The organism is Rhizobium terricola, from assembly GCF_012927355.1.
Lineage (GTDB): Bacteria > Pseudomonadota > Alphaproteobacteria > Rhizobiales > Rhizobiaceae > Allorhizobium > Allorhizobium terricola.
This window is the reverse complement of sequence record NZ_JABBGK010000001.1, coordinates 115,100-171,676: the sequence shown is the minus strand read 5'-3', so window position 1 is coordinate 171,676 and position 56,577 is coordinate 115,100. Positions and strand designations below refer to the sequence as shown.

The following is a 56,577-nucleotide window of genomic DNA, read 5'->3' as shown; positions in this document are numbered from 1 at the left end:
TCCACGCCCTGCCCCCTTGCAGCCCGCCCCCGGGCCGCGATCAGATGCGGCGGAACTTGTTCGCCGCGTCGATAGCCTTCTTCTGCTCGTCGTCGTTCAGCCCGAGATAGAAATCCTCAAGCGCCGGATCTTTAAGACCGGCACGCCGCGACAGCACATACCACTTAGCCGCCTCGACCGGATCCGGGCGAGTGCCCAGCGCGTTGATATAGAGATGCGAGAGCCGGTTCTGGGCCACGACGTTGCCGCGCATCGCGGCAATCTTCAGCCATCGAAAGCCTTCTTCGAGGTTTTTATCGCCACCGATGCCGTTGATCAGCCAGATGCCCATGTCGAGCTGCGCTGTATCGAAGCCCGCCTTTGCAGCGCGTGCCAGCCAGGAGCGTGCCTGTTTCCGCTTTTCCTCGGGCAAGTCCTTCAACGCGTCATAGATCTGCGCCACGGAATACTGTGCGTCGGCAATACCCTGCTCGGCCGCCTTCTCATAATAGGGAAGCGCGAGATGGAGGCCCTTCTGCCCCGGATTGTCCGAAACGAGGATCTGCGCCCAGTTGAACTGGGCCGAACTGTTGCCGGCATCCGCCGCCTTGCGCATGTATTCGTCGGCCTTGGCCTTGTCCTGCGCGACGAGCTTTCCTTCCATCAGCAGCATGGCGTACTTGAACATCGCCGCGGGATCGCCGGCCGCAGCCGCCTGCCCGTACCAGAAGGCCGCCCCCTTGGCGTCCTTCTTGATGCCAAGGCCACGATCCATCAGTTCGGCAAGCAGGGTCTGCGCGGCCGGATCGCCAAGCTGGGCGCGTGGCAATGCCTTGTCGACGGCAGTCAGGAAGAAACCGCGCTGGAAGGCGCCGTAGGCCTCGTCGACCTTGCCTTTGTATTCGGGTTCCGGAGGAAGATCCGGCAACGGTGCGCCCATGCGGGCAAAGATGTTGATGCCCTGGTCCGGGTCGGCCTGGCCGGCCACGCTGTCCTTGGCGGTCGGCCGGTCGCTGCGATCAAGCTTGCCGGCATCGGCCTCCGCAGGGGCTGCACGCTGGAGCACCCGTACGTCGGACGGAGCGAGCGGCCGCATCGTCGGCTGTTCGAGCCCCTGCTGGGCGAAGACCGCGAACGGGAGGCCGCCGGCCGCAACGGTGGCAAGCAGGGCTGACAGGAGTGACCGGTTGAAAGGACTTGAGCGCATGATGCGTATCAATCTTCAAACCGTGGCGCTTTTTCGTCAAGTTCGGCATTGATCCGCGCCACGATCGTGGCGGCCATTGCCGGGTCGGCAAAGACGGCCTCGCGCAGTGCCACGAATTCGACGCCGGTCGCCGCGACGACAAGTGCGGAGGCCGGATCCTGACCACCCATGACGATGCAGGGAATGTCGATCATCGCCGACCACCATTCGCCGAGTGCGAGGTTCTTGTTGTGGGCTTCCGGCTTGATGTCGCCGTCGAGCTTGCCGAAGAAGATGTAGTCCGGCTGCAGCTCGCCGATCTCCAGCGCATGGTGGCGATCCATCGCATTGCCGCCGCCGACGATCATCTTCGGAACATGCTTCTCGATCGCCTCGGCAAGTGTGGCCGCATTGCCGCTGACATGCAGACCATCGGCCTTGGCGCGGCCGGCGATCCGGCTGTTATCGGCGACGAGGGCGGCCGCCCCGGCGTCCTGGATCACCGGAACCACCAGTTCCGCATGCTTCTGGAACACCGAGTCGTCGAGCCCGTATTGCGGCAGGATAACCGATGCGACATCGCCGCCCTTCAGCGCATCGCCGACGACCCGCGCCTTCTCTGTGGCATCGGCGATGTCGGGCACGATCAGGACGAGGCGGCAGCGGTCTTCGGGAGCGGTCATGATTGTATCCATGTTCTTGAAGGGCGCCGAAATCTGCGCGACCCTCCCTCGTTTTGTCATCCCAAATCCGATAGACCGGTCCTTCGAAAGGATCAACAGAAACAAATGTCACCGGATCCCCTGTTCTATGCGGCGGCCATTCCCGCTGTGGCACTTGTCGGCCTTTCCAAGGGCGGGCTCGGTGGCGCCTTCGCGCTGATCGGCGTACCGCTGCTGGCCATGGTCGTTCCACCGATGCAGGCCGCCGCGATCTTCCTTCCGATCCTCATCGTCATGGACATCGTCGCGCTCGTCGCCTGGCGCAAGCACAACAGCCGCTCGACGCTGCTGGCGCTGCTGCCCGGCGGCATTATGGGCATCGCCTTGGGCTGGGCGACGTCGACCTATGTCTCGGTCAGCGCCATGCGCCTCGTGCTGGGCTCCATCTCTGTGATCTTCGCGCTGCGCTATTTCATCGAGGCCGCCCGCCAGTCGTCCTCTGTCGAGCCCACGGCAACCCCTGAACGCCCGGTCGCCGCAACCGTCTGGGGCACACTTTCCGGCTATGGCAGCTTCGTCGCTCATGCCGGCGGACCACCCTTCCAGATCTACACCCTGCCGCTCAGGCTCGACCCCTTATCCTATACCGGCACCAGCACGCGCTTCTTTGCCATCATGAACGCGATCAAGGTCCTGCCCTATTTCGCGCTCGGCGAACTCGGCACCACCAATCTCGGGCTGTCGGCAACCCTCCTGCCGGTCGCGCTGGTCTCGACCCTGATCGGTGCAAGGCTCGTGCGTTACCTGAAGCCGAGCGTCTTTTACCCACTGATGTACGGAATGGTCCTGATCGCCGGCGCGAAACTGCTCTACGACGGCGTCAGTGGCCTTTAAAAGTCAGCATTTCCAGCCGGAAACGCCATGCTGCGGCGCAGTTGCACGCTTGCCGGGTCTCAGCGATTGACGTAACCTCCGCGGGATGACGAACCCGGACCCGTTTACCGCGATTGCAGACCCGCACCGCCGCCATCTGCTGGAGGAGTTGCGGCGCGCGCCGAAGACCGTGAACGATCTGGCAAGCGGCCTGCCGATCAGCCGCCCGGCCGTCTCCCAGCATCTGAAGGCGCTGCTCGACTGCAACCTCGTCAGCGTCACGTCCGAGGGCACGCGCCGGATCTACTCCGTCAACCGCCTCGGTTTCGACCGCCTGAACCTCTGGCTCGATCAGTTCTGGTCCTAGTCTCGCCCTTGGCATTCGGAAAAAATAAAAGCCCCGAAAACCGCGTTGGCTTCCGGGGCATGTTGTCCTTGATTTGCTGGCCGCCCGGCCCGGATCTGCGCTTGAGGCGATCCCCGGCCGGTGGCCTTGTCAGATAAATCAGTGCCGGGTCGATGCCCTCAGGCGTTCCATTTCATCCTTGAGACGCAGCTTGAGCCTCTTCAGCTCGGCGATTTTCTGGTCGTCGATGGAGGGAGACGTAAGAGCAGTGTGGAGCTTTTCCTCAAGAGCGCCGTGCTTCTTTTCGAGCGATTCAAGATGAGCCTGCATGGTCATTTGACACGTCCTTCCTTTCGCCTACCTCCAGCCCTCAGAACGCTGGAGTTTCAGGCTTTACGAAAGTAATGTGACACGAAGAATGCGTTTTGTCGAAGGCGAAATGAGGGTTTTGGCGCGGCAAATTCGCTGAGAAGGATAACTTCCCGTTACCAGTATTTGGTGATAGGAGCTTGCGCGAATCTTCGCCGCGTCCGACAAACGGACGGGTAGGAAATGCGAGAATGGGGACAGGAATATGGCCGATCAGGAACAGGCGGACATCCGGCTCGCGCTGGCGAGACTTCGTCAGGAACATGAAGATTACGACGCCGCCATCAATGCCATGATCACGACTGGCTGCGACGCTTTGAGAATCCAGCGAATGAAGAAGAAGAAGCTGGCCATCAAGGACAAGATGAGCTCGATCGAGGACCAGATCGTCCCTGATATCATCGCTTGAGAGGCAAGGAGCGCCGACAATGACCGATGAACGCCCGCCTGTCGCCATCATCATGGGAAGCCAGTCCGACTGGGAGACCATGAAGAACGCCGCCGATACGCTGGACATACTGGGCGTCGGCTATGAAGCGCGGATCGTCTCCGCCCACCGTACGCCCGACAGGCTTGTCTCCTTTGCCAAGGGTGCCCGCGACGAAGGTTTCCAGGTGATCATTGCCGGAGCCGGCGGTGCTGCCCACCTGCCGGGCATGGCCGCCGCCATGACACCGCTTCCGGTCTTCGGCGTGCCGGTGCAGTCCAAGGCCCTGTCCGGTCAGGACAGCCTGCTCTCAATCGTCCAGATGCCGGCCGGCATTCCCGTCGGCACGCTTGCCATCGGCAAGGCGGGTGCCGTCAATGCGGCGCTGCTCGCCGCAGCCGTGCTCGCCCTTCACGACGAGGACCTCGCCGACCGGCTCGACGAATGGCGCGCGCGCCAGACCGCGGCAGTTGCCGAATACCCCATGGACGACCAGATATGAGCGCACGCACGATCGGCATCATCGGCGGCGGCCAGCTCGGCCGCATGCTGGCCATGGCCGCGGCACGACTGAACTTCCGCACCGTGATCCTCGAACCGCAGGCCGATTGCCCGGCAGCACAGGTGGCCAACAGCCAGATCACCGCGCCCTATGGTGATCCGGTGGCCCTGGCGGAACTTGCCGCCGCCTGCGAACTCGTGACCTATGAATTCGAGAACGTCCCCGTCGAGGCAGCCGCGATCCTTGCCCGCAACGTACCGGTCTATCCGCCGCCGCGCGCACTGGAAGTAGCCCAGGACCGCCTGACCGAAAAACGCTTCCTCAACGACTGCGGCATCCCGACCGCCCGCTTCCATGCCGTCGACAGCCAGGCAGACCTCGAAGCGGCGCTTGCCGATTTCGGCGGCAAGGGCGTGCTCAAAACCCGCAGGCTCGGTTACGACGGCAAGGGCCAGCGGGTCTTCGCCTCTGTAGCCGACAGCACAGATGGCGCCTATGCCGCTCTCGGCAGCGTTCCCCTGATCCTCGAAAGCTTCGTTCCCTTCGAGCGCGAGATCTCGATCATCGCCGCCCGTGCAATCGACGGAACCGTGGAGACCTACGACCCCGCGGAGAACGTTCACCGCAACGGCATCCTCGACACCTCGACGCTTCCGGCGCGAATCGGTGACGCAACCGCGAAGGCAGCCTGCGAATCGGCCGAGAAGCTGCTTGCCGCGCTCGACTATGTCGGCGTCGTCGGGATAGAGTTCTTCGTCCTGCCGGATGGCGCGCTGATCGCCAACGAAATCGCCCCGCGCGTCCACAATTCCGGGCACTGGACGGAAGCCGCCTGCGTCGTATCGCAGTTCGAACAGCATATCCGCGCGATTGCCGGCCTGCCGCTCGGCTCGCCGGCCCGCCATTCCGATTGCGTGATGACCAACCTTATCGGCGACGACATCAACGACGTGCCGGCCTGGCTTGCCCGCCCGGACGCGCTTGTCCATCTCTACGGCAAGACCGAGGCCCGGGCAGGCCGCAAGATGGGCCACGTCACCGAACTGAAGCGCCGCGAAGGCTGAAAACGCGGGAAAAATCCGGCGCTTCGGCACGGAATCCCGGCCGGACCGGTTGACACGAAGGGTCCGGACGGAGTAATTGCCACCAACCCTTTAGGAGCGCGCCCCGTAGCGCGCTTTTGATTGATAGAGACAAGTGGCGGATTTCATCGTTCGCCGACAACCTTTGCGGACCAGTAAAATGAAGATCAAGAACTCGCTGAAAGCGCTCAAGGCCCGTCATCGCGACAACCGTCTGGTTCGCCGCAAGGGCCGCGTTTACATCATCAACAAGCAGAACCCGCGCTTCAAGGCTCGTCAGGGCTGATGCGACGGCGCCGCGTTCGCGCGGCGTGGCTTGCCACCGGCGTTGAGGCTCAAGGGCCCAAACAGTCGATGGCGAAAATTTGAGTTTGAAAGACGGCGCAAGGGGATTACCTTATCCACATGCGCCGTTTTTTCGTTTACGCCCCAGCGATTGCCGTCCTGCTGATCGCGACTTCGGTCGAGGGGCCTGCTCGGGCCGAAGAAGCCCCGGCCGCGGAAAAGGCTGCACTCGACAATAATGCGACGACAGCCGAATCGCCGAAGACGGTCGAGGCCCTCATCACCGAACTGAAGCGCGAGCGCGATCCGGAAGCGGCCGACAAGATTGCCGACGAGATCATGGCAAACTGGAACCGCTCCGACAGCCCGACGGTCGACCTGCTGATGGAATGGGCCAACAACGCGATCGCCGAGAAACGCAATGCGGCTGCGCTCGATTTCCTCGACCAGGCGATCGTCCTGAAGCCTGAATTCGTCGGCGCCTGGAACCAGCGCGCGACGCTGCACTTCACAATGGGCCAGTACCGCAAAGCCGTCGCCGACATCAATCATGTCCTGGAACTCGAGCCTCGCCATTTCGGCGCGCTCGCGGGTCTTGCCGCCATCCTCGGAGAACGGGGCCGCGAAGAGATGGCGCTGAAGGCGTGGGAAGGCTATCTCGACATCTACCCCGCCGATCGGGAAGCACAGGGCATCGTGGACAAGCTTTCCGAAAAGCTCGCGGGCAGCCGCACGTGACCACACCCCGCGGCCGCATGCCGGCGCTCCGCCCATAGCCCCCTCGAAATGCGCCGCCGCCACGCCATGCTGCTGACCTCTCTCGCCGCCGCCTTATTGTCGACCTCCGTGATCGCCACGGCGGTCCGCTCGCGCGCCATCGAGGCGGCAGCACCCAATCTCGGCACGCTGAACGACGTCGGCGGCTACGCGATGAACGCGCTGCACCTGCCGGCCGGTCCCGCGGCCGATCTGCCGCCTATCGTCTTCATCCATGGCGCCAGCGGCAATCTCCGCGACCAGGCAACTGCCTTCCGCGCCCCCCTGGAAGGACGAGCCGAACTGCTCTTCGTCGACCGACCCGGCCATGGCTATTCGGAACGGGGCGGACCGGAGAACGACACGCCCGACGGTCAGGCCGACGCGATCGCCCGCCTGATGGAGAAGCGTGGCATCTCCCGTGCGATCATCGTCGGCCACTCCTTCGGCGGCGCGATCGCCGCAAGCTTTGCCGTACTCCATCCGGACAAGACCGCCGGCCTGCTCTTCCTCGCGCCGGCGAGCCATCCCTGGCCCGGCGGCGTCGACTGGTATTACACGCTCGCCGCGACGCCCCTCCTAGGTCCGCTCTTCTGCAACACCGTTGCCCTGCATGCCGGCCTCGCCCGGCTGGACGCGGCGACACAAAGCGTCTTCGCCCCCAATCCCCGCCCGCAGAGCTATGTCGAGGAGACCGCCCCGGCACTCGTCCTGCGTCCGGCGACCTTCCGGGCCAACGCCATCGACGTCGCCAACCTGCACGGCTATGTCGAGCGTTTCGCCTCACGCTACCGGGAGATCGCGGCGCCAACCGTGATCGTCACCGGCGACAGCGATGACGTCGTGCTGGAAGAGATCCATTCCCGCGGCCTGGCGCGCGACATTCAGGATTCGGAACTCGTCTGGATCGCCGGGCTCGGTCACAAGCCGGATTACCTGGCAAATGCCCTGGCCGTCGCGGCGCTGGAAAAGATTGCCGGAAAACCACGTGACCTGCAGGCCATGGCGCGCGCGCTGGAGCCGCAACTCACCGCCAGCCGGGTCTCCGGTCCCAAAACCCATGTCGGCCTCCAGGGCGGCAACTGAGCCTTCCGACAGGCGAGCGAAAGCCCACGAAAAAGCCGCCCGGAGGCGGCTTGGTTCGCGTCGTGTTTCAACGGGGAAACGTCAGATACCGGACAGGCCGTCGGAGCCGATATAGGCGATGCGCAGCATGTTGGTGGAGCCGGGCGTACCGAGCGGCACGCCGGCGGAAATGATCACCCGGTCGCCGGGCTTGCCGAACTCTTCCTCGACAACGATCCGGCAGGCGCGGTTCACCATGTCGTCGAGATCGGTCGGCTCTTCGGACACCACGCAATGCAGGCCCCAGACCACCGACAGGCGGCGCGCCGTCTGGATGACCGGAGAAAGCGCAAGGATCGGCACCTCCGGACGCTCGCGCGACGCGCGCAGGCCCGTATTGCCGGAAGAGGTGTAGCACACGATCGCCGTCAGCTTCAGCGTCTCGGCAATCTGGCGGGCGGCCAGCGAGATCGCGTCGGCGCCGGTCGCTTCCGGCTGGGCGCGCTGGGCGTAGATGATGCCCGGATAATGCGGCTCGCGCTCGACGGTGCGGGCGATCGACGCCATCGTCGCGACCGCCTCGACCGGATACTGGCCGGAGGCGGATTCGGCCGACAGCATCACCGCATCGGCGCCCTCGAAGACGGCGGTCGCCACGTCGGACACCTCGGCGCGGGTCGGGACCGGAGCCGAAATCATCGATTCCAGCATCTGGGTGGCAACGACGACCGGCTTGCCGGCGCGGCGGCAGGCGCGGATCAACTGCTTCTGCAACCCGGGAACGGCCTCGAGCGGCATTTCGACGCCGAGGTCGCCACGCGCCACCATCAGCGCGTCGGACAGCTCGATGATCTCGTCGATACGCTCGATCGCCTGCGGCTTCTCGATCTTCGACATCAGCCCGACGCGGCCGCGGGCGACCTTGCGGACTTCCGCCAGATCTTCCGGACGCTGGATGAAGGAGAGCGCCACCCAGTCGACGTCATTGGTGGCCAGCACTGCATCGAGGTCGGCGCGGTCCTTGTCGGTCAGCACGCCGGTCGCGAGCAGCGTGTCGGGAAGGCTGACGCCCTTGCGGTCGGAGATCTTCGTGCCCGAAACGACGGTCGTGACGATCGACTTGCCGTCGCACTTCTCGGCGCGCAGGTGCAGCTTGCCGTCATCGATCAGCAGGCGGTGACCCGGCTTTACGGATTGAAGGATTTCAGGATGGGGCAGGAAAACGCGGGTGTTGTCGCCCGGCTCGTCCTTGTTGTCGAGGGTGAACGTCTGGCCCGGCTTCAGTTCGACCGTCGTTGCGGCGAACTTGCCGACGCGCAGCTTCGGCCCCTGCAGGTCGGCCAGGATGCCGATCGGGCGCCCGCAGGCGGCCTCGACCGAGCGGATCTTGGCAATCAGGTCGCGCATCACATCGTGACTCGCATGGCTCATGTTGATGCGGAACAGGTCTGCGCCCGCCTCATGGAGCTTGCGGATCATCGCTTCGTCGGACGAGGCCGGGCCCAGCGTTGCGAGGATCTTCACTTTGCGATTGCGTTTCATCAGTTCTGGCTTTCCTGCGTACCGGGCGTGTCGGAAAGCTGGACCATCCAGCTGCCCTGACGTCCCGTGTCATATTCCTTGAAACCCATCTGCTGGTAACCGCGCGCGAAACAGTCCTGGACACCGACGATCTTGAACTCGTTCTCGGCGACGCACATGTTGATGTCGCCCGTCCAGCGGCCGCCGCGCGCGGCGTCCTCGGCATAGAGGTAGTAGTAGCGTGACTGGAGCTCGCCCTCGATCAGGGTCGCGCAGGTCGAGGCAGGAACCTGCCACCAGCCCTCGGTGATCCAGCCTTCCGACGCCCGGTAGCCGATCGCCACGCCGACGAGGTTCGGTGTGCCGTTGCACACCCGGAATTCGGCATGGGCGGAAGCCGCCGCGAAGAACGGCGCAAGCAGCGCGCCGGCAATGAGAAAATGTCTGAGGTGACGCGCGCCGCGTCGGGCGCCAGGAATTCTGATTTGCTTAAGCACGGTTTCCGCCGGAACTCCATGTTTGTGCGTCGACTGCCTTCTTGCGATGATGGATCAAGAAAGTCAACGCAACTCTAATCGATTATATTTTTATCGTGAACCATCGTCAGCGATCTTGGCACAATCGTGACCACGGCGAAAGCTTGCGCTGGTCTTTCCCCCATGTCATCAAGCCCGCGACGTTATTTCCGGCGAAAATCCATGCAAGACTTCACCCCCTTCGAGATCCTATCCGGCCACTATGACAGGGGCTTGGTGCTGCTCGCCGACCATGCCACCAACCGCCTGCCGAACCGCTATGCCCGGCTCGGCCTGCCGGAGACCGCCTTTGGCCGGCACATCGCCTACGATATCGGTATCGAGCCGCTGACCCGGGCTCTCTCCGCCCGTCTCGGCGTGCCTGCCGTGCTGAGCTGCTTCTCGCGACTGCTGATCGACCCGAACCGCGGTGAGGACGATCCCACGCTCGTCATGAAGATCTCCGACGGCGCGATCGTGCCGGGCAACCACCCGATCACCGCCGAGGAATGGAACCACCGCGTCGAGGCCTATCACCGCCCCTATCACCAGGCCGTCAGCCGGACGATCGAGGCGGTCGCGGAAGCGTCGGGCAAGGCGCCGCTGGTCCTCTCGCTCCATTCCTACACCCCTGCCTGGAAGGGTGTTCCGCGCCCCTGGCACGCGGCCGTCCTCTGGGACAGCGATTACCGGGCGGTGGCCCCGCTGCTTGGCGCCCTGCGAGCACCGGGCGACATCGTCGTCGGCGACAACGAGCCCTATGACGGTGCGTTGAAGGGCGATACCATGTACCGTCACTGCATGATGACGGGGATACCGCATGCCCTGCTGGAAGTTCGCCAGGACCTGATCGGCGACACTGCCGGCATTGCCGCCTGGGCCGACCGGCTGGAGCCGATCTTCGAAAGCCTCAATGCCGATCCGGCGCTCCATCGCTACGAGCGGCACCCGTCGCGTACCGGTCCCTATCCCGCCTGATAGCCGGAGGAATTCGCCATGAGCATGCCGACCAGCGAACAGCAGACCGAATTCGAGGCGGCGGCCTTTCGCCGGCTTCTCTCGCATCTGAGGAAACGGGCGGACGTCCAGAACATAGACCTGATGAACCTGGCGGGATTTTGCCGCAATTGCCTGTCCAATTGGTATCTCGACGCCGCCCGCGAGGCCGGTGTCGAGCTGACCCGTGAAGAATCCCGCGAGATCGTCTACGGCATGCCCTACGAAGAATGGAAAGCCCTCCACCAGACCGAAGCGACCGAGACCCAGAAGGCCGCTTTCGACGTCAACCGGCCACGCGAGTAGCGCGATCCCGAAGGTTAGGTCTTGACGCGGACGCCGCTTCGCGGCAGGTCAGCCCCACCGATGAATTTGCCCCTATCCAAGGAGAATGCCCATGTCTGATGCCCACGGCGTCGCCCGCGACCAGCTCCGCGCATTTGTCGAGCGTATCGAACGCCTCGAGGAAGAAAAGAAGACGATCGCCGACGATATCAAGGACGTCTACGGCGAAGCCAAAGCCATGGGCTTCGACACCAAGATCCTCAAGAAGGTGATCGCGCTGCGCAAGAAGGACGATCAGGAACGCATGGAAGAAGACCTGATCCTCGACACCTACCTGCACGCCCTCGGCATGATCGAGAACCCGCCGGAAGAATAAATCGTCCTTCGGCCTGATGAATGAAAAAACCCGCCGGAGCGATCCGGCGGGTTTTTCATTGGAACGACATATCTGGAACGTCTTGGGTCACGGAGCGCCGAAGCGGCTCGGGTCGATCGGAACGGTGCCCTGCTGGAAGCCGACGGGAAGTACGGCGGCCGGTGCGCTCAGCGAACGGCTGACGATGCGCGGCGCCTTGTTCGGCTTTTCCGCCTTCTCCAGACCGCCCTGGTTCAGCGCCCAGTACGAAATCATGTCCTTGGTGAGCGTGCCGCCGCTCATGGCGACGCGCGCAGCTTCTGCCTCGGCCTGGCTCGGACGCTTGCCCTTGGTCGGCAAACCGGCCTCGATGCCGGTATTGCCCTCGACCTTAGGAACATCGAAGCCGTCGCCGAATTCGGATGAAACAGCTTTGGGCTTCGGTTGCGGCGCAACGGAGGCAACCTCCACCGCAGGCGCGGGCTCCTCGGACGGTGCAGCAGTCAGTTCCGCCTGAGAAGCGGGACGTTCGGACGGCGTCGGCATGCTGCCCTGTTCGAGCGCGGCGGCAGCCTCGGGCGACAGGATCGCCTGCTCAACTTCGTCCATTTCGGCTTCCGGTTCGCTCTGAGCGCTAGCCAGCAACGCCTCGGCAACGGCCGGACGGGCGACAGGCACCGGAACGGCTGCAAGTTCTGGATCTTCACCGGTCATGCCGGGAGCGACCGACGCGGTCATGATGTTCTGAGCTTCGGCATCACCCTTCATGCCGCGCGGACCGAGCAGGGTCGGAACCGGGATCTTCATCGACTGAAGGTCGGCATAGGCTTCGCCTTCGGCCGGCTGGCCGGCGGCGACTTGTGTCAGGGCGTCTTCGGCAGCATTACGCGCCGGCGAGTAAAGGGCGACAGCAAGGCTGGTGTCGGCAGGCGCCAGCGACGGCCTTGCCTGCGGAACCGGCGCATTGACTGCGACAGCGGCCGGTGCGGCGTCAGGATCGGCCTGTGCGGCACCGTTGACACCCGGCAAAGTCGACGGCTGCGGCGCGGCAGATGCGACCATCACCGGCTCTGTGGCCGTCACGATCGTTTCAGCCGGAGCGGACGGACGCTCGGCCGGTACGCCGACATCCTCTTCCTCGTCCTCGTCGCCGCCCCCGAACAGGAAGGCGAGCAGGTTCTTGCGCTTGCCGCCGGACTTCTCCTCGGCGATCATGATCTCGTTGGAGCCGAGCCGCTTCTTGTATTCGGCGAGCGCCTGCTGGTAACCCGGCAACGGCTTGCCGTCCGACGGAATGTGGACCGTCTTGCCGTCGGGGAAGAGACGGACAAGTTCCTGGCGCGACATGCGCGGCCATGCGCGAACGCCTGCGACGTCCATGTGGACGAAGGGCGAACCGGAATTGGGATAGTAGCCGACGCCGCCGGCCTGGGCCTTCATGCCGAGTTCTCGTAGCTTCTTGAGCGGCACGCCCGGAATGTAGAAGTCCATGGCGGTGCCGCGCATGTGCTGGCTTTCCTTCGCGACACCCTTGGAGCGCGAACGCAGCATCGCATTGGTCTGGGGCGAGCGATAGCCGGACACGACGTTGATGTAGCCCGTGGCGCCGGAGCGTTGATAGACTTCCCAGACGAGGTCGAAGAGACGCGGGTTCATCTTCGTCGGCTCGTTGCGGCGCCAGTCGCGCACGATGTAGCTGAGTTGCTTGAGGCCCTTGGCGTCATAGCGACCGTTGCGCTTGAAGACGATTGCGGCTTTCTCGCCGGTATGGACGAAATGGATCTTGAGGGTGCGGGTTTCGGCAGAGGCCTTGGCGGCGGTGCTGAACAGGACGAAGCAGCTGACGAGGACGACGGCGACGACCGACAGAACCAGCCTGACAACGGGCAGAACATGCACAGCCCAAGGACTGCGCCCGAGTCTGCCGAGAGGCGCTCTTAGATCATGCGTAACCAGCAATTCAATCCCCGTCCGAAAGACTACGTCCCACGTCAACTCAAATGACTGCCAAATGCGGTAACACCATGGCAAATCTGCCACACGCACACAAGCATTCCATATATAGTGAACGTTTGTCTAACAAGTGATTAGCCGTTGGTAAGATAACAACTTTACCCAACAGTTAACAATGGGACCTTGCAGGGGCCTTATGCCGCATGCTTTTGCGGGTCGTCGGGGTCGATTCCATAGTCCTTGAGCTTGCGATAGAGCGTCGAACGGCCGATGCCGAGCTTGCGCGCCACCTGGCTCATCTGCCCCCTGTAGAACTTCAGGGCGAAGCGGATCAATTCCTCTTCGATCTCGGCGAGCTTGCGGACATTGCCCGCCTCGTCGGTGCTGATGATCACATTTCCGCCGACGTCACCACCCGAGGCCGACCGCGGTGCGACGACCGATTCGCCACTCGGGGCAGCAGCGCGGGGCGTACCGCCAAGCTCGGGATGATGAGAGACACTGCCGCGCGACACCTCTGTCTCGCCACGGGGCGCCGGAAAAAGGGACGGCATGCGATCCGTCATCTGCACGCTGATCTGCGGGAAGTCGGCTTCCGTCAGCACCGGCCCATCGGCGAGCACGACCGCCCTGAACACCGCATTCTCAAGCTGCCTCGTATTGCCGGGCCAATCGAAGCCGGTGAGCAGGGCCAGCGCCCCCGCATCGATCCCGAGCGGCTTGGCAAGCCGTTGTTCCACGGAGAAGCGCTCTGCAAAAGACCGGGCGAGATGCGGGATGTCTTCCTTCCGCCGCCGAAGCGCCGCGATCGTGATCGGGAAGACATTGAGGCGATAATAGAGATCCTCGCGGAACCGCCCGGCCTTGACCTCTTCGATCAGGTCCTTGTTGGTGGCGAGAATGAGCCGGACATTGACCTTGCGCGGACGGCGGCCCGGCGTGGTCTCAATCTCTCCGGACTGCACGACCGAAAGCAACCGGACCTGGACGTTCGCGGGGAGTTCGCTGATCTCCTCGATGAACAGCGTACCGGCCTCGGCCTCGGCAAACTTGCCCGGGGCAGCACCGGGTTCGCTTGGCGCGCCGGCTTCCTGGCCGAAAAGCACCCCCTCGATCAGACTGTGCGGAACGGCGGAACAATTGACACTGACGAAGGGACGGGCAGACCGCTCGCTGGTCGCGTGGATGGCACGCGCGATCAGTTCCTTGCCAACCCCCGCCTCGCCTTCGAGCATCACGGGGATCGTCGACTGGGCAGCGCGGCGGCCGAGCTCGACCGCGCGCGACATCGCGGCACTGGCGGCGACAATGTCGCCGAATCCGACGGCACCGCTGCGCGAGCGGCGCACGGGCTTGCCCTGCGAGCCGCTGCGGTTGAACTTCAGCGCGCTTTCGATCGCGGCAGCGATACGCTCGGCCGAGCAGGGTTTCACCAGGAAGTCGAAGGCTCCGGCACGCATGGCCTCGACCGCGTGCTGGGTTGCGCCCTCGACCGTCTGGACGATCACCGGGGCGCTGGCATGGAGATCGCCGATGGCATTGAGGAATGCGCTGCCTGCCCGCTCCGGCGCGGAAAGATCGACAAGCACGGCGCCGATGGCCGAGCGATGCCTGCGGAAGATTTCCAGACCGGCCTGATCGCTGTCTGCGACATGAACGACATGGCCTTGAGCTTCGATCGCTGCCTTGAGGGCACGGCGCTGGGCCGGATCTTCATCGATAACGAGGATATGAGCGGTCAAAATTCGAGCTCCCGGATTCACTGCGCGTCATGCGGAGTGCGGACTTGCAATTCAAAGTCCGGCGAGCCTGCCAGAAAGGACTGAACATCCTCTTTTGAGAAAAGGTCGCATTTTATCAATCGCATAAGGAGTTGCGAGCAATGCTTGCGCGGTCCCCTTTTCGTCCGGCGCTTGCCCAGTCCGGCGCGACTGACTACATCTCCCTCTCGTTGTTTCGGAAAAGGAAAGATCGTCATGCTCAGAGATTTGCAGCCCGCCCGCGCCCTCGCCGCAGCGTCTCCCGCCGCGTCCGCGCCGTCGCCGGAGCTTGGTGATCTTCCGCTGTGGAAACTGGAGGATCTGTACCCCTCCCCGACCTCGGCCGCGTTCCTCGGCGACCTTGAAAAGGCTGCCGCCGACGCGCTTGCCTTCGAGACGCGATGGAAGGGCAAGCTGGAAGCATCGACTGCCGTATCGGGCACACAGGGACTGGCGGCGGCCCTTGCGGAATTCGAGGCGCTGGAAGACCTGCTCGGCCGCATCGCCTCCTATGCCGGCCTGACTTATTACTCGGACATGACCGATCCGGCGAACGGCAAGTTCTTCGGCGATGTGCAGGCCAAGCTCACCGACCTGTCGGCGCATCTCCTGTTCTTCTCGCTCGAACTCAACCGCATCGATGATGCGCTGATCGACGCCGCCATGGACAAGGATGCAGCGCTTGCCCACTACCGCCCCTGGCTGGTCGACCTCAGGAAGGACAAGCCCTTCCAGCTCGAAGACAAAATCGAGCAGCTGTTCCTCGAAAAGTCGATGACGGGCGCCGCCGCGCTCAACCGCCTGTTCGACGAGACGCTTGCCTCGCTGCGCTTCAAGGTCGGCGAACAGGAGCTGCCGCTCGAAGCCACCCTCAACATGCTGCAGGATTCCGACCCGACCGTCCGTGAAGGGGCGGCAAAGGCGCTGTCGCAGACGTTCAAGGACAATATCCGCATCTTCGTCCTCGTCACCAACACGCTGGCCAAGGACAAGGAAATCTCCGACCGCTGGCGCGGTTTCGAAGACATCGCCGACAGCCGTCACCTCGCCAATCGCGTGGAGCGCGACGTGGTGGACGCGCTGGCCGCCGCCGTGCGCGAAGCCTATCCCCGCCTTTCGCACCGCTATTACGCGATGAAGGCGAAGTGGCTCGGCATGGAGCAGATGAACTCCTGGGACCGCAACGCGCCGCTGCCCGAAACCTCCGACCGCCTCATTCCCTGGAACGAGGCCAAGGATACCGTGCTCTCCGCCTACGGCGCCTTCGCACCCGAAATGGCCGAAATCGCCGGCCGCTTCTTCGACGGCGGCTGGATCGATGCGCCCGCCCGGCCCGGCAAGGCGCCCGGCGCCTTCGCGCACCCGACGGTTCCCTCGGCACACCCCTATGTACTGCTCAACTATCTCGGCAAGCCGCGCGATGTGATGACGCTCGCCCATGAACTCGGCCACGGCGTCCACCAGGTGTTGGCCGGCGCGCAAGGGCCGTTGATGTGCCAGACGCCGCTCACGCTTGCCGAAACGGCATCCGTCTTCGGCGAAATGCTGACCTTCCGGACCCTTCTCGACCGCACGACCGACAGGCGTGAACGCAAGGCCATGCTCGCCCAGAAGGTCGAGGACATGATCAACACGGTCGTGCGCCAGATCGCCTTCTACGAGTTCGAGCGCAAGGTGCACACTGCCCGCAAGGAAGGCGAACTGACGGCGGAGAAGATCGGCGAACTCTGGCTGTCGGTCCAGACCGATAGCCTCGGGCCGGCAATCAAGATCTCGGAAGGCTACGAGACGTGGTGGGCCTATATCCCCCACTTCATCCATTCGCCCTTCTACGTCTATGCCTATGCCTTCGGCGACTGTCTGGTGAACTCGCTCTATGCGGTCTACCAACAGGCTGACCAGGGCTTCCAGCAGAAGTATTTCGAACTGCTGAAGGCTGGCGGCACGAAGCACCATTCGGAGCTTCTCGCCCCCTTCGGCCTTGATGCCACCGATCCGTCGTTTTGGGCCAAGGGCCTGTCGATGATAGAAGGGCTGATCGACGAGCTTGAGGCGCTTGATAGCGCGTCCTGAACCGGAGACCGCTCGGCCCCATGGCTGACCTTTCCCCTTATGCCCTGTTCCGCGACGATCGTCGCGGGAAGAGCCTGCTTTTTGCCGAGCCGAGCGAGATCGTCGTCGCGCGCACGGCCGGCGAAGTGCTGCCGGCCTTCGAGCGGCTGGAGGAGGCTCGCCGCAACGGCCGGTGGCTCGCGGGTTACGTCTCCTACGAGGCAGGCTATGTCTTCGAGGAAAAGCTCAAGCCTCTGATTGCCGAAAGTCGGGAGACCCCGCTGGTCGCCATGGGCATTTTCGATCAACCAGCGCCCGGCAGCCATCCACTGGCCGCGAGGCTGGAGCCCGAAAACGTCCCCTTCGTTACAGAACCAAGCGCAGGCTGGGATTTCGACACCTATCGCGACCGCTTCGAACGGCTGCACGAGCACTTGCGCAAGGGCGACTGCTACCAGGCCAATCTCACCATGCCGATCGAGGCGCGCTGGCACGGCGATCCGCGCGAGGTGTTCTGGTCGCTGGTTGCCCGCCAGCCGGTTCGCTACGGCGCCCTGATCAACCTCGGTGGTCCGGTCGTCCTGTCACGCTCCCCCGAACTGTTCTTCAAGGTCGATCGCAAGGGCTGGATCGAAACCCACCCGATGAAGGGAACAGCGCCACGCGGTGCGACACCCGACGAGGACAGGGCGATCATCACCGCCATGCTGGCCGACGAGAAGACGCAGGCCGAAAATCGCATGATCGTCGACCTGCTGCGCAACGACATCTCGGTGATCTCCGAGGTCGGAACCCTCTCGGTGCCCAAGCTCTTCGAAATCGAGACCTACCCGACCGTGCACCAGATGGTCAGCCATGTCCGGGCGAGGCTCAGCCCGGATATCGGCCTGCCGGAGATCTTTCAGGCGCTCTTTCCCTGCGGCTCGGTCACCGGCGCCCCGAAGATGTGGGCGATGCGCATCCTTGCCGAACTCGAGGCCGGCCCACGCGATGTCTATTGTGGCGCGATCGGATATTGCGACCCCTCCGGCCCCATGCGTTTTTCCGTAGCGATCCGCACACTGACACTTTTCAAAGACGAACGCGCGGTCTTCAATGTCGGCGGCGGCATCGTCTTCGATTCGAAGCCGCAAGCGGAATATGACGAATGCCTTTTGAAGGCGCGCTTTGCGGTAGGGGATCAATGGATTTCTCGCTGATCGAAACCATGCGCTGGCAACCAGGGGAAGGCTTCCTCCGGCTCGACCAGCATATGCGGCGCCTGAGCCGCTCCGCCGATGCGCTGGGCTTCCGCCAGCCGCAGGATGCGGTCGCAAAGCTCGACGCCGAGGTGAAGGGCGACACGCCGCTTCGCGTCCGCCTGGTCATGAGCTTCCGCGGCAAGATCGAGGTAACCACCACGCCCTTCGAACCGCAGCCCGAGGACACGGTCTGGCGGCTGCGCATCGGCAAGACCCGGCTGAAATCGGACGATCCGCTCTACCGCCACAAGACCTCGCGACGCGAGCCTTACGAAGCAGCGCGTGCCGAGTTCGCCAAGGAAGAAGCAGACGAGGTCCTGCTGCTCAACGAGCGAGGCGAAGTCTGCGAGGGTACCATCACCAATCTCTTCGCCGAGGCCGAGGACGGCCAGTATGTCACGCCGGCCCTTTCGAGCGGCCTGCTGCCCGGCATCTTTCGCTCCGAAATGATCCGCGAACGCAAAGCGAGGAGCGAAGTCCTCCGGCCCGAAGACCTGAAGTTTCGCAAGCTCTTCGTCGGCAATTCGCTGCGGGGACTAATCCGCGCCGAACTCGTCGATGGAGACGCCTGATGTTCATTCTCTCCCTCACCTACCGCAAGAGCAACGAAGAGGCGGACCGGCACATGGAACCGCACATGGCCTGGGTGAACGAAGGCTATGACAGCGGCATGTTCCTCGCCTCCGGCCGCAAGGTGCCGCGCACCGGCGGCGTCATTCTCGCGAAAGGCGACCGGACGGCGATCGAAAGCTTCGTTGCCGCCGACCCGTTCACCATCCATGGCGTCGCCGACTACGAGATCGTGGAACTCGCGCTCACGAGGACCGCTGAAGGGCTGGACGGATTGAAGGGCTGACGAATCTAATCCGCGTTCCTAGACGTCGTCTTTCAAGCTGCGCGGCGCATCCTGCCTGCCGTCAAAGATCTCGAGGATCTCGATACCCGCTTCATCCCGCCTCAAATAGGCAAGGCGTCCCATCTTGGCGCCGCCCCAAGCTCCCTGTTGCAAAAACGCGATCGAGTTGTCACGTTTGTGGCAAACACGACAAGCGGGAACCCTTGCACTTCAATGACCTCCCTCACCTACACGCCCTATACTGGCCCGAGCAAACCCTTCACCATCGGCCTTTCTGCCCTTGACCCGGCGCGCTGGATCGAGCCGGATGCCGATCTCGGCCGCTATCTCGACGAGAAACGCCGGCTTGCCAAGGAGCACTACGAGGACATCTTCCGCGCGGCACCGGAAAGCCTGGACGCCCAGCAGGAATGTCTCGACATGCTCGCCGCCCATCTCGTCGACTGTCACGGAGAGGTCTATCAGCGGGAGGGCTCGGTGATGCGGATGGCCGGGCATGCGGTTGACCTGGCAGACGATAATATTCCGCCGCTGCTGAGGGCCGGATCGATGATCGAGGACGACCTCGTCATCCTGCGCAAGATGCCCGACGGCTGGACGATCGTCGCCGCCCATCTCGCCTTCCCCTCGTCGTGGTCGCTGGCTGAAAAGTTCATGAAACCGATGGACCAGGTCCACGCCGATGTCCCGGGTTTCCAGGCCGGCACCCGAAACGCGGCGATCGTCAACCGCGTCTTCGACAATCTGCTGCCGGAGCAGCCGGCGGAGCGCTTCAACTGGTCGGTCAACTGGACCTACGCGCTTTACCATCCGCGCCCGCAGAAGACGGCGATCGAACCCTCGTCCCGCGGCGTGGATGCAGCCGGCGCCTTCGTCCGCGTCGAGCGCCAGACGTTGCGCAAGATGCCGAAGACCGGCGATCTCGCCTTTACGATCCGCATCTATCTCGATCCCGTCGCCGTCTTCGCCAGGCACCCCGACGGCGCCCGGATGGCAGAAGGGATGGCAAGCCAGCTCGAGGCGATGACCAAGGAGCAGATCGAATACAAGGGGCTGGCCGACAAGCGCGATGAACTGGTGCGCGCGCTGCGGGCCACCGTTTTTGCCTGAAATTCCACTCCGCCGGCCGCCCGGCGGCGAAAAGCGCCCTTTATTATGTCAGGGATTTGTGGTCTAGAGCCGCTGATACCAGCGAGCCCCGCCCGCATTTCAAGGAGAAAGAAATGACCAAGCAAACCTATCCGGTTTACGGCGAGATCACCGGCCCGATCGTCATGATCGGCTTCGGTTCGATCGGTCGCGGAACCCTGCCCCTGATCGAACGTCACTTCAAGTTCGACAAGAGCCGGATGGTGGTCATCGATCCGCGCAATGACGAAGCCGAACTGCTCGCCAAGCATGGCGTCAAGCACGTCCAGGCGCACGTCACCAAGGAAAACTACAAGGAACTGCTGAAGCCGCTCCTGACCGAAGGCGCCGGCCAGGGCTTCCTGGTCAACCTGTCGGTCGATACCGGCTCGGTCGACCTGATGAAATTCTGCCGCAAGCTCGACGTCCTCTACATCGACACCGTGGTCGAACCGTGGCTCGGCTTCTATTTCGACAAGAACATGAAGAATTCCGAGCGCACCAACTATGCGCTCCGCGAAACGCTTCGCGCCGAAAAGAAGAAGAACCCGGGCGGCACCACCGCCGTGTCCACCTGCGGCGCAAACCCGGGCATGGTCTCCTGGTTCGTCAAGCAGGCGCTCGTCAACCTCGCCCATGAAACCGGCCTGAAGTTCGAAGAACCGACCGCCGAAGATCGCGAAGGCTGGGCCAAGCTGATGAAGAAGCTGGGCGTCAAGGGCGTGCACATCGCCGAGCGCGATACCCAGCTCACCAAGAACCCGAAGCCGCTCAACGTCTTCTGGAACACCTGGTCGGTCGAAGGCTTCATCTCGGAAGGCCTTCAGCCCGCCGAACTCGGCTGGGGCACCCACGAGAACTGGATGCCGAAGAACGCCAAGAAGCACAAGAAGGGCTGCAAGGCCGCGATCTATCTGGAGCAGCCGGGCGCCAACACCCGCGTTCGCACCTGGTGCCCGACGCCGGGCCCGCAATACGGCTTCCTCGTCACCCACAACGAGTCGATCTCGATCGCCGATTACTACACGGTCCGCGACAAGGACGGCGAAGTGACCTATCGCCCGACTTGCCACTATGCCTATCATCCGGCCAATGACGCCGTGCTCTCGCTGCACGAGATGTTCGGCAATGGTGGCACGGCCCAGCCGGTGCTGCATGTCCTCGACGAGAACGAGCTGGTCGACGGCGTCGACGAACTCGGCGTGCTGCTCTACGGCCACGAGAAGAATGCCTACTGGTACGGCTCGCGCCTGTCGCTGGAAGAAACCCGCCGCATCGCGCCCTACCAGAACGCCACCGGCCTGCAGGTCAGCTCGGCCGTACTCGCAGGCATGGTCTGGGCCATCGAGAACCCGAAGGCCGGCATCGTCGAAGCCGACGAAGTCGACTACAAGCGCTGCCTCGAAGTGCAGTCGCAGTATCTCGGCCCGGTCGAAGGTCACTACACCGACTGGACCCCGCTCGATGGCCGCCCGGGCCTCTTCCCGGAAGACATCGACACCAAGGACCCTTGGCAGTTCAAGAACATCCTCGTTCGCTGATTCGCCTGGACACCGTGAATTGAAGGAGCCCGCCGCATCAAGCGGCGGGCTTTCTGTTGCCAAATATCAATAGGATACGTCGAAACCGGGATAACGGCCTCTCCCTGAGGCTCTGGCCTTGCTTTCACCATGCCTTCGCGTCATGGTTCGGAAAAATCGATCGGGTGGTCCGAGGTCACCCGGACAAGAACGACCCTGCGGAGACGGTGATGAAGATCAGGTCCATTTTTACTCTTGTGGCATGCGCGGCGGCCCTTTCCGCCTGCACGTCAAGCGGCCCTCGCCCGCTGCCGCCGATCAGCCAAGGCCCGACCGTAGATGGTGCCTGGGTTGACGCAAACGGTTTGGTATCTACTTTTGGGGGCGGACGTCTCGAAACCCGCACTTCCGATGGAAGCAATAAGGTGATGGCGACAGGCACCTATACTCAACAGGCGAACAACCTAGTTTCCATCACCCTGTTCTCGAACATCAAGCAAACTACGACGCAAGCGAACTGCGCCATGGTTACGCCGAACCAGCTGAACTGCACCTCCGAGAGCGGTGCGCAGTTCTCGCTCGCCCGCCGCGGCTGAGCCGATCTTCAAGCCTTCATTGATCAGAGCGGCCGGCGGAAACGTCGGCCGTTTTGGTATTCTGGCCCGCCTTCCGACCCGCCGTGCACTGCGCAATTTCGCTTGCAGTCTCGCCCGCTTGATGAAAACATCCCGCCCGGCAAAGCCCTTTTGAACGCCCCGGGCGCGCCTTGCGGCGTCTCGCGGCTGCCTTTGATAACAGGAGAAAAGCTATGTTGAGACACCTGCGATTTGGCCTTCTGAGCGCGTCTGTGCTCGCCCTGTCCACCTCTGCCGCCCTGGCCGATTTCGAGCTGAACATCCTGCATATCAACGATTTTCATTCGCGCATCGAGGCGATCAACAAGTTTGACTCGACATGCTCGCCGGAGGAAGCAGGCAAGAACGAGTGCTTTGGCGGCGTTGCCCGCATGAAGACCGCGATCGACGCCCGCAGGGGCGAACTGAAGGACACCAACCTGCTCGTGCTCGATGCCGGCGACCAGTTCCAGGGCTCGCTTTTCTACACCACCTACAAGAGCGCCCCGATCGCTGAATTCATGAACGGCATCGGCTTTGACGCCATGGCGATCGGCAACCACGAATTCGACGACGGCCCCGAGGAACTCGCCCGCTTCATCGATGCGCTGAAATTCCCGATGATCTCCGGCAACGTTCTGGCCGGCCTCAACACCCCGATCGCCGACAAGTACAAGCCCTACATCATCAAGGAGTTCGGAGCCGACAAGGTTGCGGTCGTTTCGGTCCTCGCGACCGATACGGACGAAACCTCTTCGCCCGGTGACGACGTGCTGTTCATCGACGAGATTTCCTATCTCAAGGATGCCGTGAAGGAAATCGAGGCCGCCGGCGTCAACAAGATCGTCCTGCTCTCGCATGTCGGCTACACGGTGGACCAGCGGATCGCCGCGGCGGTCGACGGCATCGACGTGATCGTCGGCGGCCACAGCCACACGCTGCTCTCCTCCACCGACGAGAAGGCGGCCGGCCCCTACCCGACGCTGGTCAAGAACCCGTCGGGCAAGGACGTGCCGATCGTCACGGCCTACGCTTATTCGAAATATCTGGGTGACTTGAAGGTCGTCTTCGATGACGCCGGCGCCGTGAAGTCCGCCGAGGGCGCGCCGAAACTCCTCGACGCTTCGGTGGCTGAAGATACCGCCTACGCCGCCAGGGTCGCAGAACTCGGCGCTCCGATCGAGGAACTGAAGAAGAAGGAAATCGGCGAGACGGCAGCGGTTATCGACGGCTCGCGCGAAGTCTGCCGCGCCGCCGAATGCACGATGGGCAACCTCGTCGCCGATGCCATGGTCGATCGGGTCAAGGATCAGGGTGTAACGATTGCCATCCAGAACGGTGGCGGCCTGCGTGCCTCGATCGATGCCGGAACGGTGACGATGGGCGAAGCCCTGACCGTCCTGCCCTTCCAGAACACGCTGGCCACCTTCAAGCTGAAGGGCTCCGATATCGTCGCGGCACTGGAGAATGGCCTGAGCCAGATCGAGGATGGCGCCGGCCGCTTCCCGCAGGTCTCCGGGATGAAATACACCTTCGACAAGTCGAAGCCGGCCGGTAGCCGCGTCGTCTCGGTGGAAGTGAAGGAAGGGGACGCGTTCGTGGCCCTCGACCCGGCCAAGCTCTACGGCGTCGCGACCAACAACTACATGCGCGCCGGCGGCGACGGCTACAAGATCTTCACCTCGGCCGGCCAGAACGCCTATGACTTCGGCCCTGGCCTCGAGACCGTTCTGGCCGACTACATTGCCAAGAACAGCCCCTACAAGCCCTATACTGACGGCCGTATCACCGAAGTTGTCGGGGCGGCGCCCGCTGCACCTGCGGCGACGACCGAAGCCCCGGCGGCGGCCCCTGCAGCCCCGGCGGCAGCCGAAGCCGTGGCTACGGCGGCCACGAAATACACGGTCGCGCTCGGTGACAGCCTCTGGAAGATCGCCGTCGCGACCTACGGCGATGGCCTGGCCTGGAAGAAGATCGCCGAGGCCAACAAGCTGAAGAACCCGGACCTGATCGGTGTCGGCAAGGAACTCGAACTGCCGGCCAAGTAAGGCGCGGTTTGCCGAAGGCTCAAGACCGGTCCGGGCTTTCCCGGACCGGTTTTTGCTTTTAAGAGATGATCCCGAAGACGCTCTCCTTCGTAGTGGGTCCGAGCGACGCAATCAGGATTTCGAAATGACCGCAGACCAGTCTCACCTTCCCCCCGGCCACCCGTCCGTTCGTTTCGGCAAGGTCGGCGTGCTTCTCGTCAATCTCGGCACGCCGGATGGCACGGACTACAAGTCGATGCGGCGCTACCTGAAGGAATTCCTGATGGACAAGCGCGTCATCGAGTGGTCGCCCTGGAAGTGGTACCCGATCCTGTTCGGCATCGTTCTGAACACGCGCCCCCAGAAGGTCGGCAAGGCCTATGAGGAGATCTGGAACAAGGAAAAGGACGAGAGCTATCTGCGGACCTATACCCGCAGCCAGGCGGAACTGATGGCCGAGGCCCTCAAGGGCCACCCGAACGTCGTGGCCGACTGGGCGATGCGCTACGGCCAGCCGTCGATCGCCTCGAAGATCGACGCGCTCCAGGCCGCCGGCTGCGAGAAGATCCTGCTCTTCCCGCTCTACCCGCAATATGCCGCCTCGACCACGGCCACCGTCAACGACAAGGCATTCGAGCACCTGATGAAGTTGCGCTGGCAGCCGGCTGTCCGCACGGTTCCGCCCTATCACGACGACCCGGCCTATATCGACGCGCTGGCCGTCTCCGTGGAGAAGAAGCTCGCCACGCTCGACTGGGAACCCGAACTGCTCATCACCTCGTTCCACGGCATTCCGCAATCCTACTTCAAGCAGGGCGACCCCTATCACTGCCACTGCATGAAGACCGGACGCCTCCTGCGCGAACGCCTTGGCCTGCCGAAGGAAAAGTTCATGGTGACCTTCCAGTCCCGCTTCGGGCCTGAGGAATGGCTGCAGCCCTACACCGACAAGACGATGGAGAAGCTTGGAAAGGATGGCGTGAAGCGCATCGCCATCATGAACCCCGGCTTCGTTTCGGATTGCCTGGAGACACTGGAGGAAATCGCCGGAGAGGCTGGCGAGATCTTCCATCATAACGGTGGCGAGAAGTTCGTTCACATCCCCTGCCTGAACGACAGCCCGGAAGGCATGAACGTGCTTGAGACGGTCGTGCGTCGCGAACTGCAGGGCTGGATTTAGGGTCTTGCGCGGCACCAACCGGAGCTAAGCAGCGAGTAAGCGTCGCGCGGGATCGGCAGGAACTCCGACGTCAACGGTCCCCGCGAAACAACCGCCGCGGAAATGCGGTTTGACCCGAGTTGGATGCGAGACGGGGACCCGGGCTAGGTGTATAGTCTCGCTGATTGAAAACGCGCGAGCTTCGGGCTGACCGTGCAGCTTTGAGCTGTCCGGTCCGGGCATCCGTAGACCGAGCGTTGGCCGACAGCGCCGCCCGCGGGCGAAGGCGGTTGCGAAGGCAAGCAGGATCGATCTGGAGGTAACAGCCGATGATGATTACCGCGATCGATGACTATTTCGCCAAGGGATGCGGGCGCTGCGAGCGTTTTGCCACACCCGATTGCTCGACGCGGTCGTGGATAGCAGGACTTGAGCAACTCCGTCGCATCTGCCTCGATTGTGGCCTTACCGAAACGGTGAAATGGGGCCATCCGTGCTACATGCACGCCGGCCGGAATATCGTGATCATCGGTGCCTTCCGCAACGACTACCGGATCACGTTCTTCAATGCATCGCTGATGAAGGATCCAGATGGCGTACTCGAACGCCAGGGGCCGAACTCGCGCCACCCGGATATGATCCGCTTCGTGAAGAACGAGGACGTCGCCCGGATGACGCCAGTGATCCAGGCCTATCTCAGGGAAGCGATGAACTATGCGGAATCGGGTCTCAAGGGAGAGAAGGAAGACGTACCGCTCGATCTGCCGGAAGAACTGGTTACCGCGATGGATGACGATCCGGTGCTCGCAGAGGCGTTTCATCGTCTCACACCCGGACGGCAGAAGAGCTACGTCATACTCCTCAACGGAGCCAAACAGACCGACACGCGCCGCGCCCGCATCCTGAAGAACCGCGACAAGATCCTCGCCGGCAAGGGAGCGCTGGAGCGCTGAGAAACAGCCCCAGCCCCTCAACCAATACGGTTCAAGAAATACAACCAGGAAGAATCGCCACGCCTGCGCCGCGCCTTTCCCTGAGCTCTCTGGAAAGCTGACCTGCTCAAAAAATAGCCAAATTTCATAAACTTAAGCAACATTCGAAAGATTACAGGCCCAAACGCCATCAGCCTTTAGTTGCACATTTACTCATGAAGCTCTCTCTTCAATTGGCCTAAGTCATTGATTTTCATTGCCAAATATAACAGGTAAAATCTTGTATTAACGCTAATTTAAATCGTCAATCCTAGATTTGACCTCACGAAGGAGAGACAAATGGCAACACGTAAGGCAGTTCTGGCAGCAACCATGTTTGCGCTGTCAATGTCCCATGCCCTGGCACAGACGGCAGAGCCGAACGCCAAGGCTCTGGTCACCCCCGCGGTCCTCGAAGACATGCGAAAGTTCATCGATTCCGAAATCGTCCAGATTTCGATCGACGCGCAGAACGAGAAGCAGCAGAAGCTCACCCAGGCGGAGATCGACACGCTGGACGCCCAGTGGCGCGCCGAGCGCGAAAAGGAGGACAAGCCCCTGATCGCAGCAACGCTGTCCAATCCGCTTTCGGTGTATCTCGCCCGCATCCAGGGACGCTCCCTCGGCCTTTATGCCGAAATCTTCGTGATGGACCAGAACGGCCTGAACGTCGGCCAAAGTTCGGTGACGAGCGACTTCTGGCAGGGCGACGAGGACAAGTTCCAGAAGACCTTCAATGTCGCAGGCGATGCCGTCTTCATCGATGCCCCCGAATGGGATGACGAAGCCAAGATCTGGCGCGGCCAGGTCAGCTTCACCGTCACGAAAGGTGCGGAAGAGAAGCCGATCGGTGCCGTTACCGTCGAACTCAATCTCACCGAACTCGAGCGGCGCGCTGCAGTCGGCCTCTGAACCCCAGCGAAACAGCGGCCAGTGGCGGCCAGGAACTTGAAACGTTCCCGTGGGACCGGCGCCATCAGCGAAACCAGATAGGTAAGACCATGATCAAGAACATATCCGTCAGCGCCAAGGGCTTCGCAGCATTCGGCATCCTGGCGGTCATCGCCATCGGAGCATCCGGGTTCATCTACACCCGTGTCGACACTGCCGGGACGCTGGTCGAAAACAAGCAGGTCATCGACCAGCTGTTGACCAAAACCGCGGAGCTCACCGACGACATGGTGCAGGCCGATCTGGCGCTGAAGAATTTCCTCCTCACCGGTAACCGCGACTTCGTGGCAACCCTGGAGCAGTCGACCAAGAAGATCGACGGCGAAGTGCCCGCACTGGAAAAACTGTTCGAGGCTGAAGCCCAGAGCGAGCTTCCCGCCCTGCGCGAGGCCATCGGCAAGATCGGGGAATGGCGTTCGACCGTCGTGGAGCGGCAGATCAGTCTGATGCGCGACCCGATGACGGTCGAACTCGCCCGTGCGATCGAACTGACCGGCGACGGCTCCAGACTGGTCTCGGCCTTCAACGAGAAGCTCAAGACCGTCACCAGCGACCTTCAACAGCGCGCCGATGTCGCCTCGGCCGATCAGAAATCGGCTCTGGCTACGGTGGAACTGATCAGCCTTGCCGCATCCGTGATCGTCGGGCTCGTCGCGGCGCTGATGGGCCTCCTGAACTTCCAGCTCGTATCCCGGCCGCTTGCCCGCCTTGCCGACGTGACGTCGCGTCTCGCCAACGGCGACCTGGACGTCTCGATCGACAAGGGCGGCAAGGATGAGATCGGCCAGATGGCCGAATCCATGCAGGTCTTCCGCGAAGCGGCCATCGCCAACCAGCGCCTGCAGGCGGAAGCAGAAGAGGCGCGCGGCCATGCCGAAGCCGACCGCCTGGCCGCCCAGGAACGGGCCGAGGCCGAAGCTGCCGAACGCCTGCGCATTGCGACCTCCGGCCTTGCTGCCGGCTTGAAGCGACTGGCGAAGGGCGAGCTCTCCTTCCAGCTCGAAGAAGCCTTCGCCCCGGATTTCGAGGCGCTCCGCCACGACTTCAACCAGTCGATCAGCCAGCTCAACCAGACCCTCTCCGCGATCACCAACAGCGTCGCGACGATCGAGACCGGCACCCAGGAAATCGCCTCCGGCACCGATCACCTGTCGAAGCGCACGGAACAGCAGGCAGCCGCCCTTGAGGAGACCGCCGCTGCCGTCGAGGAGATCACGGCCAACGTCCAGAATTCGACGAAGCGGACGGAAGAGGCCCGCTCTGTCGCCTCCCAGGCCAATTCCTCGGCCAACCAGTCGTCCGAGGTCGTGGCACGGGCCGAAGAGGCCATGCGCAAGATCGAGGAGAGCTCGCGTCAGATCTCCAACATCATCGGCGTAATCGACGAGATTGCCTTCCAGACCAACCTGCTGGCGCTCAATGCCGGCGTCGAAGCTGCCCGCGCCGGTGAAGCCGGCAAGGGTTTTGCCGTTGTCGCCCAGGAGGTACGTGAGCTTGCCCAGCGTTCGGCAAACGCGGCAAAGGAAATCAAGTCTCTCATCCACAACTCGACGACCGAAGTCTCGAGCGGCGTGGATCTGGTCCGCCAGGCAAGCGAAGCTCTCCGCACCATCGGCGTCTTCATCTCCGACATGAACACCCACATGGATGCGATCGCCATCTCGGCGAAGGAACAGTCGACCGGCCTTTCTGAAGTCAACCAGGCCGTCAACGCGATGGACCAGACCACGCAGCAGAACGCCGCGATGGTCGAGGAGTCGAACGCCGCCTCCGCCGCACTCGCCTCCGAGGCCGCAAAGCTCCGCGAACTCATCTCGCAGTTTACTATCAACGGCGTTGCCTCGACCCAGGCCGCAGCGCTTCGCCAGACGGCCCGCACCATGGCCCGGCCGAGCCAGCCTGCAACGGTCTCCCGCCCCGTCCAGCCGGCCCGCATGAGCGCCCCGGCCATGCGAAGCCATGGCAATGCGGCGGTCGCGGCAGATAACTGGGAAGAGTTCTGAGCCTTTCACAAAGGCACTCAAGGACAGAATAGAAGGAGGCCGCGCAGCCATGTTGCGCGGCCTTTTTCACGTCCGGTGCGACACCCTCGCCCGACCTCCAGGCCGAGAGGCGGCTCGCGGCACGGCGCCCCCACCTCCACTTCTTCTCTTTTGCCGCTCGCTCATCTTGCCAAGGAAAGAGACATCGCCCACTTGTAAGTCTAGCGAAGCCTTTCGCGCTATTTTTGAGGGGAGTGTTTCATGCCTTTTGCCGGTCCCGATATTGTCGTCATCGCGCTCGTTGCGCTGGTCATTCTTGCTCTCTTCGCCGGCATCAAGACAGTGCCGCAGGGCTATCGCTATACGATCGAGCTTTTCGGACGTTATACCCGCACGCTGGAACCAGGCCTCAACCTGATTATCCCCTTCATCGAGCGGATCGGCTCCAAGCTCAACGTGATGGAACAGGTGCTTGACGTCCCGACCCAGGAAGTCATCACCAAGGACAATGCCAGCGTCTCGGCTGACGCGGTCGCCTTCTACCAGATCCTCAACGCCGCCCAGGCCGCCTATCAGGTTGCCAATCTCGAAAACGCGATCCTCAACCTCACCATGACCAACATCCGTTCGGTCATGGGCTCGATGGACCTCGATGAACTGCTCTCCAACCGCGAGGCGATCAATGACCGTCTGCTGAAGGTGGTCGATGAAGCGGTCGGCCCCTGGGGCATCAAGGTGACGCGCGTCGAGATCAAGGACATTCAGCCGCCGAAGGACCTAGTCGACGCCATGGCCCGGCAGATGAAGGCCGAGCGCGAGAAACGCGCCCAGGTGCTCGAGGCCGAAGGCTTCCGCAACGCCCAGATCCTGCGCGCCGAGGGCGCCAAGCAATCGGCAATCCTGCAGGCCGAGGGTCAGCGTGAGGCCGCCTACCGCGAAGCCGAAGCCCGCGAACGCCTGGCAGAGGCCGAGGCCAAAGCCACGCGCTTCGTCTCAGACGCGATCGCCGCCGGCGACGTCAATGCGATCAACTACTTTGTTGCCCAGAAATACACCGAAGCGATGGCCGCGATCGGGTCCGCGCCGAATTCAAAAATCGTGCTGATGCCAATGGAAGCCTCCAGCCTGATCGGCTCGCTCGGCGGCATCGGCGCGATTGCACGCGAAGTCTTCGGCGACCAGCCCGCCGCAAAGCCACGCCCCGTCGCTCCACCCGCGCCCGCTGCTGCACCGACTCGCACCACGCCGACCGTCAATCCCTTCGCGCCGAACCAGGAGAACTGAGGCATGTTCGCCCGCGTCATCGCAGAACTCGGACCATGGAGCTGGTGGCTGCTCGGCCTCCTGCTGCTTGCCGCCGAACTCCTGATGCCCGGCGTCTTCCTGGTCTGGATCGGCATCGGGGCGCTGGCGACCGGGATCCTGTCGCTGCTTTTCTGGGAAAGTGCCGCCTGGGGCTGGCAGGTCCAGCTTCTGGTCTTCGCGGCACTCGCCGTCGTCGCCACCCTGCTCGGGCGGCGGTTCCTGTCGAAGCCCGATCTCGTCACCGACGAACCCCTGCTCAACCAGCGCGGCGCGAGCCTCGTCGGACGGACCGCGACGCTTGCCGAACCGATCGCCGAAGGTCGCGGCCGGGTTCGCCTCGATGATACCTACTGGCCCGTCATGGGACCTGACCTGCCGGTCGGCACAAAGGTGAAGATAATCTCGTCCAACGGCCGCGATCTGACGGTCGAGCCGGCCTGATCAGGCCACGCCGATCCGCAAGAGATCGTGGAAGTGCACCAGCCCGATCGGCCGGTTGTCCTCGTCGACGACGAGGAGCGCGCCGATGCTGTGCTGGTTGAGGATCGCCAGTGCCGCGGTCGCGAGCGTGCTCGGCTTGATCGTCTTCGGCGTCCGGGTCATCACGTCGTCGACCGAGAGTTCCGCGAGATTGCGCGACAGGTTGCGCGCCATGTCGCCCTCGGTGACGATCCCGGCCAGCTTGCCGTCATCGTCGAGAACGGCGACGCAGCCGAAATGCTTGTGCGACAGGGTGACGATCGCCTCCGGCATCGGGGTTCCCTGCCTGACGAGCGGCAGGCGGTCGCCGGTGTGCATGATGTCGCGCACATGGGTCAGGCTCGCACCCAGCTTGCCGCCCGGATGGAAGACGCGGAAATCGTTGGGGGTGAAGCCGCGCGCCTCGAGCAGCGAGATCGCGATCGCATCGCCCATGGCAAGCTGCAGCACGGTCGAGGTGGTCGGCGCCAGGCCGTGCGGGCAGGCTTCCTGCACCTTCGGCAGAAGCAGCACCACGTCGGCCTCGCGCGCCAGTGTCGAGTTCTCGCCGGCCGTCATGGCGATCAGCGGGATCGAGAAGCGCCGCGAATAGGAAAGGATACCCTGCAGTTCCTGGCTTTCGCCGCTCCATGACATCGCGAGGATCGCGTCGTCGCGGCCGATCATGCCCAGATCGCCGTGATTGGCTTCCGCCGGATGGACGAAGAAGGCCGGGGTCCCGGTCGAGGCAAAGGTCGCGGCGAGCTTGGTGCCGATGTGACCGCTCTTGCCGACGCCCGTGACGATCAACCGGCCCGAAATCCCGCCGATGATATTGACGGCGTTGCAGAAGGGGCCGGCCAGTCCGTTGGTCAGGGCCTCTTCGAGGGCCACAAGGCCGTTGCGTTCGGTCGTGACGACCCTCAGAGCCGATTCGATGGCACCGGCTTCGACGAGATTTACAGCGCGCTTGATCATGGCGGACCCTTACTGCTTTTGCCCATGGCTGTCCACTCGAAGACCGAGATCCCCGCCGGAACCGCACTCTTTCCCATCGGACGCGTGGGGAAAAGCAGGCATTCCGCCGCATCCCCGGTCGCCCGACGAAGACGCACGTTCCAACCCGGCGATCGAAACCAAACGTTAACCACATGGCTTTACGTTTGGGTAAGCATTTAAGAATTGCCGGGCAAAATCCAAATGGTTCAGACAGAAAAGACCGAAGCGGAGGGCGCGCGCCGCCGCCTGTCCGCGGCATCGGCCGGTCTCCTGGCCTGCGGCCTGTTCGGCCTTGCCGATCCGGCCGTCGCCCAGAGCACTTCGACCTCCACCACCTGGACGCCGCCGTCAGCTACGCAGACCGGAACCACTGGCAGCACCGCGACCAACGGCGCGACGACAACCGCCGCCACCGGCACGACAACTGCGGGGGCCACCGCGCCCGCCGACAATCTCACGACCCAGTCGACCGGCACCGCCCAGACCGGCGCGCTCTCGGATCCAGAAGCGGATCTGGACGCGCAGCCCGAAGATTTCGGACGGCAGAACCTGCGCGAGACGACCCTCGACGATCCGACGGCCTTCCGCACCCGCCGCGACGCGGGGAACGAGCCCGACGGCATTCGTCTCGGCACGATGGTGCTGCGCCCTTCGCTGAGCGAAAAGATCGGGCACGAGAGAACCACCAGCGGCGGCACGGAAGAGAGCCGGACCTTTTCGGAAACGGGGCTGAAGGGCACGCTGACGTCCGACTGGTCGCGCCACGAGCTGACGATCGGCGGTGAAGGCTACTGGCAGAAGAACCTGGCGGGCGAAGGCGCGGAAAACCCGCGCGCCGGCATCAACGCCGATCTCCGCCTCGATCTCGCCGACGACACGATCGCCCATGTGAAGGGCGGCTACAATTTCAGCCGCGAGGACAACGACGACCCGAACGCCATTTCCGGGGCAACCGTGCAGTCGGGCGTCCACCAGTATTCGGGCGGCGTTTCCGTCGAACATGATTTCGGCAGGCTGCGCGGCACGATCGCTGCAGACCTGAACCGCTGGCAGTATTCGGACGCGGAACTCGCGGACGGCACGAGCCTCGGCCTGACGGACCGCAACCGACTGGGCGGCGAATTGCGCGGCCGCATCGGCTATGAGATCTCCCCCGCCCTCACCCCCTTCGTCGAGGTGGCCATCGGCAGGATTCGCTACGACGAGACGACCGACTCGGATGGCTATGCCCGCTCCGCCGACACCTATTCGGCACGCGGCGGCATTGCCGCCGATTTCGGCGACAAGCTGAAGGGTGAGCTGGGCCTCGGCTATGAACGTCAGCGCTTCGAGGACGACCGGCTCGGTGATCTCTCGGCCTTGACGGTCGACGGCAATGTCACCTGGTCGCCGCAGCAGGGCACCGATGTCGACCTCGGCCTTTCAACGACGATCGACCCCTCCACCACGCCAGGGCTCAGCGGTTCGGTGATCTATGCGCTCAACAGCGAAGTCACCCATCAGCTCCGCAGCAATCTTGTCGCCCGATTGTCGAACTCGGTCGAATGGACCAACTATCCCGGCGGTGCCGGCGCGAGCGACGCGACGTCCTACACCACGGGCGCCGGCCTCACCTGGAGCATCAACCGCTATCTCGACCTGACTGCCGACGTCGAATACGAGCGCACACTTTACGACGCCGCGGCCGACAGCAACGCGCTGCGCACCTCGATCGGCCTGACCGCGAAACGCTGAAGCCGGACGAGAATGGAGAAAACGACAAAGGCCGCGCCCGAACCGGACGCGGCCTTTGTCGTATTTGTCGGGACAGTCGGCTTATTTGAGAGCCGCCAGAAGCGCCTTCAGGGGCTCTTCGATCGACGGCCGGATATCGGCGCGCTCGATGGCGAAGGCGACGTTGGCGAGGATGAAGCCATCCTTGGCGCCGCAGTCGAAGGTCTGGCCCTTGAAGTGATAGCCGGCGAAGGCCTGCTGCTTGGCAAGCTTGAGCATGCCGTCGGTCAGCTGGATCTCGTTGCCCGCGCCACGCTCCTGGGTTTCCAGGATCGAGAAGATTTCCGGCTGCAGGATGTAGCGGCCATTGATGAAGAAGTTTGAAGGTGCGGTGCCCTTGGCAGGCTTCTCGACCATTTCCGTGATGCGGAAGCCGCCTTCAAGCGCCTCACCGACACCGACGATGCCGTATTTATGGGCCTGCGACGGATCGCATTCCTCGACAGCGATGACGTTTCCGCCGGCCTTCTCGTAAAGCTCGACCATGCCCTTCAGGCAGCCCTTTTCGCCGCGCATGATCATGTCGGGCAGAAGAAGCGCGAAGGGCTCGTTGCCGACGATGTCGCGGGCGCACCAGACCGCGTGACCGAGGCCGAGCGGCTCCTGCTGGCGAGTGAAGCTCGCGGAACCGGCGGTCGGCAGCAGGTCCTCCAGGAGCGTCAGCTCCGCATTCTTGTTGCGGGCCTTGAGAGTCTGCTCGAGTTCGAACTGGATATCGAAATAGTCTTCGATGACGCCTTTTCCGCGGCCCGTCACGAAGACGAAATGCTCAATGCCCGCCTCGGCCGCTTCATCCACCACGTACTGGATGACGGGCTTGTCGACGACGGTCAGCATCTCCTTCGGAACGGCCTTCGTGGCCGGAAGAAAACGGGTGCCGAGACCGGCGACAGGAAATACGGCTTTACGGAGTTTATTACGTTGGACCACACATTCCTCCTCGAGGATTCTGCCAAGGCGTCTTCATTACGCGCTTGCCCTCTAGTATATATTTACTACCATTTCGCAAAGGTTTCGAAGGCCGCCGCGCCATGGTAAAGACTTTGTTGACGGCTGCTGCCTTAACGTAGGCTGAACAGCCTCCAGATCGGCTGGAAAAGAACCGTAGGACAACGGGGAAGTTCCCATGACCAGACAAAATCGCAAGCTTCTCGGAGCCCTTGCCATTTCCCTCGCCGCCAGCCTGCTACCCGGCACGGCATCGGCAGACGCTGGCTTCAAGAAATGGATCAACGGCTTCTATGCCACCGCCGCCAAGGCAGGGATCAGCGAACGGACCTATAATCAGGCCTTCGCAGGCGTCAGCGAGCCCGATCCCTTCGTCCTGGAAAAGGCCGCCTACCAGCCCGAATTCAAGTCCCAGATCTGGGATTATCTCGATTCGCGCGTCAATCCCTACACCGTCAAGATCGGCAGGGAGATGGCGGCACAATACGGCTCCACGCTCAATGCCCTGGAACGCCATTTCGGCGTGGACAAGAACATCCTGCTGGCCATCTGGTCGATGGAATCGAACTATGGCGCAGCGCTCGAAAGGCCGGACCGGCTGCACCACGTGCCGCGCGCTCTGGCGACGCTCGCCTATGCCGACGCCAAGCGCTCGAAATATGCGCGGACCCAGCTGATCGCAGCCCTCAAGATGCTGCAGAACGGCGACGTCGCCTCCAAGAACCTGATGGGGTCCTGGGCGGGCGCGATGGGCCACACCCAGTTTATCCCGTCGAGCTATCTGCTCTATTCGATCGATGCCGACGGCAACGGCAAGAAGGACATCTGGCACTCCATTCCGGATGCGCTCGCAACCTCGGCCAACCTGCTCGCCAAGAACGGCTGGCAGACAGGCAGGACCTGGGGCTACGAGATCGTCGTTCCGGCCGGTGGCAGCGCGCATGCCGGCAAGACCAAGACGCTCGCCCAGTGGGCGGCCCTCGGCTTCGTGCGCCCGAGCGGCAAGGGCTTCAAGAACGGCGCCGAGCGCGCCCAGCTGAAGATGATGGGCGGCGCCAACGGTCCGGGCTTCCTGATGACGAAGAACTTCTTCACCATCAAGAACTACAACGCGGCCGACAGCTATGCGCTCGCCGTCGGCTTGCTCGCCGACGAGATCGCCGGCTACAACGGCATGCAGCAACGCTGGCCGCGCCCGGAGAACGCACTCGACATCAAGGAAAAGTTCGAGCTGCAGAGCCGGATGCAGGCGCTCGGCTACTATGAAGGCGAGATCGACGGCAATTTCGGCTCCGGTTCCAAGGCGGCGATTTCCGCCATCCAGAGCCGGCTCGGCATGTCGGTGGACGGCCAGCCTTCGCGCATCCTGCTCGACAAGCTGCGCAATTGACAATCGTCGGCACCCGCCGCACATATCCGGTAACGCTCCGTTCCTGATGCGGGGCGCTTGGGAGGCAGCAGGCGCATGCGCGTGACAAGGCGGAAGATCGGCGTTCGAGGTTGGCTGGCTTGCCTTTTCACGCTCGCCTTCACCGGCGTGACCGTGCTCGAATCTCCGGCAATCGCCCAGGAGGTTCGCAAGCCCCGGAACCTTCTGGAGCTGCTGTTCGGACCGCGGGAACGGCGTGCTCCAGAGCCGGCCCCACCGCCGCGCAAGGTCAAGACGCCGCGCTCGGTGAAGAAGACCACGACCAGCATCACCAGCATTACCACCGCCCCGAAGCCGCCGGAGCCGGCCCCGAAGATCGAAAACGCCCGCAAGGTGCTCGTCATCGGCGACTTCGTCGCAAGCGGCCTTGCAGACGGTCTCGAGGAGGCCTTCGCCGCGTCTCCGGGTGTGGTCGTCGAGGAGAAGAGCAACGGTTCGTCCGGCCTTGTGCGCGCGGACTATTTCGACTGGCAAACCGAATTGCCGAAGATGATCGTCGAGGCCAAGCCGGCGGTCGTCATCATCGACATCGGCGCCAACGATCGCCAGCAGATGGTAACGGCCGGCGGCAAGCTCGAATTCCGCACCGATGCGTGGTTCCAGGAATATGAGCGCCGCGTCACGGCCCTCGCCAAGGTCGCCACAGATGCCAAGGTGCCCCTTCTCTGGGTTGGCCTGCCCGCCTTCCGTCCGCAAAACATGACCGCCGACGCGCTGACGCTGAACGCCGTCTATCGCCGCTCCGTGGAACGGGTCGGCGGCGAGTTCATCGACGTCTGGGACGGCTTCGTCGATCAGGATGGTCGCTTCATCGTCACCGGCTCCGACATCAATGGCCAGCAGGTCCGCCTGCGCGGCACCGACGGTATCAACCTCACCGCCGCCGGCAAGCGCAAGCTCGCCTTCTACGTCGAGAAATCCGCACGCCGTCTGCTCGGCGACATGACCAGCCCGGATCTCGTGCGCCTTGACGCGAGCAACCTGCCGGAACTGCTGAGCCTGCCGCCGTCCGAGATGAAGAACGTCGTGACCACCCAGCCGATCGACCTCTTCGATCCGGACCTGGACGGAGCGACCGAATTGCTCGGCGCCAAGCCGCTGCCGGTTTCGACGCTCCCCTCGCCCCGCGACCAGCTCGTCAAGAACGGTGCGCTTCCGCCGCCCCCCACCGGCCGTGTCGACGACGTGCGTCTGCTCAACACCGGCTCCACCCAGAAATGAAAAGGGCCGCTAGAGAGCGGCCCGATCCAGTTTTATCCGATGCCCGCGATCAGCGCGGCAGGACGCTCGCCCCCATGAGGGCTTCGTCGATCGCGCGCGCAGCCTGGCGGCCTTCGCGGATGGCCCAGACGACCAGCGACTGGCCGCGGCGCACGTCGCCGGCCGTCCACAGCTTGTCCACCGAGGTCTTGTAGTCGCGATCGTTGGCGACAACGTTCGTCGAGCCGCGGCGGTCGGTGTTGAGGGTCAGCTTGCCGTCGAGTTCCTTCAGCACGCTGTCCGTGAAGGGACCGCGGAAGCCGATGGCGATGAAGGCGAGATCAGCCTTGATGATGAACTCCGAACCGGCGATCGGCTTGCGCTTCTCGTCGACCTGGCAGCACTTCACGCCGGTCAGGACACCATCTTCCCCGACGAATTCGAGGGTGCCGACCTGGAATTCACGGATCGCGCCTTCGGCCTGCGACGAGGAGGTGCGCATCTTGGTGGCCCAGAACGGCCACACCGCGAGCTTGTCCTCGGTTTCCGGCGGACGCGGGCGGATGTCGAGCTGGGTGACCTTCACCGCGCCCTGGCGGAACGCCGTGCCGACGCAGTCCGACGCCGTGTCCCCGCCGCCGACGACCACGATATGCTTGCCCCCGGCAAGGATCGGATCCGACGGCCAGCCGGCGCTGTCGATGTTCTCGCGGCCGACGCGGCGGTTCTGTTGGACGAGATAGGGCATGGCGTCATGCACGCCATGCAACTCGACGCCGGGGATGCCGGCCTCGCGCGGGGTTTCCGAACCACCGCAATAGAGCACTGCGTCATAATCGGCGAGCAAGGTTTCGATCTTCACGTCAACGCCGACATTGACGCCGCAGTGGAAGGTGACGTTTTCGCCCTTAAGCTGCTCGACGCGGCGGTCGATGAAGTTCTTCTCCATCTTGAAGTCCGGAATGCCGTAGCGCAGCAGGCCGCCGGGCTTGGATTCACGCTCGTAGACATGCACCTCGTGGCCGGCACGGCCGAGCTGCTGGGCAGCGGCCAGACCGGACGGGCCCGAGCCGATGATGGCGACCTTCTTGCCGGTATGCACGGTCGCCGGCTGCGGCACGATGAAGCCCAACTCATAGGCCTTGTCGGCGAGCGCCTGCTCGACCGTCTTGATCGCAACCGGGGTGTCCTCGAGGTTCAGCGTGCAGGCTTCCTCGCACGGTGCCGGACAGACGCGGCCGGTGAATTCCGGGAAGTTGTTCGTCGAGTGGAGGTTGCGGATCGCCTCTTCCCACTTGTTGTTGTAGACGAGGTCGTTCCAGTCCGGGATCTGGTTGTGAACCGGGCAGCCCGTCGGACCGTGGCAATAGGGAATGCCGCAATCCATGCAGCGCGCGGCCTGTTTGGTGACCTCGGCATCCGACATCGGGATGGTGAATTCGCGGAAATGGCGGATGCGGTCGGACGCCGGCTGATACTTGGCCACGCTCCGGTCGATTTCCATGAAACCTGTAACCTTGCCCATAGTTCTGATCCTGCTCAATATCTCGTGGACGGCACGCTCCCGTGCCCGAAGGGTGCCCCGCCGATCGACCGGCGGAACGGCTTCGAAAGGCGGTTATTCCGCCGCGACTCCCATGCGCATGCGTTCCATTTCCTCGAGCGCACGGCGGTATTCGACCGGCATGACCTTGCGGAACTTCGGACGGAAGCCGGCCCAGTTGTCGAGGATCTGCTTGGCGCGGGCCGAACCCGTGTAATGCAGATGGTTCGAGATCAGCTGGTACAGGCGCTCCTCGTCGTGGCGGGTCATGTCGCCCGACACGTCGACACGGCCCTTGTGCATCAGGTCACCGCCATGGTGGTGCAGCTTCTCGAGCATGTCGTCCTCTTCCGGAACCGGCTCGAGTTCGACCATCGCCATATTGCAGCGCGAGGCGAAATCGCCGCTCTCGTCCAGCACATAGGCGACGCCGCCCGACATACCGGCCGCAAAGTTGCGGCCCGTGCCGCCGAGCACGACGACCACGCCGCCGGTCATGTATTCGCAGCCATGGTCACCCACGCCCTCGACGACCGCAACCGCGCCGGAGTTGCGCACGGCGAAACGTTCGCCGGCCACGCCGCGGAAGTAGCATTCGCCGGCGATCGCGCCGTAGAGAACCGTGTTGCCGACGATGATCGACTCTTCCGCGACGATCCTCGTGTTTTCCGGCGGACGGACGATGATGCGACCACCCGACAGGCCCTTGCCGACATAGTCGTTGCCGTCACCCACGAGATCGAAGGTGATGCCGCGGGCAAGGAAGGCGCCGAAGGACTGGCCCGCCGTGCCGTTAAGCGTGACGTGGATCGTGTCGTCCTTCAGACCCTTGTGGCCGTAGCGCTTGGCAAGCTCGCCCGACAGCATCGCACCAGCCGAGCGGTCGACGTTCTTGATGTCGACGTCGAACACGACGGGCTGCTTGGCATCGAGAGCCGGCATCGCCTTCTCGATCAGCTTGCGGTCGAGCACGTCGTCGATCGGGTGCTTCTGGCGCTCGGTCCAGTAGGTGGCTTCCTTGGCGGCAGGGACCTTGTGGAAGATCTTGGAGAAATCGAGCCCTTCGGCCTTCCAGTGCGCCAACATGTCTTCCTTCTCCAGAAGTTCGGAAGCGCCGATGATCTCGTCGAGCCGGGCAACGCCCAGAGAAGCGAGGATTTCGCGCACTTCTTCCGCCACGAAGAAGAAGTAGTTGATGACATGCTCCGGCGTGCCCTTGAAGCGCTTGCGCAGGACCGGGTCCTGGGTCGCGACGCCTACGGGACACGTGTTGAGGTGGCACTTGCGCATCATGATGCAGCCGGCGGCGATCAGCGGTGCCGTGGCAAAGCCGAATTCGTCCGCACCGAGCAGTGCACCGATGATGACGTCACGTCCGGTCTTGAGGCCGCCGTCGACCTGCAGCGCGATGCGCGAGCGAAGGCCGTTGAGCACCAGCGTCTGCTGGGTTTCGGCGAGACCGATTTCCCAAGGGGAGCCGGCATGCTTCAGCGAGGTCAGCGGCGAGGCGCCGGTGCCGCCGTCGAAGCCGGCGATGGTGATGTGGTCAGCGCGCGCCTTGGCAACGCCGGCGGCAACTGTGCCGACGCCGACTTCCGAGACGAGCTTGACCGAGATGTCGGCCACCGGGTTGACGTTCTTCAGGTCGAAGATCAGCTGTGCCAAGTCTTCGATCGAATAAATGTCGTGATGCGGCGGCGGCGAGATCAGGCCGACGCCCTGGGTCGAGTGACGGGTCTTGGCGATCGTCGCATCGACCTTGTGGCCGGGCAGCTGACCGCCTTCGCCGGGCTTGGCGCCCTGCGCCACCTTGATCTGCAGCACGTCGGCATTGACCAGGTATTCCGTGGTCACGCCGAAGCGGCCCGAGGCAACCTGCTTGATCGCGGAACGCTCGGGGTTCGCCGAACCGTTGAGCAACGGCAGATAACGATCGCTCTCCTCACCGCCCTCACCCGTGTTCGACTTGCCGCCGATCTTGTTCATCGCGATCGCCAGCGTCGTATGCGCCTCGCGGCTGATCGAGCCGAACGACATCGCGCCGGTCGAGAAACGCTTGACGATCTCGACAGCCGGCTCGACTTCCTCGACCGGGATCGGTTTGCGGCCGAGCGCCTCGGCACCCTTGATCTTGAACAGGCCGCGAATGGTGTTCATCCTGAGCGAGCTCTCGTTCACCATCTCCGCGAACTCGCGGTAACGGTCCTGGCTGTTGCCACGGACGGCATGCTGCAGGGCAGCGATCGAATCCGGGCTCCAGGCATGGTTTTCGCCGCGCATGCGGTAGGCATATTCGCCGCCGATATCGAGCGTGTTGGCCAACACCGGATCCTTGCCGAAGGCCGCGCGGTGACGGCTCACCGTCTCTTCGGAGATTTCCGAAAGGCCGATGCCTTCGATGGTCGTGGCGGTACCGAAGAAGTACTTCTCGACCAGCTCCGAAGAGAGACCGACCGCATCGAAGATCTGCGCGCCGCAATAGGACTGGTAGGTCGAGATGCCCATCTTGGACATGACCTTGAGGATGCCCTTGCCGACGGCCTTGATGTAGCGATAGACGACCTCGTCCTCGGAGACTTCCTTCGGAAACTCGCCGTGCTTGTGCATGTCGAGCAGGGTGTCGAAGGCGAGGTAGGGGTTGATCGCCTCGGCGCCGTAGCCGGCGAGACAGCAGAAGTGATGCACTTCGCGCGGCTCGCCCGATTCCACCACGAGACCAACCGAGGTTCTGAGCCCCTTGCGGATCAGGTGATGGTGCACTGCGGCCGTCGCAAGCAGCGCCGGGATCGCGACGCGGTCCGGGCCGATCTGGCGGTCGGAGAGCACGATGATGTTGTAGCCGCCGCGAACGGCAGCTTCGGCGCGCTCGCAGAGACGATCGAGCATTTCCGGCATGCCCTCGGCACCGCGCTCGGCATCGTAGGTGAAGTCGAGCGTCTTGGTGTCGAAGCGGTCCTCGGTGTGACCGATCGACCGGATCTTTTCGAGATCGCCGTTGGTCAGGATCGGCTGGCGCACTTCAAGACGCTTGGCATGAGCCATGCCGGCATGGTCGAGAATGTTCGGGCGCGGGCCGATGAACGATACGAGGCTCATGACGAGTTCCTCGCGGATCGGGTCGATCGGCGGGTTGGTGACCTGGGCGAAGTTCTGCTTGAAATAGGTGTAGAGCAGCTTCGACTTCACCGACATCGCCGAGATCGGCGTATCGGTGCCCATCGAACCGATCGCTTCCTGGCCGGTGGTCGCCATCGGCGACATCAGGAGCTTGGTGTCCTCGGTCGTGTAGCCGAAGGCCTGCTGGCGATCGAGCAGCGACACGTCGCGGCGCAGCGCCCGGGGTTCGACCGGCTTCAGGTCCTCGAGGATGAGCTGGGTGCGGTCGAGCCAGTCGCGATAGGGGTGGCTCTTGGCGAGGTCTGACTTCACTTCCTGGTCGGAAATGATGCGGCCCTTTTCCATGTCGATGAGCAGCATCTTGCCCGGCTGCAGGCGCCACTTCTTGACGATCCGCTCTTCCGGAACCGGCAGCGTGCCTGCTTCGGAAGCAAGGATAACGCGGTCGTCGTCGGTGACGAGATAGCGGGCCGGACGCAGACCATTGCGGTCGAGCGTCGCGCCGATCTGGCGGCCGTCGGTGAAGCAGACCGCAGCCGGCCCGTCCCACGGTTCCATCAGGGCGGCGTGATACTCGTAGAAGGCCTTCCGCTCGGGGCTCATCAGCTGGTTGCCGGCCCAGGCTTCCGGGATCAGCATCATCACCGCATGGGCCAGCGAATAGCCGCCGCGCTGCAGGAATTCGAGCGCGTTGTCGAAGCAGGCGGTGTCGGACTGGCCTTCATAGGAAATCGGCCAGAGCTTGGAGATGTCCGAACCGAACAGCGGCGAGGAGACAGACGCCTGGCGCGCCGCCATCCAGTTGACGTTGCCGCGCAGCGTGTTGATTTCACCGTTATGGGCGACCATGCGGTACGGGTGGGCGAGCTTCCACGACGGGAAGGTATTGGTCGAGAAGCGCTGGTGCACGAGGGCGACCGCCGACTCGAAGCGCGGATCGGCAAGATCCTTGTAGTAGGCGCCGACCTGGAAGGCGAGGAACATGCCCTTGTAGACGATGGTCGAGGACGACAGCGACACCGGATAGAAACCGGTATCTTCACCCTTGAACTCGTCATAGATGCGGTTGGAGATCACCTTGCGCAGCAGGAACAGGCGGCGCTCGAACTGCTCCTGGGTCGCGGCGTCGCGACCGGCGCCGATGAAGACCTGGATGTGGCGCGGCTCGGTCGCCGCAATGTCCGGAGCCTTCGACAGCGAGGCATTGTCGACCGGCACGTCACGGTAGCCGATCAGGTTCTGCCCCTCGGCATGACAGACGTCGGCGATAATCTTCTTGAAATGGGCGATCTGCTTCTCGTCCTGCGGGAAGAAAAAGTGGCCGACCGCATATTCACCGGCCTTCGGCAGGGTGATGCCCTGCTTCGCCATCTCCTCGCGGAAGAAGCGGTCGGGGATCTGCACCAGAATGCCGGCGCCGTCGCCCATCAGCGGATCGGCGCCGACGGCGCCGCGATGGGTGAGGTTTTCCAGGATGAACAGGCCGTCCTTGACGATCTGGTGCGACTTCTCGCCCTTCATATGGGCAATGAAGCCGACGCCGCAGGCGTCGTGTTCGTTCTGCGGATCATAGAGACCCTGTTTGGCGGGAAGACCATGAACGAGCGTTCGCACCGCGCGCTCTTCGCCGGCTGCGGTGGATGCCTGCATGATCTCTTCGGATGGCGTCATCTTGGTCATTGCCTTCCCTCCAAATTGCGCCCGTAAACCCGGGCCATACCCGCCAGAACCGCTGGCGCCGATGCCGGCGCAGCCGTCCCATTCTGGCGAGAAACGCTCTCACCATCATGACAGACGAACCGAACCGGCTCAAAATTCTCGAATTAGGTCAATTGTTCTGACCTATTTTCTAGCTTTCTATGACAGAAACCGAATGGAGACGCAAGGCGCTCCGACAAAAAATTAACGACCGAAAAGCCGCTTTATTACGAGATGAAAGGCATTCGCGTAATTTTATTGCGCAACCCAGCGCGATACCCACCGCTTATTGCGCAAGCGTATAAAGCGACATCGGTCCGCCGCGGATTGGATTGATCGGCACGGGGAAATCCCTAATCTGCCTCTAGCCGAACCCACCTCTTTCAAACGGAATTATTGTCATGTTTTTCGCCTCAGACAATTGGGCCGGTGCCCACCCAAGGATCGCCGAGAGCCTCGCCCGCGAAGCGGCGGGCTACGCCGCGGCCTACGGCACCAGCGATCTCGACCGGCGCATGGAAGAGCGCTTCAACGACCTCTTCCAGCGCGAGGTCGCGGTCTTCTTCGTCGGCACCGGCACGGCGGCCAATTCGCTGTCGCTTGCGGCCGTAGCCAAGCCGGGCGGCGTTACCTTCTGCCATTCCGAAGCCCATGTCACGGCCGACGAGTGCGGCGCCCCGGAATTCCTGACCGGCGCTTGCCGGCTCTTCCCGGTACCGGGCCCGAACGGCAAGATGGATGCCCAGGCCCTGTCGGCGGCGATCGGCCGCTTTCCGCCGGGCGCCGTCCACCAGGGACGCCCGATGGCGGTGACGCTGACCCAGGCAACCGAGATGGGCACGGTCTATTCCCTGGACGAGATCGAGGCGATCGGCGCCGTCGCCCGTAGCCACGGCCTGCCGCTGCACATGGACGGTGCCCGCTTTGCCAACGCGCTGGTCGCCCTCGGCGCCACCCCGGCCGACATGACCTGGAAGCGCGGCGTCGACATCCTCTCCTTCGGCGCCACAAAGAATGGTTGCTGGTGCGCCGAGGCGATCATCTTCCTGAAGCCGGAACTGGCGACCGAAATGCCCTTCATCCGCAAGCGCTCGGCCCAGCTGTTCTCCAAGACCCGCTTCATCTCGGCCCAGTTCGAAGCCTATCTCGACGGAGGCCTGTGGCTCGATCTCGCGCGAAACGCCAACGGCATGGCCGACCGGCTGCGTGCCGGAATTGCCGCCTCGTCGAAAAGCCGGCTCGCCTGGAACACCACGACCAACGAGATCTTCGCCGTACTCGCCAAGGATGCGGCCACACTCGCCGAGGACAGGGGCGCGAAGTTCTACGACTGGCCGGTGCCGGCCGAAACGCCGGACCTGCTCGGCGAGAACGAAGTCCTGATCCGGCTGGTCACCAGCTTCTCGACAACCGCCGACGAGGTCGACCGCTTCCTCGAGGTCCTGGCCTGATTGCATCCGGAACTGTGCCGGACAAAGGAAAAGGGCGGCCCCGCGGGACCGCCCTTTCTCATTTCACCGAACTGACGGATAGCCCGATCAGGCGACGCGAGCTTCGATCGCCTTCGGTGCGTTGATGGCCTCGGCGCTGATCGAAATCTTGCGCGGCTTCATTGCCTCCGGAATATTACGAAGAAGGTCGATGTGCAGCAGGCCATTCTTCAGCGAGGCGCTGGTCACTTCGACGTGGTCGGCAAGCTGGAAGCGGCGCTCGAAGGCGCGCTTGGCAATGCCGCGATAGAGGAATTCGCTCTGCTCGGCCTTTTCTTCTTCGGCCTTCTCGCCCTTGACGGTCAGCACATGGGCATGCGCCTCGATGCTGAGCTCAGTTTCATCGAAACCGGCGACCGCCATGGTGATGCGGTAGGTCGTCTCGCCGGTGCGCTCGATGTTGTAGGGCGGATAGGTCTGGGCCTGGTCGGGCTGCCCGAGGCTGTCCAGCATGGTGAACAGGCGGTCGAAGCCGACGGTGGAACGGTAGAGGGGGGAAAAATCGACGTGACGCATAAGGTCCTCCTTGAAGCGACTGTTAGCGGTTTTCGCGTCCGGCACCCCTGTTCAGGCGGCGACGGAATGGAAAGCGGTCCCGTTCTGGCAACCACGAAAATGAGATGGGAACGCCCGATCGCGAATTCAAGAACCCGGCAGGAAGGCTCGGCACGGCAGGCGCCTCAAGCGATGAATTTCAAATGAACAGGCGGTTCAGTCCGAGTTCAGTGCGCTCCTTGTAGAACCGCATCTATCGGATGTCTCAAACCCGATGACCGGAAGATATCGTCCCTTCCTCTTCCGGTCAGCTTTCGCCGGAACCGCGCCCGTGTCCCCGAACTAGCGGTTCCGGCTTTTTTCTTTGACCTTGCCGGACCTTCGTCCTATCCGAGTCTGAAGAGGGGGCAATTGCGCCCATGTACGATTCGGCGAATGCGAGCATGGACACCATCCTTCACCCGACCCCGGGCAATCCCATCCCTGGCAACCCGATCACCGGCTTCTTCAAGGGGCATCGGGGCGTCAGGCTGCGCTATGCGGTCTTCAAGTCGGACCGGCCCGTCTCCAAGGGCACCGTCGTCCTCCTGCATGGCCGCAACGAATCCATCGAGAAGTATTTCGAGACGATCCGCGACCTGAATGCGCGGGGCCTCTGGGTCGCCACCTATGACTTCCGGGGTCAGGGCGGTTCCGAGCGACTGCTGAAGAATGTCCGCAAGGGCCACGTCTACCGCTTTTCCGACTATGTGCGCGACCTCGAGATCTTTCTCGAGCAGATCGTCCTGCCGGACACCCGCCTGCCCTTCTTCCTGCTCGCCCACTCGACCGGCGGGCTGATCGCCCTGTCGGCGGCGCCCCGCCTCGCCAACCGCATCGACCGGATGGTGCTGATGGCGCCCTTTGTCGGGCTCGGCGGCCAGAAGCTCTCGCCGACGAACATTCACCGGATCTCGACGCTCGCGACCTTCACCGGCTTCGGACGCATCTGCCTGACCTCAGATGAACCTCTGAAACCCTTCGACGACAATCCGCTGACCTCCGACCAGCTGCGCTTCGAGCGCAACAACGAGATCATCCGCCGCTTCCCGCATCTGGCGCTCGGGCCGCCGACGGCGCGCTGGCTCTATGAGGCGCAGAAGACGATGAAGCGCGTCTCGTCGGCGCGCCACCTCGCCTCGATCACCGTGCCGACGGTGATCGTCGCGCCCGGCAAAGACCCGATCGTGCCCTATGCCTATCAGGAAAAGCTGTCGCAATATTTCCGCGCCGGCCAGCTGGTGCCGGTGCCGGGCAGCCGGCACGAGATCCTGCAAGAGCGGGACCGTTTCCGCGCCCAGGCGCTTGCGGCCTTCGACGCCTTCATTCCCGGCGGCGAACCCGAAAACGAAAACGGCGCGACAGACGCCGCGCCGGCTCTCACCGAGGACTGATCGCCCTCAATTGCTGTTGAGCATCGCCAGCGCTTCGGCATGAAGCGCTGCACTGCCGGCCGCGATGATCGAACCGCCGCCCTCCGGACGCCCGCCGTCCCAGGTGGTGACGACGCCGCCGGCCTGCTCGATCAGCGGGATCAGCGCGCCGACGTCATAGGGCTTCAGCACAGTCTCGATGACCAGGTCGACATGGCCGGCCGCAAGCAGCGCATAGGCGTAGCAGTCGATGCCATAGCGGAAGAGCTTCACCCGGTCCTGCACGGCCTGGAACCTGGCAACCTCGGGGCCCTTGAAGAGATGCGGCGAAGTGGAGAAAAGGATCGCGTTGTCGAGCCCGCCGCAATCGCGCGTGCGGATCTGTCGCTCACCGTCGGGACCGCTGTACCAGGACCGCTCGCCGTCGGCGAAATAGCGTTCACCGGTGAACGGCTGGTCCATCAGCCCCATGACCGAGCGCCCCTTCTCCTGGAAGCCGATCAGCGTGCCCCATACCGGAACGCCGGAGATGAAGGCGCGCGTGCCGTCGATCGGATCGATCACCCAGACATGGTCGCGGTCGGTCCCGACGTCTTCATGCTCCTCGCCGAGAATGCCGTGCTCCGGAAACTCGGCCTCGATCAACGCGCGGATGACGGCCTCCGCCGCCTGGTCGCCCTCGGTGACCGGGTCGAAGCCGCCCTGCTGCTTGTTGACCACGCTGAGCCCCGAACGAAAGCGCGGCAGGGTTTCGGCTTTGGCGGCATCGGCAAGACGATTGAAGAAGGAGCGATCGGGGCGCATCGGCTGTTCCGCTTGATGGTGAGGACGAGATGCCAGTCTCTTAAAGCAGTTTTGGCGATTTGCAATCTCTGCGCATCGAGCGCCCTCGAACCAAAAATGCGCAAAAAAGCGGCTTGCTCAAAAAAGTGACTTTTGAAACTTGACAATTGTGCGATGCAGCAATAGTGTCTTCCTTACAGTCCTTGGACTGTAAATACCCTCCTTGGGTGTTTCCTCCCTAGACTTAGCCGCGCCAATGGCGCGGTTTTTTTTGACCTGTCGGGGAAATCACTCGGCCGCGAGCGCGGCATCGCCGGAAAAATCGGCAACAAATTCAGACATCTGCTGCATGAACACCGCGATGGAGCCGGCGAGCGCGCAAAAGTCGTCCCGCTTTGCCAGCGTCGTCTCGTTGACGTAGATCGCCCGGTTCACCTCGATCTGCAGCGCATGCAGGCCTCGCGCCGGCCGGCCGTAGTGTTCGGTGATGAAGCCGCCGGCATAGGGCTTGTTCCGCACGGCCGTGAAGCCAAGACTGCCGAGGAATTCCAGCGCCGCCTCGGAGAGTTCGGCCGAGGCGCTGGTGCCATAGCGGTCGCCGATGATGAAATCCGGACGGATGCCGCTGCCGGCGATCCGGATATTGCCGGGCATCGAGTGGCAGTCGATCAGCACGCCGAACCCGAAACGCGCATGGGTCCGGGCGATCAGCTTGCGCAGGCAATGATGGTACGGCTTGTAGATTTCCTCGATCCGCTCCAGCGCTTCGGCGACCGGCAACCGCCGTGCGTAGATCTCCATGTTCTCCGCGACGATCTTCGGGATCGTCCCGAGGCCACCGGCCACACGCACCGAATTGATGTTGGCAAAGGGCGGAACCGGATCGGAAAACATCTTCGGATCGAGTTCGTAGGGTTCGCGATTGACGTCGACGAAGGCGCGCGGGAAATGGGCGAGCAGCATCGGCGCGCCGAGTTCGGGTGCAGCACCGAAGAGTTCGTCGACATAGTGGTCCTCGGACCGGCGGATCGCCGTTCCGTCAAGACGGGACTGCTCGAGAAAACTCAAAGGGTAGCGCCGGCCGCTATGCGGCGAGTTGTAGACGAAGGGAATGGACTGCGTTTCCGGCTCGCGCACCTCGAACAGCTGGAAATCGACTGCCATCCCGTCCACGGTGCCCCTTCTTTACCAAGTCACAATCTTCTTCTTAACATCATGTTGCCAGCTGGCCCCGCGGAAGTCCATACTGCCAGAAATGGCGGTCGGCGCCCCTTTTCCGGTTATTCACGGGATCTTTACTCGCGAAGAGCTAGCTTTGGGGGCTGAAAGCCCTACCCGAAATGAGTGAATAGCGGTCCCCACATGACACAGAAAATCCTTCTCGCCGAAGACGACAACGACATGCGCCGGTTCCTGGTGAAGGCACTGGAAAAGGCGGGCTACAAGGTGTCCTCCTTCGACAACGGCGCTAGCGCCTATGACCGCCTCCGGGAAGAACCCTTCTCGCTGCTTTTGACCGACATCGTCATGCCGGAAATGGACGGCATCGAGCTCGCGCGCCGCGCCACCGAGCTCGATCCGGACCTCAAGGTGATGTTCATCACCGGCTTCGCGGCCGTCGCGCTCAACGCCGATTCGAAGGCTCCGAAGGATGCCAAGGTCCTTTCCAAGCCTTTCCACCTTCGCGACCTCGTCGACGAAGTCAACAAACTCCTTGCTGCGTAAGGGGTTTCGCGGCGGCTGTAAAAAACTCTTCACAAAACCCCAAAAAGCCTATTGACGGGCGAACAGGTTTTGTGGTCTTAAGCCGCCATCGGATGGGCGTGTAGCTCAGCGGGAGAGCACTACGTTGACATCGTAGGGGTCACAGGTTCAATCCCTGTCACGCCCACCATCCTAATTCAAACAAGGGCTTGCCGAGAAATCGGCGAGCCCTTGTCGCATTCGGGACCAGGCCCTCAGGTACCGACTCAAGGGGCGATCTTCATCACTTCGTCCCCGACAAAGACGATGACATAACCGCCCATTGCCTCCGCCTCGCCCGCCCAACGCTTCAGCGTCGCAAGATATCTCTCGCCGCGCCAGACATCGGGACGACGCGGGTCGACCAGCACGGTGAGCTGCTGCCCCTGCCGGTAGACCATCATGTGACTGTGTGCAGGCTCCCACTCCGCCGCCATCTGCGGGTCGGTCATCCAGGAACAATAGAAGCTGCGGCACGTCCTGGGCCGCGCCTCATAGGCGAGACAGCCCTGATCGCGCACGCAATGGCGACAGAGCGTATTGGCGGGCTTGTCGAGCTCGTCGATGTCCGGCAGGTCGCAACAGAGCGTGCACCCCCCGCAGGCGCGTCCAGGCACTGTTATCGTGGCGGGCTCCGTCATCGATCCTCATTTCCATTGGCGCGCGTTCCTAGCATGCCCGCGCGCCCCGCGACTATCCGATCCATGCCGTCCTAGTCCATCAAGGGTCGCCCAACGCCGCGCCGGGGAGCAGATCACCCCATAACGGGAAAAGCCGCCGGCTCCTCATGAACCGGCGGCTTTCAGATACGCCCCTTCGGGCGGCTGGTCCGCCACGCCACAGCGTGACGAGCAGGTCGGGATCAGGTCTCCGCCGGCGGCCAGGGGCTGCGCAGCGATTTCTCCGAGATCTCGATGATCGGCTTGGGGGCCGCCGTTTCGCTCGGCAGGCTCCAGTTTTCGAGCGGCCCGAGCGACGCGGCGGGCATCGGCACAGATGGCTGCGACTGGCGGTCGTTGCGAGCCACTTCCAACTGGCCGGTCAGGATGGCGATCTCGGAGCGCAGCTGGCGGATCTCCGCCTTGGCGACTTCGGCACTCGAACGATACTGGCGGATCTCTTCCTGGTCGGCATGGCTGCGCTGGTCGAAGTCTCGCTTCAACGTTTCCGCGTCGCGATCCCGCTTGCCGCGCATGTTTTCCGAATCGCGCAGGCGCATCGTGAGTTCGCTCACCTGCAGCGACAGGTCGCGGCGCTGCGCCTCGTTGTCGGAATGCGTGGAACGGGCGTCCGACAGCTCCTGTGCCAGACGATCGGCCCTGAGCGACGACGTGGCGAACTCCGCCTTCACCTGCTTGAGTTCCGAACGCGTCGCCTGAAGCTCGTCCTCGACCAGCTTGACGCGGCCACGTGCGGTCACCAGCAGCTTCTCGACCAGTTCGGCCTTCGAACTGACCGCCTCGTTGCGGGTCACGAGCTGCGACATCTCGACGGTCATCGCGCTCTGCTTGGTGTCCAGTTCCGCCTGCAGCCGCTTGAGCTTCTCGTCCGTGAAGTTCAATTCCTGCTTCAGCGTGGTAACCTCGCCGACCAGATTGCGCGACAGGTTCTCCTGATGCACCAGGCCGGCCTTCAGCTGTCGCTTGTCCTCGGCCAGGCGCTCGATCTCGCGCGCCTGCGCATCGGCCTCGCGGCGCGACGTCTCGATCAGCACCTGGTGCTGGGTGCGCTCGGTCTCGTATTTCTCGCGCATGGCGGCGAAGTCGCGATTGCGCTGCTCGAGATCGTGATGGGCGCGCTTTAGAAGGGCCGCCGTCTCGTCGTACTGGCCGATCCGCTCGTCGAGTTCGCGGGCCGCGTCACGAAGGCGCGCTTCGACCACTGCCAAGTCATGGGCATTGGCCTCGTAGAGCGCCTCGAGCCGCACGAGCTTTTCGCGCGCCTCATCGGCATCGGACCGGAGTTGGGTATTTTCCGCCTTGAGCTCCTTGTTTTCGCCGGCCAGCCGCGCGCTTTCGGCGTCCAGCTTGCGCCGCGCATTGCTCTCGTAGTCGAGCAGCGTTGCGATACGCGCCCGCTCGGTGCGAAGCGTCCCGAGTTCGGCGAGCGCATCGCCATGCGACGTCAGCAGTGAAGATACCCGCTCCTGCAAGAAGCCGAGACCGGACAGCAGTTGCTCCGAGGAAAGATGGCTTTCCTCGACCACGGAACCGAAGGCCTCGCAGTCGCCAAGTTCGCCCCTGGGTTGCTGCGACATCACGGACGACGAAGACGTCATTGCCCCGACCGGGCGTCCGGCCGACGGTCCGGTCCCGGCAGAAACCTTGTGCTGCTCATCGGTACGGCGAAAAAAGCTCATGACCATCTTGTCCCCCAATCAGGTCCCAACAACTATTTCGTATATTTCTAATTAATTGTTTAGAAATGACTTTTCAGGTCACGTCGTCCACATCAGCTACCCATGATGGGAAGATTGAGCATGTTTTGACCTGCGTCAAAGCAAAGTTTCGGCGCATCGGACAGCCCTGCCACGATTCCAACAACTTTCTTACCCGCATGACGGTTTCGCGACGGCCGGAGACCGGCCGCCTGTATCAAAATGCGACTTTTGATTGATGAAATATAGCGGTGGGCCGCCCCGTCGGATCGCCTCAGCGATTGGCGACGGTACGGTGCGCCTCGGCGACAGACTCGCGAATCGCCGACGAAAGCGTCGCCACCATCTCGGCAAGTTCTTCCTCGCGGGCATTGTAGGGCGGCGCGAGGATGACCGTGTCGCCGGCGACGCCGCCGACATTGCCTGTGCAGGGATAGCAGATCAGCCCTGCCTCGAAGGCACGCCGGCCGATCGCCGCGTGCAGGCTGGCATAGGCGGGGAACGGTTCCTTCGTCTCCGGATCGGCGACCATCTCGAGACCGATGAAGAAGCCCCTGCCGCGCACGTCGCCGACTTCCGCCACATCGGCGAGCGCCGCGCGTAGTTCGGCCTGCAATTGCGCACCGCGCGCGGTCACCCGTTCCATGAGCCGATCCCGAGTGACGATCTTCTGGACGGCGACCCCGGCCGCACAGGCGGCGGTATGGCCGGTGAAGGTGTGGCCGGTCATCGCCCCGCCATGAGCGGCCATCAGCGTCTCGTGGACCTTGTCGCTGTAGAGTGCGGCGCCGAGTGGCTGGTAACCGGCGGCAAGTCCCTTGGCGATGCTCATGATGTCCGGCACGACGCCGTCATGCTCCAGCGCCCGCCACGTACCGGTCCGTCCCGAACCGCACATGACCTCGTCGCCGATCAGCAGGACGCCATATCGATCACAGACATCGCGCACCGCCCGGGCATAGCCTTCCGGCGCCGGCACGACGCCGCCGGCAGCCCCGACGACGGGCTCGAAGATGAAGGCCGCAACCTTGTCCGGTCCGATCTTCAGGATCTCGTCCTCCAGTTCCTGCGCGAGATAGGCGACGAGGCCTTCGGCGGAGACACCTTCCGGCCGGCGATAGGCATTGGCGCTGGAGACGAAGGTAACGTCGAGCAGGCTGCCCTCGAAGGCATCGCGGCGCGTCTTGAAATCGGAGACGGAGAGCGCGCCGAGCGTGTTTCCGTGCCAGGAGCGCCGGCGCGAGATGAACCGCCGGCGGCTCTTTTCGCCCCGGGCCGTATGATACTGGAGGGCGATCTTCATGCAGGACTCCACCGCTTCGGAGCCGCTGCACACATAGACGATGTTGGGAAAGTGTCCGCCCGTGTTGCGGGTGATGATTTCGGTCAGCTCCTCGACCGCGTCGGAGGTGAAGAGATAGCGATAGGCGTGCGCGATCCGGTCGAGCTGTTCCTTTACCGCTTCCGTCACTTCCGGATGCGCATGCCCGAGGCAGTAGACCGCCGGCCCACCCGACCCGTCGAGATATCGCTTGCCGTTTACGTCATAGAGGTAGCTTCCCTTCCCGTAGGCGATTTTCGGCAGGGCCTGCACACCGTAGCTGCTGCCGGTGCTGGTAATCTTGGCGTTGGACATCGTTCTTCTCTGGGCTGGCGCGCCATGACAAGGCGCGGGGGCGGGTCGGCTTTCGGGGCTGATGATACAGGCCTCGTTGCCGTACGCAAGAGAAATTAAACGAGTGTTCAGTTTCTAGATTGACGGCTCAGCCAGACGTGGTCGCGAGCATCGCATCCGTCCATTGTTCGCAAAGCCCGATCGCCTCCTCGGACGTGAAGGTCTCGGGGTTAAGGCACCATTCGAGCCACAGCCCGTCATGGATCGCGACGAGGCCGATGGCCGCAAGCCGCAGATCGGGAAGCGGCCTGCCGGACGCCTCCCACACTGCGGCGAGCAGATCCTCGAGCAGCCGGCGGTATTCGGCATAGGTCCGGTCGTGCACGTCGGTCATGATCGTCGAGTGATCGATCATCCCCCAGAACACCACCCAGGTGCGAAGCGTGCTGCGCTCCAGCACCGGCGCCGACAGCGAGGCACGGAAATAGGCGCTGAGCCGCGCGCGCGCATCGCTTCCGGCCGCTTCGACCTTCTCACGGATATTGTCGAGCAGGCCGAGCGACAACGCCTCGTAGGCATGCCCCACCAGTTCGTCCTTGCTGGCATAGTGATGATTGATCAGCCCGACCGAGATCCCGGCCTCCGCACTGATCTTGCGGATCGAAAGACCGGCATGACCCTCGCGGGCGAGGCAGGCAAGCGTCGCCGTGATGAGGGCGCGGCGGCGCTCCTCCGGAAGCTTGCGTTCGAATTTGCCGAGTTCGCCCATGCGCGGCTCCTGCCTGGACGGCCTTACTCGGCCGGACCGATGGTGATGTCGACCGGCTGGAGACCGTCGATCTCGCCCAGCACCCGGTCGCCGGGCGAAAGCGGGCCGACCCCGGCCGGCGTACCGGTGAAGATGAGATCCCCCGGAACGAGATGATAGAAGCGCGACAGATGGCTGATGAGTTCAGGAACCGACCAGACGAGGTCGCTCAGATGCGCGTCCTGGCGGGTTTCGCCGTTCACCGTCAGCCGTATGCGCTGCGGGCCGATGTCGGCGAACTCCGCAGCCCTTACGATCTCGGCGATCGGTGCCGAATTCTCGAATGCCTTGCCGAGCGACCACGGGCGCTGCTTGGCGCGCTCAGCAAGCTGCAGGTCGCGTCGCGTCAAATCGAGACCGGCGGCATAGCCAAAGATCGCGTCCGCGGCCTCTTCGACGTCGACCCGGAAGGCCGGTGCGCCGATGGCAACGACAAGCTCCATCTCGTAGTGAAAATTCGAAGTCCCCGGCGGATAGGGAATGGCGGCGCCGCTCGCGACGATCGCCGAGGCCGGCTTGGTGAAGTAGAACGGCGCCTCGCGGTCCACCTCGTACCCCATTTCGGCGGCGTGTTCGGCATAGTTGCGGCCGACCCCGAAAACACGATGAACCGGATAACCGGCCGTCTCGCCCCGGACGGGGACCACGGGAATAGCCGGAATTTCGAAAAGCGTCTTCATGTCTTGCCTCGTACCGCAATTATCCGCATCGACATAAATCAGGAACGCCGTCGTCTCGCCAGTATCGACGGGTCGGAGGCGCCGGAAAAATGCGCTGACCACGCTTCAAGTCACACCTCGAAACGACCCTACCCTTTTTTGTTGTGCTAATAAGCGCTAGAGAAAGCGTGTATTAGCGGGGGGAACGCAATCGTGAAACTGGAAATCTATGATCTGCCCGGACATCTGGTGAGGCGCCTCAACCAGGCTTCCGTATCAATCTTCATGGACGAGACGGCGAAGAAGGGCTTCGACCTCACGCCAGTCCAGTATGCCGCGCTGAGCGCGATCGACGCCACGCCGGGCCTCGACCAGGCAACCGTTGCCAACCACATCGCCTACGACCGCGTCACCATCGGTGGCGTGGTCGATCGTCTCGTGCAGAAGGAACTGGTGCGGCGGGAGACCAACCCGAAGGACCGCCGCGCCCGCAACCTTTTCCTGACCGAGAAGGGTGCCGAGACGCTCGCCGAGATCCGCCCGGTCGTCAGGGAGAGCCAGACTATCCTTCTCGAGGGGCTGACCGACGGCGAACGCCAGGAACTGGTTCGCCTGCTGCGCAAGGCAAGCGACGCCGTCAACGATCGCAGCCGGGCGCCGCTGCGCCTCGACTGAGGTACCGCTCCGCCCCGACCTGCGTCAGGGAACGAGAACCGCCGCCCCCTGGAAACGCCCGTGCCGCAGATCGTCCAGCGCCTCGTTGGCGCGGTCCAACGGGTAGACGGTGGTCGTCGTCACGACGCCGGCACGGGGCGCCAGTTCCAGGAACTCGATCGCATCGGCACGGGTGAGATTGGCCACCGACAGGATCTGACGCTCGCCCCAGAGGATGGAATAGGGAAACTGCGGGATGTCGCTCATGTGAATGCCGCCGCAGACGACCCGCCCACCCTTGGCCACCGCCCGCAAGGCCGCCGGAACCAGGTCGCCGACTGGGGCAAAGATCATCGCCGCGTCGAGCATGGCCGGCGGCGTCTCGTCCGAGCTTCCCGCCCATGTCGCGCCAAGTGATCGTGCCATCGCCTGCGCCGCCGCGTCGCCGGGACGGGTGAAGGCATAGACTTCACGTCCCTGATAGCCGCAGACCTGCGCGATGATGTGGGCCGCGGCCCCGAAACCGTAGATCCCGACCCGCCGGCCCTCACCTGCCATCTTGAGCGACCGCCAGCCGATCAGTCCGGCGCACATCAGGGGCGCGGCCGCGATCGGATCAGCAAAGCCGTCGAGCGGAAAGGCAAAGGCTTCG

At 63.3% G+C, this 56,577-nt stretch carries 53 protein-coding genes and 1 tRNA gene (2 of these 54 only partly in view); 33 read left to right on the top strand and 21 right to left on the bottom strand.

From position 1 onward, the window contains the following. The 3 genes in view from HHL25_RS00730 to HHL25_RS00720 are tightly spaced (at most 35 nt apart) and all read right to left on the bottom strand, a layout consistent with a single transcriptional unit that may run on beyond the window. Positions 1–5, bottom strand: the 5' portion of a protein-coding gene (locus tag HHL25_RS00730) for an MgtC/SapB family protein (protein WP_169586287.1). Its footprint begins 1,264 nt before the window's first position; only the first 5 of its 1,269 coding nucleotides appear in the window; the start codon lies at positions 3–5; the stop codon falls past the left edge of the window. 35 nt (positions 6–40) lie between these two features. Continuing rightward, positions 41–1,186: a tetratricopeptide repeat protein gene (locus tag HHL25_RS00725; protein WP_169586285.1), complete on the bottom strand. Its 1,146-nt coding sequence runs from the start codon at positions 1,184–1,186 to the stop codon at positions 41–43. An 8-nt stretch (positions 1,187–1,194) separates the two neighbouring features. Next, on the bottom strand, positions 1,195–1,848 hold the full coding sequence (locus HHL25_RS00720) for a thiamine phosphate synthase (RefSeq protein WP_169586284.1): 654 nt from the start codon (positions 1,846–1,848) through the stop codon (positions 1,195–1,197). Positions 1,849–1,953: 105 nt separating this feature from the next. Here HHL25_RS00720 and HHL25_RS00715 point away from each other — a divergent pair, with 105 nt between their 5' ends. Further along, positions 1,954–2,721 (top strand): sulfite exporter TauE/SafE family protein, encoded by a 768-nt coding sequence (locus HHL25_RS00715; protein ID WP_169586282.1) that lies wholly within the window; start codon positions 1,954–1,956, stop codon positions 2,719–2,721. 85 nt (positions 2,722–2,806) lie between these two features. Further along, on the top strand, positions 2,807–3,067 hold the full coding sequence (locus tag HHL25_RS00710; protein WP_169586280.1) for an ArsR/SmtB family transcription factor: 261 nt from the start codon (positions 2,807–2,809) through the stop codon (positions 3,065–3,067). A 138-nt stretch (positions 3,068–3,205) separates the two neighbouring features. On the opposite strand, the gene HHL25_RS00705 is transcribed toward HHL25_RS00710, so the two are convergent. Then, complete coding sequence (locus HHL25_RS00705) at positions 3,206–3,382, bottom strand: YdcH family protein (RefSeq protein WP_169586278.1); 177 nt, start codon at positions 3,380–3,382, stop codon at positions 3,206–3,208. A gap of 238 nt (positions 3,383–3,620) precedes the next feature. Between HHL25_RS00705 and HHL25_RS00700 the strand changes: the two genes are divergently transcribed. The 6 genes from HHL25_RS00700 to HHL25_RS00675 all read left to right on the top strand — a co-directional run bounded on the left by HHL25_RS00700 (position 3,621) and on the right by HHL25_RS00675 (position 7,553). Continuing rightward, entirely contained in the window at positions 3,621–3,824 is a 204-nt protein-coding gene (locus HHL25_RS00700; RefSeq protein WP_169586276.1) for a YdcH family protein, read from the top strand. A 19-nt stretch (positions 3,825–3,843) separates the two neighbouring features. Further along, positions 3,844–4,344: a 5-(carboxyamino)imidazole ribonucleotide mutase gene (gene purE / locus HHL25_RS00695; RefSeq protein WP_169586274.1), complete on the top strand. Its 501-nt coding sequence runs from the start codon at positions 3,844–3,846 to the stop codon at positions 4,342–4,344. Next, positions 4,341–5,408 carry a 5-(carboxyamino)imidazole ribonucleotide synthase gene (locus tag HHL25_RS00690; protein WP_169586272.1) on the top strand — a complete coding sequence of 356 codons (1,068 nt, stop codon included), beginning with the start codon at positions 4,341–4,343 and terminating at the stop codon, positions 5,406–5,408. Before purE ends, HHL25_RS00690 begins: the two co-directional genes overlap by 4 nt. Positions 5,409–5,586: 178 nt before the next feature. Beyond that, positions 5,587–5,712 carry a type B 50S ribosomal protein L36 gene (ykgO, locus tag HHL25_RS00685; protein ID WP_003497670.1) on the top strand — a complete coding sequence of 42 codons (126 nt, stop codon included), beginning with the start codon at positions 5,587–5,589 and terminating at the stop codon, positions 5,710–5,712. A 113-nt stretch (positions 5,713–5,825) separates the two neighbouring features. Next, on the top strand, positions 5,826–6,449 hold the full coding sequence (locus HHL25_RS00680; RefSeq protein ID WP_390624506.1) for a hypothetical protein: 624 nt from the start codon (positions 5,826–5,828) through the stop codon (positions 6,447–6,449). Between the two features lie 48 nt (positions 6,450–6,497). After that, positions 6,498–7,553: an alpha/beta fold hydrolase gene (locus tag HHL25_RS00675; RefSeq protein ID WP_246701664.1), complete on the top strand. Its 1,056-nt coding sequence runs from the start codon at positions 6,498–6,500 to the stop codon at positions 7,551–7,553. 81 nt (positions 7,554–7,634) lie between these two features. On the opposite strand, the gene pyk is transcribed toward HHL25_RS00675, so the two are convergent. Beyond that, a complete protein-coding gene (pyk, locus tag HHL25_RS00670; protein ID WP_169586268.1) occupies positions 7,635–9,074 on the bottom strand; it encodes a pyruvate kinase in 1,440 nt (479 codons plus the stop codon). Further along, positions 9,074–9,487: a DUF1036 domain-containing protein gene (locus tag HHL25_RS00665; protein WP_390624505.1), complete on the bottom strand. Its 414-nt coding sequence runs from the start codon at positions 9,485–9,487 to the stop codon at positions 9,074–9,076. The genes pyk and HHL25_RS00665 overlap by 1 nt, the downstream gene beginning before the upstream one ends. Before the next feature lie 264 nt (positions 9,488–9,751). On the opposite strand from HHL25_RS00665, the gene HHL25_RS00660 reads away from it, so the two are divergent. From HHL25_RS00660 to HHL25_RS00650, 3 genes are all read left to right on the top strand, one after another. Further along, a complete protein-coding gene (locus tag HHL25_RS00660; RefSeq protein WP_205927692.1) occupies positions 9,752–10,546 on the top strand; it encodes an N-formylglutamate amidohydrolase in 795 nt (264 codons plus the stop codon). A gap of 18 nt (positions 10,547–10,564) precedes the next feature. Next, positions 10,565–10,870, top strand: a complete 306-nt coding sequence (locus tag HHL25_RS00655) for a DUF1244 domain-containing protein (RefSeq protein WP_169586264.1) — start codon at positions 10,565–10,567, stop codon at positions 10,868–10,870. A gap of 91 nt (positions 10,871–10,961) precedes the next feature. Further along, positions 10,962–11,225: a DUF2312 domain-containing protein gene (locus HHL25_RS00650; RefSeq protein WP_169586262.1), complete on the top strand. Its 264-nt coding sequence runs from the start codon at positions 10,962–10,964 to the stop codon at positions 11,223–11,225. 87 nt (positions 11,226–11,312) lie between these two features. Here the strand turns inward: HHL25_RS00650 and HHL25_RS00645 are convergent, their stop codons facing one another. Then, a complete protein-coding gene (locus HHL25_RS00645) occupies positions 11,313–13,163 on the bottom strand; it encodes a DUF882 domain-containing protein (protein ID WP_169586260.1) in 1,851 nt (616 codons plus the stop codon). Positions 13,164–13,351: 188 nt separating this feature from the next. Further along, complete coding sequence (locus HHL25_RS00640) at positions 13,352–14,899, bottom strand: sigma-54-dependent transcriptional regulator (RefSeq protein ID WP_169586258.1); 1,548 nt, start codon at positions 14,897–14,899, stop codon at positions 13,352–13,354. A 234-nt stretch (positions 14,900–15,133) separates the two neighbouring features. Between HHL25_RS00640 and HHL25_RS00635 the strand changes: the two genes are divergently transcribed. The 14 genes from HHL25_RS00635 to HHL25_RS00570 all read left to right on the top strand — a co-directional run bounded on the left by HHL25_RS00635 (position 15,134) and on the right by HHL25_RS00570 (position 31,164). After that, positions 15,134–16,990, top strand: a complete 1,857-nt coding sequence (locus HHL25_RS00635) for a M3 family oligoendopeptidase (RefSeq protein ID WP_169586256.1) — start codon at positions 15,134–15,136, stop codon at positions 16,988–16,990. Between the two features lie 20 nt (positions 16,991–17,010). Continuing rightward, positions 17,011–18,168, top strand: a complete 1,158-nt coding sequence (locus tag HHL25_RS00630) for an aminodeoxychorismate synthase component I (protein WP_169586254.1) — start codon at positions 17,011–17,013, stop codon at positions 18,166–18,168. Further along, complete coding sequence (locus HHL25_RS00625) at positions 18,153–18,782, top strand: aminotransferase class IV family protein (protein WP_169586252.1); 630 nt, start codon at positions 18,153–18,155, stop codon at positions 18,780–18,782. The genes HHL25_RS00630 and HHL25_RS00625 overlap by 16 nt, the downstream gene beginning before the upstream one ends. Then, positions 18,782–19,066, top strand: a complete 285-nt coding sequence (locus HHL25_RS00620; RefSeq protein WP_169586250.1) for a YciI family protein — start codon at positions 18,782–18,784, stop codon at positions 19,064–19,066. The genes HHL25_RS00625 and HHL25_RS00620 overlap by 1 nt, the downstream gene beginning before the upstream one ends. Positions 19,067–19,279: 213 nt before the next feature. After that, positions 19,280–20,176, top strand: coding sequence for a heme-dependent oxidative N-demethylase family protein (locus HHL25_RS00615; RefSeq protein ID WP_169586248.1), 897 nt, complete (start codon positions 19,280–19,282; stop codon positions 20,174–20,176). A gap of 113 nt (positions 20,177–20,289) precedes the next feature. After that, the gene (locus HHL25_RS00610) at positions 20,290–21,735 is read left to right on the top strand and encodes a homospermidine synthase (protein ID WP_169586246.1); all 1,446 of its coding nucleotides are present in this window, start codon (positions 20,290–20,292) and stop codon (positions 21,733–21,735) included. Between the two features lie 209 nt (positions 21,736–21,944). Further along, complete coding sequence (locus HHL25_RS00605) at positions 21,945–22,310, top strand: hypothetical protein (protein ID WP_169586244.1); 366 nt, start codon at positions 21,945–21,947, stop codon at positions 22,308–22,310. A 212-nt stretch (positions 22,311–22,522) separates the two neighbouring features. Next, positions 22,523–24,376 (top strand): 5'-nucleotidase C-terminal domain-containing protein, encoded by a 1,854-nt coding sequence (locus HHL25_RS00600; RefSeq protein ID WP_169586241.1) that lies wholly within the window; start codon positions 22,523–22,525, stop codon positions 24,374–24,376. Between the two features lie 124 nt (positions 24,377–24,500). Beyond that, positions 24,501–25,535: a ferrochelatase gene (hemH, locus tag HHL25_RS00595; protein WP_169586239.1), complete on the top strand. Its 1,035-nt coding sequence runs from the start codon at positions 24,501–24,503 to the stop codon at positions 25,533–25,535. Positions 25,536–25,843: 308 nt separating this feature from the next. Beyond that, positions 25,844–26,467 carry a YdeI/OmpD-associated family protein gene (locus HHL25_RS00590; protein ID WP_315852993.1) on the top strand — a complete coding sequence of 208 codons (624 nt, stop codon included), beginning with the start codon at positions 25,844–25,846 and terminating at the stop codon, positions 26,465–26,467. A gap of 318 nt (positions 26,468–26,785) precedes the next feature. Beyond that, positions 26,786–27,397: a hypothetical protein gene (locus HHL25_RS00585; RefSeq protein WP_169586237.1), complete on the top strand. Its 612-nt coding sequence runs from the start codon at positions 26,786–26,788 to the stop codon at positions 27,395–27,397. Between the two features lie 89 nt (positions 27,398–27,486). After that, entirely contained in the window at positions 27,487–29,439 is a 1,953-nt protein-coding gene (locus tag HHL25_RS00580) for a methyl-accepting chemotaxis protein (RefSeq protein WP_169586236.1), read from the top strand. Between the two features lie 240 nt (positions 29,440–29,679). Then, positions 29,680–30,702, top strand: coding sequence for an SPFH domain-containing protein (locus HHL25_RS00575; protein WP_169586234.1), 1,023 nt, complete (start codon positions 29,680–29,682; stop codon positions 30,700–30,702). Between the two features lie 3 nt (positions 30,703–30,705). Beyond that, positions 30,706–31,164: an NfeD family protein gene (locus HHL25_RS00570; protein ID WP_169586232.1), complete on the top strand. Its 459-nt coding sequence runs from the start codon at positions 30,706–30,708 to the stop codon at positions 31,162–31,164. Here HHL25_RS00570 and HHL25_RS00565 read toward each other — a convergent pair whose 3' ends face one another. Then, positions 31,165–32,160 carry a KpsF/GutQ family sugar-phosphate isomerase gene (locus HHL25_RS00565; protein ID WP_169586230.1) on the bottom strand — a complete coding sequence of 332 codons (996 nt, stop codon included), beginning with the start codon at positions 32,158–32,160 and terminating at the stop codon, positions 31,165–31,167. A 222-nt stretch (positions 32,161–32,382) separates the two neighbouring features. Here HHL25_RS00565 and HHL25_RS00560 point away from each other — a divergent pair, with 222 nt between their 5' ends. After that, positions 32,383–33,915 carry an outer membrane beta-barrel protein gene (locus HHL25_RS00560; RefSeq protein WP_169586228.1) on the top strand — a complete coding sequence of 511 codons (1,533 nt, stop codon included), beginning with the start codon at positions 32,383–32,385 and terminating at the stop codon, positions 33,913–33,915. 81 nt (positions 33,916–33,996) lie between these two features. On the opposite strand, the gene galU is transcribed toward HHL25_RS00560, so the two are convergent. Continuing rightward, on the bottom strand, positions 33,997–34,884 hold the full coding sequence (gene galU, locus HHL25_RS00555; protein ID WP_169586226.1) for a UTP--glucose-1-phosphate uridylyltransferase GalU: 888 nt from the start codon (positions 34,882–34,884) through the stop codon (positions 33,997–33,999). Positions 34,885–35,080: 196 nt separating this feature from the next. Here galU and HHL25_RS00550 point away from each other — a divergent pair, with 196 nt between their 5' ends. Both HHL25_RS00550 and HHL25_RS00545 read left to right on the top strand, forming a co-directional pair. Then, positions 35,081–36,292, top strand: coding sequence for a lytic murein transglycosylase (locus tag HHL25_RS00550; RefSeq protein ID WP_169586224.1), 1,212 nt, complete (start codon positions 35,081–35,083; stop codon positions 36,290–36,292). A gap of 75 nt (positions 36,293–36,367) precedes the next feature. Beyond that, the gene (locus tag HHL25_RS00545; protein WP_169586223.1) at positions 36,368–37,552 is read left to right on the top strand and encodes an SGNH/GDSL hydrolase family protein; all 1,185 of its coding nucleotides are present in this window, start codon (positions 36,368–36,370) and stop codon (positions 37,550–37,552) included. A 49-nt stretch (positions 37,553–37,601) separates the two neighbouring features. On the opposite strand, the gene HHL25_RS00540 is transcribed toward HHL25_RS00545, so the two are convergent. Together HHL25_RS00540 and gltB are read right to left on the bottom strand one after the other, a co-directional pair. Beyond that, positions 37,602–39,056, bottom strand: coding sequence for a glutamate synthase subunit beta (locus HHL25_RS00540; RefSeq protein WP_169586221.1), 1,455 nt, complete (start codon positions 39,054–39,056; stop codon positions 37,602–37,604). 93 nt (positions 39,057–39,149) lie between these two features. Beyond that, the gene (gene gltB / locus HHL25_RS00535) at positions 39,150–43,841 is read right to left on the bottom strand and encodes a glutamate synthase large subunit (protein ID WP_246701721.1); all 4,692 of its coding nucleotides are present in this window, start codon (positions 43,839–43,841) and stop codon (positions 39,150–39,152) included. A gap of 449 nt (positions 43,842–44,290) precedes the next feature. Here gltB and HHL25_RS00530 point away from each other — a divergent pair, with 449 nt between their 5' ends. Then, entirely contained in the window at positions 44,291–45,340 is a 1,050-nt protein-coding gene (locus HHL25_RS00530; protein ID WP_169586217.1) for a threonine aldolase family protein, read from the top strand. A gap of 87 nt (positions 45,341–45,427) precedes the next feature. Here the strand turns inward: HHL25_RS00530 and HHL25_RS00525 are convergent, their stop codons facing one another. Further along, positions 45,428–45,895, bottom strand: a complete 468-nt coding sequence (locus HHL25_RS00525) for an Hsp20 family protein (RefSeq protein ID WP_169586215.1) — start codon at positions 45,893–45,895, stop codon at positions 45,428–45,430. A gap of 422 nt (positions 45,896–46,317) precedes the next feature. Between HHL25_RS00525 and HHL25_RS00520 the strand changes: the two genes are divergently transcribed. Next, positions 46,318–47,307, top strand: coding sequence for an alpha/beta fold hydrolase (locus HHL25_RS00520; protein ID WP_169586213.1), 990 nt, complete (start codon positions 46,318–46,320; stop codon positions 47,305–47,307). A 6-nt stretch (positions 47,308–47,313) separates the two neighbouring features. Here HHL25_RS00520 and hisN read toward each other — a convergent pair whose 3' ends face one another. Next, positions 47,314–48,090, bottom strand: a complete 777-nt coding sequence (gene hisN, locus HHL25_RS00515; protein ID WP_169586211.1) for a histidinol-phosphatase — start codon at positions 48,088–48,090, stop codon at positions 47,314–47,316. 267 nt (positions 48,091–48,357) lie between these two features. Then, entirely contained in the window at positions 48,358–49,233 is an 876-nt protein-coding gene (locus tag HHL25_RS00510; protein WP_169589495.1) for an N-formylglutamate amidohydrolase, read from the bottom strand. 198 nt (positions 49,234–49,431) lie between these two features. Here HHL25_RS00510 and cpdR1 point away from each other — a divergent pair, with 198 nt between their 5' ends. Next, positions 49,432–49,794, top strand: coding sequence for a response regulator CpdR1 (gene cpdR1, locus HHL25_RS00505; protein ID WP_006726917.1), 363 nt, complete (start codon positions 49,432–49,434; stop codon positions 49,792–49,794). A gap of 94 nt (positions 49,795–49,888) precedes the next feature. After that, positions 49,889–49,963: transfer RNA gene (locus HHL25_RS00500), tRNA-Val, on the top strand. A gap of 76 nt (positions 49,964–50,039) precedes the next feature. Here the strand turns inward: HHL25_RS00500 and HHL25_RS00495 are convergent. From HHL25_RS00495 to HHL25_RS00475, 5 genes are all read right to left on the bottom strand, one after another. Beyond that, positions 50,040–50,453 carry a hypothetical protein gene (locus HHL25_RS00495; RefSeq protein WP_169586210.1) on the bottom strand — a complete coding sequence of 138 codons (414 nt, stop codon included), beginning with the start codon at positions 50,451–50,453 and terminating at the stop codon, positions 50,040–50,042. A gap of 221 nt (positions 50,454–50,674) precedes the next feature. Next, positions 50,675–52,171 (bottom strand): hypothetical protein, encoded by a 1,497-nt coding sequence (locus tag HHL25_RS00490; RefSeq protein WP_246701663.1) that lies wholly within the window; start codon positions 52,169–52,171, stop codon positions 50,675–50,677. A gap of 292 nt (positions 52,172–52,463) precedes the next feature. Continuing rightward, positions 52,464–53,825: an aspartate aminotransferase family protein gene (locus HHL25_RS00485; protein WP_169586206.1), complete on the bottom strand. Its 1,362-nt coding sequence runs from the start codon at positions 53,823–53,825 to the stop codon at positions 52,464–52,466. Between the two features lie 127 nt (positions 53,826–53,952). Further along, positions 53,953–54,573, bottom strand: coding sequence for a TetR family transcriptional regulator C-terminal domain-containing protein (locus HHL25_RS00480; protein WP_169586204.1), 621 nt, complete (start codon positions 54,571–54,573; stop codon positions 53,953–53,955). A gap of 23 nt (positions 54,574–54,596) precedes the next feature. Then, on the bottom strand, positions 54,597–55,292 hold the full coding sequence (locus tag HHL25_RS00475; RefSeq protein ID WP_169586202.1) for a fumarylacetoacetate hydrolase family protein: 696 nt from the start codon (positions 55,290–55,292) through the stop codon (positions 54,597–54,599). Positions 55,293–55,484: 192 nt separating this feature from the next. Between HHL25_RS00475 and HHL25_RS00470 the strand changes: the two genes are divergently transcribed. Beyond that, the gene (locus HHL25_RS00470) at positions 55,485–55,946 is read left to right on the top strand and encodes a MarR family winged helix-turn-helix transcriptional regulator (protein WP_315852991.1); all 462 of its coding nucleotides are present in this window, start codon (positions 55,485–55,487) and stop codon (positions 55,944–55,946) included. 24 nt (positions 55,947–55,970) lie between these two features. Here the strand turns inward: HHL25_RS00470 and HHL25_RS00465 are convergent, their stop codons facing one another. Beyond that, positions 55,971–56,577, bottom strand: partial view of a zinc-dependent alcohol dehydrogenase family protein gene (locus HHL25_RS00465; protein ID WP_169586200.1) — the 3' portion only. It continues 374 nt past the right edge of the window; the window shows 607 of its 981 coding nt (coding positions 375–981); its start codon lies beyond the right edge, outside the window — the gene reads right to left on this strand; the stop codon is at positions 55,971–55,973.

Excerpts from the sequence above, each read along its gene's own strand:
- HHL25_RS00725 (WP_169586285.1), bottom strand. The coding sequence starts at position 1,186 with ATGCGCTCAAGTCCTTTCAACCGGTCACTCCTGTCAGCCCTGCTTGCC.
- HHL25_RS00720 (WP_169586284.1), bottom strand. The coding sequence starts at position 1,848 with ATGACCGCTCCCGAAGACCGCTGCCGCCTCGTCCTGATCGTGCCCGAC.
- HHL25_RS00715 (WP_169586282.1), top strand. The coding sequence starts at position 1,954 with ATGTCACCGGATCCCCTGTTCTATGCGGCGGCCATTCCCGCTGTGGCA.
- HHL25_RS00710 (WP_169586280.1), top strand. The coding sequence starts at position 2,807 with ATGACGAACCCGGACCCGTTTACCGCGATTGCAGACCCGCACCGCCGC.
- HHL25_RS00705 (WP_169586278.1), bottom strand. The coding sequence starts at position 3,382 with ATGACCATGCAGGCTCATCTTGAATCGCTCGAAAAGAAGCACGGCGCT.
- HHL25_RS00700 (WP_169586276.1), top strand. The coding sequence starts at position 3,621 with ATGGCCGATCAGGAACAGGCGGACATCCGGCTCGCGCTGGCGAGACTT.
- purE (WP_169586274.1), top strand. The coding sequence starts at position 3,844 with ATGACCGATGAACGCCCGCCTGTCGCCATCATCATGGGAAGCCAGTCC.
- HHL25_RS00690 (WP_169586272.1), top strand. The coding sequence starts at position 4,341 with ATGAGCGCACGCACGATCGGCATCATCGGCGGCGGCCAGCTCGGCCGC.
- ykgO (WP_003497670.1), top strand. The coding sequence starts at position 5,587 with ATGAAGATCAAGAACTCGCTGAAAGCGCTCAAGGCCCGTCATCGCGAC.
- HHL25_RS00675 (WP_246701664.1), top strand. The coding sequence starts at position 6,498 with ATGCGCCGCCGCCACGCCATGCTGCTGACCTCTCTCGCCGCCGCCTTA.
- pyk (WP_169586268.1), bottom strand. The coding sequence starts at position 9,074 with ATGAAACGCAATCGCAAAGTGAAGATCCTCGCAACGCTGGGCCCGGCC.
- HHL25_RS00660 (WP_205927692.1), top strand. The coding sequence starts at position 9,752 with ATGCAAGACTTCACCCCCTTCGAGATCCTATCCGGCCACTATGACAGG.
- HHL25_RS00655 (WP_169586264.1), top strand. The coding sequence starts at position 10,565 with ATGAGCATGCCGACCAGCGAACAGCAGACCGAATTCGAGGCGGCGGCC.
- HHL25_RS00650 (WP_169586262.1), top strand. The coding sequence starts at position 10,962 with ATGTCTGATGCCCACGGCGTCGCCCGCGACCAGCTCCGCGCATTTGTC.
- HHL25_RS00635 (WP_169586256.1), top strand. The coding sequence starts at position 15,134 with ATGCTCAGAGATTTGCAGCCCGCCCGCGCCCTCGCCGCAGCGTCTCCC.
- HHL25_RS00630 (WP_169586254.1), top strand. The coding sequence starts at position 17,011 with ATGGCTGACCTTTCCCCTTATGCCCTGTTCCGCGACGATCGTCGCGGG.
- HHL25_RS00625 (WP_169586252.1), top strand. The coding sequence starts at position 18,153 with ATGGATTTCTCGCTGATCGAAACCATGCGCTGGCAACCAGGGGAAGGC.
- HHL25_RS00620 (WP_169586250.1), top strand. The coding sequence starts at position 18,782 with ATGTTCATTCTCTCCCTCACCTACCGCAAGAGCAACGAAGAGGCGGAC.
- HHL25_RS00615 (WP_169586248.1), top strand. The coding sequence starts at position 19,280 with ATGACCTCCCTCACCTACACGCCCTATACTGGCCCGAGCAAACCCTTC.
- HHL25_RS00610 (WP_169586246.1), top strand. The coding sequence starts at position 20,290 with ATGACCAAGCAAACCTATCCGGTTTACGGCGAGATCACCGGCCCGATC.
- HHL25_RS00605 (WP_169586244.1), top strand. The coding sequence starts at position 21,945 with ATGAAGATCAGGTCCATTTTTACTCTTGTGGCATGCGCGGCGGCCCTT.
- HHL25_RS00600 (WP_169586241.1), top strand. The coding sequence starts at position 22,523 with ATGTTGAGACACCTGCGATTTGGCCTTCTGAGCGCGTCTGTGCTCGCC.
- hemH (WP_169586239.1), top strand. The coding sequence starts at position 24,501 with ATGACCGCAGACCAGTCTCACCTTCCCCCCGGCCACCCGTCCGTTCGT.
- HHL25_RS00590 (WP_315852993.1), top strand. The coding sequence starts at position 25,844 with ATGATGATTACCGCGATCGATGACTATTTCGCCAAGGGATGCGGGCGC.
- HHL25_RS00585 (WP_169586237.1), top strand. The coding sequence starts at position 26,786 with ATGGCAACACGTAAGGCAGTTCTGGCAGCAACCATGTTTGCGCTGTCA.
- HHL25_RS00580 (WP_169586236.1), top strand. The coding sequence starts at position 27,487 with ATGATCAAGAACATATCCGTCAGCGCCAAGGGCTTCGCAGCATTCGGC.
- HHL25_RS00575 (WP_169586234.1), top strand. The coding sequence starts at position 29,680 with ATGCCTTTTGCCGGTCCCGATATTGTCGTCATCGCGCTCGTTGCGCTG.
- HHL25_RS00570 (WP_169586232.1), top strand. The coding sequence starts at position 30,706 with ATGTTCGCCCGCGTCATCGCAGAACTCGGACCATGGAGCTGGTGGCTG.
- HHL25_RS00565 (WP_169586230.1), bottom strand. The coding sequence starts at position 32,160 with ATGATCAAGCGCGCTGTAAATCTCGTCGAAGCCGGTGCCATCGAATCG.
- HHL25_RS00560 (WP_169586228.1), top strand. The coding sequence starts at position 32,383 with ATGGTTCAGACAGAAAAGACCGAAGCGGAGGGCGCGCGCCGCCGCCTG.
- HHL25_RS00550 (WP_169586224.1), top strand. The coding sequence starts at position 35,081 with ATGACCAGACAAAATCGCAAGCTTCTCGGAGCCCTTGCCATTTCCCTC.
- HHL25_RS00545 (WP_169586223.1), top strand. The coding sequence starts at position 36,368 with ATGCGCGTGACAAGGCGGAAGATCGGCGTTCGAGGTTGGCTGGCTTGC.
- HHL25_RS00540 (WP_169586221.1), bottom strand. The coding sequence starts at position 39,056 with ATGGGCAAGGTTACAGGTTTCATGGAAATCGACCGGAGCGTGGCCAAG.
- gltB (WP_246701721.1), bottom strand. The coding sequence starts at position 43,841 with ATGCAGGCATCCACCGCAGCCGGCGAAGAGCGCGCGGTGCGAACGCTC.
- HHL25_RS00530 (WP_169586217.1), top strand. The coding sequence starts at position 44,291 with ATGTTTTTCGCCTCAGACAATTGGGCCGGTGCCCACCCAAGGATCGCC.
- HHL25_RS00525 (WP_169586215.1), bottom strand. The coding sequence starts at position 45,895 with ATGCGTCACGTCGATTTTTCCCCCCTCTACCGTTCCACCGTCGGCTTC.
- HHL25_RS00520 (WP_169586213.1), top strand. The coding sequence starts at position 46,318 with ATGGACACCATCCTTCACCCGACCCCGGGCAATCCCATCCCTGGCAAC.
- hisN (WP_169586211.1), bottom strand. The coding sequence starts at position 48,090 with ATGCGCCCCGATCGCTCCTTCTTCAATCGTCTTGCCGATGCCGCCAAA.
- HHL25_RS00510 (WP_169589495.1), bottom strand. The coding sequence starts at position 49,233 with ATGGCAGTCGATTTCCAGCTGTTCGAGGTGCGCGAGCCGGAAACGCAG.
- cpdR1 (WP_006726917.1), top strand. The coding sequence starts at position 49,432 with ATGACACAGAAAATCCTTCTCGCCGAAGACGACAACGACATGCGCCGG.
- HHL25_RS00495 (WP_169586210.1), bottom strand. The coding sequence starts at position 50,453 with ATGACGGAGCCCGCCACGATAACAGTGCCTGGACGCGCCTGCGGGGGG.
- HHL25_RS00490 (WP_246701663.1), bottom strand. The coding sequence starts at position 52,171 with ATGAGCTTTTTTCGCCGTACCGATGAGCAGCACAAGGTTTCTGCCGGG.
- HHL25_RS00485 (WP_169586206.1), bottom strand. The coding sequence starts at position 53,825 with ATGTCCAACGCCAAGATTACCAGCACCGGCAGCAGCTACGGTGTGCAG.
- HHL25_RS00480 (WP_169586204.1), bottom strand. The coding sequence starts at position 54,573 with ATGGGCGAACTCGGCAAATTCGAACGCAAGCTTCCGGAGGAGCGCCGC.
- HHL25_RS00475 (WP_169586202.1), bottom strand. The coding sequence starts at position 55,292 with ATGAAGACGCTTTTCGAAATTCCGGCTATTCCCGTGGTCCCCGTCCGG.